We start from the raw sequence: 57,218 nt of genomic DNA, 5'->3' as shown, positions 1-57,218 counted from the left end.
CGACCCGCAGCTCACCGTCGTCGGCGTGCTGATGGCGCTGCTCAACGTCGTGGCCATGCGCATCGTGGTCCGCCTGCGGGCCACCGGGACGCAGAAGCTGCGCGCCGAGAGCGCCCGGCTCACCAACACCTCCTACAGCGGCCTGACCCTCATCGAGACGATGAAGGCAACCGGCGGCGAGAGCGGCTTCTTCCGCCGCTGGGCCGGCCAGCACGCGGTCACGCTCGACGTGCAGCAGCGGCTCGGCGTGCCCAGCGCGTGGCTGGCGGTCGTCGCGCCCGCGCTGGCCGCGCTCAACAGCGCCCTGATCCTGATGATCGGCGGCGTGCGGGCGGTGGAGGGCCATCTGTCCGTCGGCCTGCTCGTCGCCTTCCAGGCCCTGGTCACCGGCTTCACCGCGCCGATCACCCGGCTCAACGGCGTCGCCGGGCGGATCCAGGACTTCGCGGCCGACGTCGCCCGTCTCAAGGACGTCGAGAACTTCCCCGCCGACCCCGTCTACTCGCGGCGCGAGGCCCCCGCCGGCACCCGCCGCCTCAAGGGCCACGTGGAGCTGGAGAACGTCACCTTCGGTTACAGCCCCCTCGACGCCCCGCTGCTGAAGGACTTCTCGCTCTCGGTCGGCCCCGGGCAGCAGATCGCGCTCGTCGGCGGCTCCGGCAGCGGCAAGTCCACCGTCTCCCGGCTCATATCCGGCCTCTACGCCCCCTGGGAGGGCGCCATCCGCATCGACGGAATGCGGCTGGAGGACATCCCGCGCGGCGCGCTGGCCGCCTCCGTCTCCTTCGTCGACCAGGACGTCTTCCTCTTCGAGGGCACCGTGCGCGACAACGTCGCCCTGTGGGACCCGTCGATCCCGGACGAGGCCGTCGTCGCCGCGCTGCAGGACGCCGCGGTGTACGACGTCGTCGCGCGCCGCCCCGGCGGCATCCACAGCCGCGTCGAGCAGGACGGCCGCAACTTCTCCGGCGGCCAGCGCCAGCGCCTGGAGATCGCCCGGGCGCTGGTGCGCCGCCCCAGCGTCATGGTCCTGGACGAGGTGACCAGCGCCCTGGACGCCGTCACCGAGCAGACCGTCATGGACAACCTGCGGCGCCGCGGCTGCGCCTGCGTCGTCATCGCCCACCGGCTGAGCACCGTGCGCGACAGCGACGAGATCGTCGTGCTCGACCGGGGCACGGTCGTGGAACGCGGACGGCACGAGTACCTGGCGGCCGCGCGGGGCGCGTACGCGGAACTGGTCAAGGAGCACTGAGGTGACGACGCCGTACCACCACGCCCCGGTCGTCGCCGATCCGGTCGTCGCCGATCCCGTTCTCTCCGATCCTGTCCTGGCCGCCATGGGCGGGCTCGGGACGCCGGTCGACTGCGCCGGGCTGCGCAGCCTGTCGCTGGAGGGCCCGCACGTGCTGTGGCTCGTCGAGGGCGGCGAGCTGGACCTGTTCGCCGTCGACGTCGCGCAGGCGGGCCACTGGCACTTCCTGGGCCGGCTGGGGCCGGGCACGCTGCTGCTGGGCCCGGCGGAGGGCCCCGCGCACACGCTGACCGGCCGCCCGCAGCAGGGCTGCCGGCTGCGCCGCATCGAGCTGGGGGAGCTGTACGCGTACGGCGACCCGTCGTACGGCATGTACGGCGCCGCCGCCGAAGGGGCGCTGAGCCCCTTGGAGGGCGCGTTCGCCCTGGGCGTCGGCCGCGGCCTGCATGTGCTGTACCAGGCGCCGCTGGAGAACAAGCCGCTGGAGAACAGGTCACCGGGGAACGAGCCACCGGGGCACAGCTCGCTGGAGAACAACCGGGCCGGCGCGGGCCGCAGCGGTGCCGACGACGACGTCCTGTGGATGCAGATCGCCCCGGGCAGCGTGCAGTACGGCGCCGCCTACGAGGGGTACGCCGCGGGGAGCCTCCTCGTCGACGCGGCGATGTGGCAGGGCATGGTCGACCAGCAGTACCGCCTGCTGTACGCCCTCGACCGCTGGATCGAGCAGCTGGAGCGTGCCCACGAGGACCGTACGGCCGCCGGCATCGAGGCGGGCGAGGCCGCCCGAACCCAGGCGGACCGGGTGCTGCTGGCCTCCATCGGCCGCTCCGGCAGGAGGTCCCGCGGAGGGCGCGCCGGCGGCGACGGCGGCGACGACAGAGCGACGTTCGAGGTGTGCCGGCTGGTGGCCGGGGCGGCGGGCATCGCCCTGTCCGAGCCCGGCGCGGCCTCGCCGGGCCGGACGGACCCCGTCGAACGCATCGCGCTCGCCTCGCGGATCCGCACCCGTACCGTGAGGCTGAGCGGCCGCTGGTGGCAGGAGGACGGCGGGCCCCTGGTGGCCCGGCGCGCGGCGGACGGGGCGCCGGTCGCCCTGCTGTGGCGGCGCGGCCGCTACGAGGCGGTCGACCCGGCGACCGGCACGCGGGAGCGCGTGGGGAAGGACGCCGAGTCCTCCTTCGAGCCGCGTGCGGTCATGTTCTACCGCCCGCTGCCGGACGTGCCGTTGGGGCCGCTGGGGCTGGTGCGCTTCAGCGTGCGCGGCACCGGCAGGGACCTGCGCGGCATCCTGCTGGGCGGCCTGGTCGCCGTCGGCCTGGGCGCCCTCGTGCCCGTCGCCACGGGGCGGGTGCTCGGCACGTACGTACCCGCCGCCGAGACCGGCCTGATCGTGCAGACCGCTCTGGCGCTCGTCGTCACGAGCGTCGTATCGGCGGTCTTCATGCTGCTGCAGAACGTCTCCGTCCTGCGCATGGAAGGCCGTATCGAGGCCACCCTGCAGCCGGCCGTCTGGGACCGGCTGCTGCGGCTGCCGACGACCTTCTTCACCGGCCGCTCCACCGGCGAACTGGCCGGTGCGGCCATGGGCATCAGCGCCGTACGCCGGACGCTGTCCGGCATCGGCCCGGTCGTCCTGCAGGCGGCCACCGTCGGCACCATGAACCTCGTCCTGCTGCTCGTCTACAGCGTGCCGCTGGCGCTGGCCGCCGTCGCCATGCTCACCGTCATCTCGGCGGTCTTCCTGGGCCTGGGGCTGTGGCAGCTGCGCTGGCAGCGGCAGCTGATCAAGCTGAGCAACAAGCTCAACAACCAGGCGTTCCAGACCCTGCGGGGACTGCCGAAGCTGCGCGTGGCCGCGGCCGAGAGCTTCGCCTACGCCGCCTGGGCACGGGAGTTCGCCCGCACCCGCGAGCTGCAGCAGCGCATCGGCCGGCTCAAGAACGTCGTGACGGTGCTCAACGCGGTCTGCCTGCCCCTGTGCACGCTCGTGATGTTCATGCTCCTGGCGGGCCCGGCCCGGGGCAGCATGTCCGCCGGGGACTTCCTCACCTTCAGCACCGCCGTGACGATGCTGCTGTCCTCCGTGACCCAGCTGACCGGCGCCCTCCTGTCGGCGGCCGCGGTCCAGCCGATGTTCGAACAGGTCAGGCCGATCCTCCGGGCCGAGGTGGAGGTCCGCGGCGCGAGCGTCCAGCCGGGCGAGCTGAGCGGCGCCCTGGCGGCCAGAAACCTGTCCTACCGCTACAGCGCGGACGGCCCGCTCGTCCTCGACGACGTGACCCTCGACGTGCGCCCGGGCGAGTTCGTCGCCGTCGTCGGCGCCAGCGGCTGCGGCAAGTCGACCCTCCTGCGCCTGCTCATCGGCTTCGACAAGCCCGCCTCCGGCAGCGTCCTCTACGACGGCCAGGACCTCGCCGCCCTCGACCGGCCGGCCGTCCGCCGCCAGTGCGGCGTCGTCCTCCAGCACGCCCAGCCCTTCTCCGGCTCGATCCTCGACTGCATCCGCGGCGCCGGCGACTTCACCCTGGAAGAGGCGTGGGAGGCCGCCGCGATGGCGGGCCTCGCCGAGGACATCAAGGCGATGCCCATGGGCATGCACACCATGCTCTCCGACGGCGGCGGCACCGTCTCCGGCGGCCAGCGCCAGCGCCTCATGATCGCCCAGGCCCTCATCCGCAAGCCCCGCATCCTCTTCCTGGACGAGGCCACGAGCGCCCTGGACAACGAGGCCCAGCGCGTGGTCATCGAATCCACCCGCGCCCTGCGGTCCACGCGCATCGTGATCGCCCACCGCCTGTCCACGGTCATGGACGCCGACCGCGTCATCGTCATGTCGGAAGGCCGCATAACCCAACAGGGCCCACCCACCACCCTCCTGACCGACACCACAGGCCTCTTCCACGAACTGGCCCACCGCCAACTCGCCTGACCCGGGCCCCGGCGGCGGGGGCACCGCCGCCGGGGTCTCAGAGCCAGTCGCGGCGTTTGAAGACGAAGTAGAGGCTGACGCAGACCAGGGCCATCAGGGCGATGGCGAAGGGGTAGCCGAAGGTCCAGGTGAGTTCCGGCATGTGCGTGAAGTTCATGCCGTAGATCGTGCCGACCAGGGTCGGGGCGAAGAGGATGGCCGCCCACGACGAGATTTTCTTGAAGTCGTCGCCCTCGCGTGGCTGACCTGCGGAGATCTACTGGAGATGTGCTCTGACCTGCGACGATCCGTCTTTCCAGCTCTTTCGTCGTGCTGCCCGTTTGTACGGCTGATCCTCCCCAGCCGCTCCCCAACGGGGCTTTATTCTCCCCAGATTCTCCCCAGGGGGCCGATCCGCCTTCGGGGAGGAGGCCGGGCTGAGGGCTCCCCTTGGGGCACTGCTGGGCCGTCACTCACTGGTTCGATGAGCCTGTCGAGCCGTAGGGGGAGAGGGGTGCTAAGCGCTCGGCGCATCCCTGATGGGCATCCAGCGACCCTGTGCGTTGAATGGCCAAGGGTAGGTGTGAGGATCCCCCGAGGTGATCATGCAAAGCCTCCCGGATGGCGGGCGAATCCGGCGGGGTGATGAGCAGAACGCTGAGGGGGCGGGAAGGCCGAGCCGGTCGTGAAGCTGAGACCTACGCATTACGAGTTCAAGACCACTCGTGTTGAGGCGGCTCACGTCATGCCGCCCGGTGGCTGTCTGTGCAGGTCAGCGCCGGGCGGTGGTGCGTTGGGGATCATGCGGTGACGGCCCGTCCGAAGGCGTTCAGGCTCACACGGGGCTCACCTCGGGCTCACGCTGACACCTGGGTTGACCTGCATCGACAAGGAACCTGGGCAGGTCCTTCTGCACCCCTTAGAGATGCTGGGGCGCCCTCGACTGACGAGCCGCCATCCAGGCCGATCAGGCGCTCCAGCTCTGCCAAGCCCCCGGCCTCTAGCCGTACCGGAGCACTGTCAGGGCCGGATAGGTCCGTACGGGCCAGCCGATCGAGCCCGAGAAGGCGACACTCGCGCTCGATGATGCGCACCGCCCGGTCCGTGGCCCAGTAGTCCCCGGAACGTACCGCCAGCTGGTACATCGGGTAGAACAGGCGCTCAAGACGCTCCATCGTCAGCTGTCGCAGCTGGTCTGTGCTCCGGCTGAGCTCCGCAGCGCGCTCCTTGAGGGCTTCGGAGACGTCCTTACATGCTTGCTCGATCAACCGCTTGTCGCTGGGCGGTGCCAGCCCTCGCCTGTATCGGTCGATGCCGTAACCCTGCGGGTAGGCGCGGCCATCGGAGTTGACGGAGGGGTCGGCAGCAAGCTTCCGTCCGATGACCAACCAGCCGACGCCAGTGGCCCTGAGATCGACGGCGTCTATGCGGCGCTGGGTGATCGCGGCTCGCACGGCGCGGTTGGGACGGCCCATGAACAGACTCCCGAGCCCCGCGCCCCAAACCATGATCGCGCAACGCGGCTTGTGCCCCGCCGTCCGGCCACGCGCGGATCGTGCCCACAGGCATCAGCTATCAGCTCGCAGGATGGCGCGGAGCTCCTCTGCCTCTGCCGTCCCCCCGAACTCGACGAGGACCGTGCAGAGCCGGTCCGCGATGAACTGCTTAGCGTCTGGTTTGAGCTCGGCTGTGAAGTCCCTGAGCAGTTGCGCGACGGCGACAGCTTTCGCGCCAGGCGCGTAGGCAGCAACGCGTGAGGCGATGCTCTCCATGGTGTCGAAAGTTGATGGAGTCACGGCGGCCGGCGACTCAAGAAGCATCTGGGCCAGGGCAAGGGTCGGGTCTTCGCGCAGGCTATTCCGGAACGAAATGATGCGTTCGATCCTGAGCCGTTCCGTTTCATCGGCAAGTTTGGCCGCTAGCTGGCGGCGCTGCGCGTCGAGAAGGGCGCCGAGGTCCTGAGGGAGAACGTGGACATAGACGCTCGCCCAGCGCACCCAGAAACCGTGCGCCAGGCTGACAGCTTGTCCGAGGACTGCGTTCGCTTGGTGCTGAAGTCGGTGGTGCTCAAGCACAGAGAGAGGTCTGGCCAGTGCCTCAACCTGCTCGATCACATATGACATTACGGCCGATTCAGGATTGTGATGGGCGTGCTTGGCCCGCTCCTCCCAGCAACCCTCGATGTCGAGGTGAAAGAGGAAGCCGGTGTCCGCACTCCGTACCTGGGCTGTGTTGCGGAGCTGGCCTGAGCGAAGGGGGCGCCGCACCCATGGTCTACGCACCGCCCGCACTTACGGGACCAGCGACCGTGCGAGGGTCGGCTGCCTCAACCCGCTCGACAATGGTGGCGCGCTCCTGGTTACGGGTCGGCTCGTCAAGTGCCCGGCCCAGGATCCTCCAGTTCTCTGCAATGCGGAAGAAGTTCAGGGCCCGTATGCCGCGTCGAGCTTCCTTAGGTGTGTCGTGCACAGCACGCACGAAAACATCCGCGACGATCTCACGTGCCTCTGGGCTGACGGCGGAAGCATCCAACCAGGAGGTGCTGACACGAAGCGCAAGCGAGCTGAGGTCATCTGCTTCGAGGATACTGCGCCAGCTGTTGACTACCCAGATGGGTGCCTTGTCGTCGGAGAGCAGGGTAGGCATTCCCGTATCGTCGAGTTTCATAGCCAAGTGGAGGAAGGCATTGCCCGCTGCGCGCTGCACAGTGGGCTTTTCACTTTCCAACCAGTTCGTCAGAGCCTCGTGAAGTCGGGGCCTGAGTTCCGAGTCGTCCCATAGAGCGTTGATCGACTCTCCAACCGTCACGCCAACTTCGGGTTCAGCTGTGGCGGCGAGTTCTGCCAGACGCCGCAACATACTTGTCGGGTGTACTGGCGCTAGGTGTTGGCACGCTTTGGTGATAGCGCACTTGAGGGCTACCGTAGTTTTGGGCTGCTCAATCCATTTGGTGATGGCATTGCGGGTGAGGCTGCCTATCTGCGCATCTAGGCTGGTGGCGACAAGGAGGTTGACGGCGTGGGAGAGCAGACGGGAATTCTCTGACCAGCGGGTAGCTACGGAACGAAGGAACCGCGTAGAGCGTGTGGATTGGCAGTGATGAAGCACCCAAGGGGTTACACGTTCCGCGAGTGCGCTCTGGTGGGGCTGTTCAAGTGCCAAGCACTGGTCGACGGTCCATTTGGTGAACTTGTCGAGCAGGTGTGGGCGGTCGAGCCAGAAGTAGTCCACGACAGCTTCTGCAAATCCCGGACCAGGGAAACGAATCGAGCCGTCCGGCTGAAGTTTGGCGTCGATTTGCCGGGTAAGTTCTACCAAGCCGGGGCCTTGCTGGCCGCGTAGGGGTTCAGCGTCCTCTTCAAAAGCGGTTGCCAATAAGGCCACCTTCTCATGGACGTCTTCCACAACGCTGCCGTCGTACACAGCCATGGACAGCAGGTAGTTGCGCTCGAAGCTGGTACGTCCCGGCCGGGAATGCCATTCAGCTAATTGCTCGAACCAGCGGAGCCGCGCATTGATGACGGCTTCGACCTGCTTGGTGAACCTTTTCTCAGGGGTCTCCGATGACCCACTGCCGCTCTGGTCGCTTGCCACCTCGACGATCGTCCGTGCCCACTCATATACCTGCCCTGGAAGTAGGTGCCTAACGTGGGCCTTGAGGCGGTGATCGTTCTTCCACTTGTCCGGATCGGGGCAAGCGTCACTCAAACCAAGGTATGCCGTCAAAATCTCGGCAGGGTCCGCAGGGTCCATCGCGACATCTAGGTTGCCGGCGCCCTCGCCGATCTGCTTCCACAACTCAGTGCTGACCAGTACGATCAGCACCGATTCGGCGCTCTTGAGAGGCGCTGTATCGTTCAGCTCACGCCCAAACATTCTTCCTACAGGGACGCTTTCACCGGTCGCACGTAGGTCTAAGATCCAGCCTGTGCGCTCCTGACCGCGCAGGCCCTCCATGGTGAAGTCGTCGCCCGCTTCGCGTCGCACGGGACGAATGGTCAACGCCCCATCGGGGTAATGCCGCAGAAGCTTCAGAGCCGTTGTCCAGCGTCCGGTTCCGACGGCGTCGGCCACGAGAACAAGGACCTTTTCTCGACGCAGGATCGCGGCAGCCTCGCCCTCATTGCGGGGCGGAACGTAGCCGACGAGTTGCTCGTCCACCCAGTCGTGTGGCAGGGGTTGACCGCGGTGGATGCGAACCGCGGCTTGAATGACCTGCCCAATGAGGGTGCCGAAGTTCATGTTCGCGTGCACGTTGGTGCGTGGGCCGCCGTTGGCAGGCGCCTCCCCAGTTGCCGGAGATCCTCCTGGCGAGGCACCTGATGCTGCAGCCGGGTCGGGTTCGGTCGCAGCCCCCGACGGTATGGCCCCCTGTCCCGGCCGGCGTTCACCGTCGGCCGGAGGCTCAGTGTCTGAGGTTCCTTGCGCGCTCGGTTCCTCCTCCGGGACGTGCGGGCCCTGACCGGTCTGATCAGGGCGGCTGCCAGAGGGAGGTCCGGACGGTGATGGTGTCGGCACGGTCATGTAGCGGCTCCTGGGAATGGCGGGATGGGGCGGGTTCGCTGGGGTCAGTTGCGATCTTCGATGACGGGTGCGGTCATCCCGACGACCTTCCCGCCGGGCTGGATGACGTCGATGTCGAGATCGACGGTTACTTCCCCGCGAATGGCTTCATTCGCCTCCATGCCAACAAGCTCCCCTGCTACCTCCTTGTATCGCCCTGCGGTGAAGGGACCCGAGCGGAGGCGCTGCTCGCCGCGGAAGGTGATCCGCTGCCCGTAGATCTCCTCCAGGGCATCGCGTGCCCGGCTCAGCATCGCCATCAACACAGCGTCGGAAGTTGTGATCAGCGACGGGTCCTCCCGATAGCGGGAGAGCGCGAGCAGGTACGCCTCCAACTCGCCTGCCCGAGCTTCCAGCCGTATGGCGTCGGGCGTGAGAGGCAGCGCAAGGGCGCCGACAAGCTCTGCCGGCACCTGCCCAGTCGACTCGGCGGGGGCCTCGCGTCGCCCTCGCCACCGGCCGATCAGGGAGTCCACCTGCTGGAAGACGAAAGTGAACGCCGCAGGAAGCGCGGACTGAGTGACCATGGCGAGGCTTATGGCATCGGGCATGATCTTCCCTTCTGTGGTTGTCCCCTGGCCGGGTCATCACTCCTACCGCCTCGCGTGGAGTCCGGCACCCAGTTCGCCCGTCAACGGCCGAAAATGCACGTTCGATTAGGGGGACCCGCAGGTCGGCTGAAGCAGTACCCGGTCCCGCCGCACGTGACCTCGCAGGCCAGTGGCACAGTAAGCGCATGAAGCCGCCTGCCGGGGCCGGCGCCGGGGACACCCCGATATCCGCGCCCGATGCCTTCGACGTCCCTGTATTCCTCCGCCGCAGCTCCCCGCTGACCCCGGCACCACGCCCCTTCCCTCCGGAGGTGGCTTCAGCCCACCAGCCCTGGCCCAAGACCGTCGGCATCCCCGCGGACGGCGCCTATCTGGTCAGGACGACGTGGCGTGCTCTCCTCGACGCCACGACCACCGTGGGACGGGACATCACCCCCTGGCTCACCACCACACCGCGTCTCGCACGCCGCGAGATCATGGCGCGCCGGTATCCCCTCTCGGCTTACCTCGTCCGTGCTGGGCACGAGGTCGTGCCCAGCGTCGTCTACTCCCACGGAACGGAGAGTTCGACCCGTACCGCCTTCGGCTACCACGTCGGCATGACGATGGCAGAGTGGGCCTGCCGCATGATGGGGCTCGGTCCCACCACGCACGCCGAGAGCGCGATACCGCAGGGCGCGACGCCCGGATGGTCCAAGACGCGCAGCCTGCCGGACCTGTTCGGCACGCACCCAGCCACTTCCGAGCTCTGGCTGATCGAGGCGAAAGGGAGCCGCAGGCTCGGCTGGGGCGCCCGGGAAAAGGGAGCGAAGCAACTCGACGTCGGCGCCCTCGTGCCCGCCCCGCACCAGAAAGTACTGTGCGGCACCAGCCTGGAGCGGCGTCTGTTCATGATGATTGACATCGAGGACGCCTCCGCTCACAGCACGGACGAAGAGATCCTGGAGCAGGACGACGAGGCGCTCCTGGAGCTCGCCAGGTCACGCATGCTGTCCTATCTGGCGCTGGCATCGCTGCCCCGAAACGGGTTGCGCGTCACGGCCATCGGCAGGCCTGACGAAGGATCAACAGCACAGCGAGGGAGCCTGGTCCGCCTGCTGGAGAGCGACCCCGCGACGACCGAACTGCGTCGCCATATCGCACCGGACACCGGGGACGAGGTCATCAGGCAGCAGCACGGCCTGGACATGCTGGTGGGACGACTACCGGGAACGGACCTCATGCTCGGCATGTCCCGGCGCCTGTACGGCGCCTGCCGGGCACTGGCCGAGGCGGAGCGCCGCGTCGTCGCCCGGGTCCGAGAAGCGCGCCCCAAATACCTGGACGTACTGCCCCGAGAAGTGCGAAGCGCGGACAGCGCAGCCGTGCCGATGGTCGAACGCTGGGTGAGCGACCGCGCGTACAAGAAGAGGATCACTGAGGTCCAGGAGTACGCGCGCGAAGTCCGAGAGGAACAGCGAGACGATCAACTCCGTGCCGTGCGAGCTGGCTTCGCTATGGGGAACGACAGCACCTGGCTGCGCCTCATCGATCTGGCTCCCCGGCTCGCGCTCCCCAGGGAGGAGGGATTCCTGGAGGCGGCGACCGCAGACACCTATCTCGCAGTCGAGGAGCAGGCGCTCGACCTGGACTCCGAAGCCGAGTAGAGGCGGCTCAGGCAGGCTGCGACGTTGGGCTTCGGCAGCATCCGGGAAAGGCGTCGCTATCGGCTGGCCGGAGGTCCCAGCTCGCGAGAGGGGATACCGGTCTGGGCCAGTATCCCCTCTCGCGTCGTGTCGGTCAGTGCTGCCGGTAGCCCTCGCGCAGATGCCACTCGACCGGATAGAAGACCGTCTCGTTGCCGCTCGCTCGTTCGAGGACTACGTAGTGGTCGGCGATGCCCGGCTGCCCCAGCTCCACCCACGTCTGCACCAGGAGACCACGCAGCGCGTGCGGGACGCGATCAAAGCGCGGTACCGCATTGCCGTCGTGGTCGTGGTCGTGGTCGTGGTCGGCTGCAGGCTGCGGCAAGGGGAGGTCTTCGGCCTCTCGCCGGAGGACGTCAACTTCCAGCGCGGGATCATACGTGTGCGCAGACAGATCCAACTGCTGAATGGCTTGTACTTCACCCTGCCTAAGGGCGGGAAGACGCGCATCACTTCCTCCAGCACCCGGCAGTGGAGGTGGAGCTGCCCTGGGGCGGCCCGGAGCCCGGGCGTGAGAAGCGGACGTTCCCGCTCGTTCTGACTACGATGTACGGAAACGCAATCCGTGCCAACATCTTCAACGACGAGGCCTGGAAGCCCGCTCTCGCGGTGGCCGGGTCATCCCCATGCGGAAGAAGGGCAAGCGCTGGAAGATCTCCAGCAAGGACGGCTTTCACGTCCTCCGGCACACCTACGCCTCGATCATCCTCGAAGCTGGCGAATCCGTCGTCACCCTCGACCGATGGCTGGGGGCTTTGATCTCGCTCTCGGACAGGTGCATGCAGCCAGGGATGTGCGTACTGCGTCGGCGATACGAGGATGTTGTTCGGATCCCAGTTTCCTCAGCCCGGATGGGGGCCGCCTCGCGCTGAGGCGGCCACGGAGAGGACGCGCAGCCTGCCCCGATGATCAGGTCGCAATGGTCGCAACGGCTGGTGGTCATGGGCTGGTGTCCTCCGAAACGGGGAGGTTCGTCCGCGCATTCTGGTGGAGGGTGATTGCTTCTTGGCACCACGGGGGTACGCGGAGTCGTGGGAGCACCGAGATCGGGAACCAGTGGAGCATGATGCCCTCGGTGAGGGGGAGGGCGTGGGCGTCTCCGTCCCAGTGGCCGGTGTAGATGGCGATCGGGCCCTTGCCGAGGTGTTCGGCGTTTCTCTGCTGGACGGTGGTGAACTCCTTCAGCGGGATGGTGAGTCCGGTCTCCTCCGCTACCTCGCGTGCGACGGTGTCGGCCGGCGATTCGCCCGGTTCGGGGCGTCCGCCGACAGGTGTCCAGTAGCCGGGCCAGCAGATGCCTTCGATGTCGTCGCGGAGGTGGAGCAGGTATTCGCCCTGGCTGTTTGTGATCAGCGCGGATACCCCAGTACCGGACTTGATCGCTTCCGCTTCGAGCTCGGTGTCGGTCATCCCGCCATCGTCCACCCTGGGGGTGGAGGTGGAGCGTCTACGACACGAGCCGGCGGTCGCGTCCCGAGGGCTCGCGATCGCCGGCCTGGCTAGGAGGGAGCGGTCAGGCGGCAGCAGCGGATTCGCGGCCCCTGCGGGTGCGGCGGTGGAAGATCTCCTCGAACGTTGCGCGGGCGCCTTCGGGGTCGACGTAGTGCATGGCCAGCAGGGCGGCGATGACGGCGCCGGCGAGGTCGTTCTGGACCTCGGACCAGCTGTGGGCGTCGCCGCAGGTGGTCAGGCCCTTCAGGCCGTGGAGGGCGTGCATGGCCTCGCCGGACTCCTCGGCGACCTTGCCCACCTGGAGGGCCTTGAGTTCCTCGTCAGGGAGGTGTTCACCGGCCTTGCGGCAGACGGCGGAGAGCTTGGTGATGTCGTCCCACAGGTCGTCCATGACGGATCTCCCATCCGTGTGTCCCGGCCCCGGGGTGGGGCCTGGGGTCCTACGGTTGTGCGGGTCGGCCGAGCTGGCGCACGGTCCATCCGGCTGTGCGCCAGGTGTCGGCGTTCAGGAGGTTGCGGAGGTCCACGAGGACCGGTTGCTCGACCAGGGCGAACAGGGCCTTGGGGTCGGCGTCGCGGAACTGGGGCCACTCGGTGGCCAGGACGATCAGTTCCGCGCCCTTGACCGACTCCTCCAGGTCTTCCGCGTAGTCGAGCTCGGGGTGGCGTACGAGTGCGGTGGGTACGGCGTGGGGGTCGTGGACGGTGACGATCGCGCCGCGCTGGTGCATGAGGGCGGCGATGGCGAGGGCGGGGGACTCGCGCACGTCGTCGGTGCCGGCCTTGAAGGAGGCGCCCCACACGGTGACCCGCGCCCCTGCCACTGGTCGGCCGATGGTCTGTTCGATGAGGGTGAGGGCGGCGGCGGGGCGGGATTCGTTGACCTGCTCGGCGGCTCGCAGCAGGGCTGCCGCGTCGAGGGCGCCGAGGCTCTGTGCGGAGGCGGTGAACGCGCGTACGTCCTTGGGCAGGCAGCCTCCGCCGTAGCCGGGTCCGGCGTTCAGGCCGCCGCGGCCGATACGTGGGTCCAGGCCGATGGCCTCCGTGAGCTGGTGGACGTCGGCGTCGGCAGCTGCGCACATGTCGGCGACGCCGTTGATGAAGGAGATCTTCATGCCGAGGTAGGCGTTGGCGGCGCCCTTGATCAGTTCGGCGGTGGCGGGGTCGGTGACGAACAGGGGGATCTGGTTGTGCAGCAGCGGGGCGTAGACCTCGCGGACGACGTCCTCGGCGTGCGGGGAGGGGACGCCTACGACGATCCGGTCGGGGCGGAGGGTGTCCTCGATGGCGTGGCCTTCGCGCAGGAACTCGGGGTTCCAGACGACCTCGACGTCGGTGCCCGCAGGGGCGAGGCGGGCGAGGAGGGTGGCCAGGTCGCGGGTGGTGCCGACGGTGACCGTGGACTTGCCGATGATCACGCAGGGGCGGGTCAGGTGCGGGGCGAGTGCGCGGGCCGCGCCGAAGACCTGGCCGGTGTCGTAGCTGCGGCCGTCGGCGTCGATCGGTGTGCCGACGGCGAGAAAGTGGACGTTAGCGAAGGCCGCGGCCTCGGCCAGGTCGGTGGTGAAGCGCAGTCGGCCGGACGCGGTGTGGGCGGCCAGCAGTTCCGGCAGGCCCTCTTCGTAGATGGGGCATTCGCCGGCGTTGAGCCGGTCGATCTTCGCCTGGTCGAGGTCCACGCCGATGACCTCGTGGCCGATCTCGGCCATGGCCGCGGCGTGCGGGATGCCCAGGTGGCCACAGCCGATGACGGATACGCGCATGGTGCCGGCGCTCCTTTCCCTGTCTCGCCTGCCCGGTGGTCCGGGCCGGTCAGGGGCGACACGCTAGCGCCGCCGTCCGGCCCGGACCTGATCGTGCAGGTAGGTCAGTCGGTGGACTTGGCGAGGAGGTTGACGAGTTCCGGCAGGCCCTCCTCGGCAGGCTTCCGGCAGACCAGGTCGTCGTCCTGGGGGCTTTCCAGCGGGTAGGGCTTGAACTGGCCGTCGTGCCAGAAGCCCTCGGGGTCGAGGTAGACGACCTTCAGACCGCGCTCGCGGGCGCGGGCCTGGACCTTGCGCCGGTCGGCGTGCAGACCGACGACGAGCAGGGCCTTCGCGCCGTCCACCCACCCGACGTCCGGTACGGCCTGGTCGTAGCGGCGCATGAAGCACTCCTCCAGACCGGCGCGGGCTGCCAGCACGTCGAAGTTGTTGGTGATCACGGGCCCGACCAGGTGTCCGGCGTCGTGAAGATCCTTCAGTGCGTGCATGGCGGGCGTCGGCTCGGCCAGGAAGCACGCCTTGAACATCTCGGTGAACTCGGCCGTCTTCTCCTCCGGCTCGGTGAGCACCTCGTGCAGAAGCGGGTCGGAGGCGGGGGAGAGGACGAAGCGGTGTTCGCGCGGGTCAGCGCCCTGGCGATCGGTGACGCGGTAGATCTCGTGGAGGCGGTGCAGGGGCGGGATGCCGGCCTCCACGGAGGTGCCGCAGCCGATTTCGACCTGGAAGGGCAGGTGATCGGCGAGGACGGACAGGTCCGGGACGAGGGTGGGTGTGCCGCGCTGGTCCTTGATCCGGATGCCGGAGGCCAGCACGTCCCAGGGCCGTTGCCGCACGGCCGGCGGCGGGGCGTACTGGGCGGAGGTGATCTGGACGTCGAGGCTGCGGTAGTTCTGCGGGAGCTTGCGGCGGGCCACGGCGTCCTGGGGGTGCAGCGCGTACGGCGTGATCTTGCACTTGAGGTCGCGGCGCATCCACGAGGCGCCGCCGGGGGTGCGCTGCCATCCCCCGACCACGAGCGCGGCCCTTAGCGCGTCCTCGTGGGCGGTGATCTCGTCGGCGGGCGCGGTCACGGAGTGGTACAGGTACAGGTCGGTCAGGCCGATCGCCGGGGCCGCCGTGGTCGGCACCAGGCCGTACCGGTAGCGGTAGTGAATGAGGCGGCGACGGGCGTCGTCGCCTCCGCTCCAGCCCGACTGGCCGGCGGTGGCTTCCTCCTGGGTGCGGCGCCAGATGCCCTCTTCGATGTAGCGGGGACGGTCGGCGTCGCCGAAGTAGGTGTTCCACACCTGCTGTTGCGACGGGGTGAGCTGGTCGATGACGATGTACGGGATCTCCACGGGCTTCCCTCCCTGGTGATGGTCCGCCCGCCCGCCCACAGCGATGGGCGGCCGATCGGGTGCCGTACGACATGTGCCGGGTCGAGCGCCGTTCCGCCCGGCGGAGCCGAGCCGCTGGCTTCCACCGGGCGGAACGGGTTGTGCTGCGGGGCAGCCCGCCGTAGCGAGGGCGCCCCCTCACCGCACCTCCTCCAGGGCGGTGTCCGGTGCTCCGGCACCCGGGGGCAGGCCCCAGGCCGGGGGCCGGAGCGGTCTAGGGGTCCGGCTCGGTGATGTCCGGCATGGAGACGGCCGTGGGCCGCTCGGCGGGGAGAAGATCGGCAGCCTGGCTGCGCAGAACCCACGCGGGCCCGGCCAGGCCGAGCAGGGCCAGGACGGTCAGGGCGATGCTGCCGGATTCGCGGTGAGTCGGGCTGCTCGGACCGTGGTCCGGCGCGCGGTGCCGTCCCTCGGGCGTCACGGCGCTCCGCCGCGAGAGTGCTCGTGGTCGGCGAGTATGCGGCCGGTCTGGGCGTGCAGACGCTCAAGGTCGGCCGGCGTGAGGATCAGCGCGGCCTCGCTGCGGCCGCCATCTTCGTGGTGCACGAGGATGGCCACCGAGCCCTGCTTGGCACGAGGGTCGTAGACCGCGTCGGTGACGAGCAGGGTCGCGTGTGTCGGCCTGGCGGGTACCGGCTCCAACGTGCTGGCGTCGGCCGGCGCGGACCATGCCGGACCACCGCCCGGTGGGCGCAGGTGGTACGTCGCGGCGCCTTCGCCGGGGAGGGCGACGACGACGCCGACTCGGCCGTTCCGGGCGGTGTCGGCGGCGAGGTCGCCGAGCTGAGGAAGGAACGGGGCCGTTGTGCCTAACTCGGCCCCCTGCGAAGGCAGATGGGGAGTTGGTCGTCCGCTCATGCCCCTGACGCTAGGAACGGGTCAGGGGCCGAATATGAGCCCGAGGAATACGACCCTCATCCGTCCAGGTGGAAGCGGTCGGACATGTGCCGCAACTTCTCGCGTGTGACCGCTCGCTCGGCGTAGACGATGCTGCGAAGGGTGGAGCGGGCGATGGGGTGGTTACGGATGAGCTGGGGTGCGATTCGCTCCGCCGTCTCCAGTTCGCCCAGTGCCTTGTCGCGGCGCCCATCCCATAGCCAGGCTCGCGCGAGGTCCATGTGGTGGTGTCCCTGACGAGAGTTGGGCATGGAAGCGACCAGTTCCGGGCTGGTGCGGTGGTTTATCGTCAAGGCCTTCCGCTGCTGCCCCATCTCCAGAGCCACGCTGATGGCGTGGATCTGGACGTTGCCGGGCGAGAACGTGAGCGAGTGCCTGTCGTACACCGGAGGCCCGGCGTACTCGCCCATGCGGTCGGCCGCCGCCCTGGCGAGATCGATGCGGTCTTCCGCCTCCGCTGCCCGGCCGCCTCGCGCTGCGGAGACCGCAGCACGGAGCTGGAGCGTCCCCCATGCCCGCAGGGCCAACGGCTCGCCGCGCTCGTAGTCCTGCTGAAGCGTGTTGATGGCCTTGTCGGACAGGACGACGGCGTCTTCCCAGTCCGCGCTTGCCCACATGTCCCAGACCCGCATCCAGTCGGCGACCGCGGGCATGACCGGGTCGCCGGACAGCTGTGCGGACCAGGCGGCCCGCTCGCAGGCCATGGCGACCAGCTCGGGGTGGCCCAGAGCATGGGCGGCGGTGTGCGCGAACTTGCAGCACACCGCGTAGATCGCGTAAGCCTCCTCCCGCTCGTGGCCGGTGGTCACCTCGGCGAGGGCGCGTGACTCGCGGAGCAGGTCCGGCAGGACGCGCAGGATGGCCACGTTCGCGGCGGCGTCCCGCAGTCGGTGCAGCCGCGTCATCTCCCGCCACAGCTTCGCCGCCGGACGTGGGGTGCCGTCGAACACGGGAGCGAGGTCGTAGCGACGTAGTTCCCGCAGGATCGAGGATGCGGCAACCTGCCACTGGTTCTCGTCGGGGGAGCTGGTGTACGGGCGGCCGATCAGATCGTTGGGGTGGACGTGCAGCTCGGCAGCCAGCAGGTTCAGGACGCCGACCCTGTCCAGTTCGATCAGGCCGCGCTCCATCTTCGAGACCCAGCCCTGCGACTTGCCCAGAGCGGCGGCAAGGTCGGCCTGCGGCATGCCCAGGCGGAGGCGGGCACGACGGGCTCGGCGGCCGATCTCCTCGGCTTCCTCCAGCATCACTGCACCCCCGACCTGTTGATGGGTCGGCTCGGCTCAGGCGTTCGGCAGGGCATGGTGCCTCCGTCCGTTCAGGCGTCTCCATCAGAACGGTACCTATGCCATCGCATTCCTTGCTGATGGCCTCGCTTCCGCGAGGCCATAGCGCTGGGATCACCGGTGCCGGGCAGGTGCCGTAAGGGCAGGCTGCGAGGGGATCTGTGTGGCATGGCTGGGCTGTGCCGGTCGTGCTGTCGCGGTCGTGCGGGCTTGGGCAGCTCGTGTTCGCTCGCCGGGGGCCCGCTTGGCGGCTAGGCGTTGGATGCGCCAGGTGAGGGTCCCGGCGGTGGAGCGGGCGTCGTCCAGGGTGCGCAGGCGTGCGGCGTGCTGGAGGAGCTGCCCGGGGTCGTGGCCAGCGTTCTCGGCCTCGGTCAGGGCGGCGGCCAGTGCTGGCCAGGCGGGGTCGTCGAGGACCTGTTGGGCGTAGTCGGGCACGACCACGAGGACGCGCTGGGCGTGCCGTTCCATGGTGCGGGCCGGTGGTTTGCGCTGAGCCAGGGCGGCCAGCGGCTGAGCGGCGGCTTGCCGGTAGGCGGCATGAAGATGGGCCAGGGCCTGCTGGTCGTGCCGGCGGGCCTGGTGCCAGCGGGCTGCGGCGATGACGACGAGGACGGCGATGTCGAGGAATATCGCCAGCCCGGAACCGTCCCCGGTGACCGGCGCGGTACGCAGGGCCCGGACGGCGCCCCGGAGGGCGCGGGCTTGGTCTTGCTGGGCGTGGATGCGGGATCGGGTGGCGCGTTCGAAGGCGATGGCAGCCTGCTGGAGCTGTGGCCGCAGGTGGCTGGGGGCGAGCAGCGGCAGGACGTCGATGGCCTCACCGAAGGCGGCGATGTGGGCTTGGGCGGCTTCGTCGTCGCCGTGGTCGAGGTGGTGGGGGATGCGCTCGGCCGCGGCGGTGGCCTGGTGCCAGGCGTTGGGCTTGCGCCGGCTGTCCGGCTCGGTGGCGGGCGGGGTCTCGATGGCGGTGAGGCGTTCGCGGATCTTTGGGAAGGACAGGTCGGGGGCGAGTTTGGCGCCGGAGAACCAGACCGGCTCGCCGGCGGCGTTGATGTCGCCTTCGACGGCGACCTTGTACCCGCGTACGTCGCCGGAGGGGAAGTGCTGTACGTCGACGAGCACGCCCTCGATGCCGTCGAGCAGGCGGAGGAAGTTCTCTGGACTGGTGGCGATGGAGACCAGCTGCCGGACGGTGGTGCGCAGGCGTTCGCGGGAGGTTGTGTCCTTGCCAGCGCGGCGGGCCTTCTCGGTCTCGGCGCGGGTGGGGCGCTTGGCTGCGGTGCGGTCACCTCGCACAACCTGCCGGAGGTCGTATTCCTTCTCGATCGTGGCGAGTTCCTTGTCGGCCTTCAGGTAGTCGTTCCAGTGGCGGGCGGTGCGCAGGTCGCCGCGGACCTTGGTGGCAGCGATGTGGATGTGGTCGTCGGCGTGGCGTACGGCGACCCACCGGCACCCATCGGCGTCACCTTGTGGTGCGATCCCAGTGGCCGCCACAATCCGGCGCGCGATGTCCGCCCACTCTGCGTCGGTGAGGTGCCGGTCGCCGGGAGCGGCACGTACCGAGCAGTGCCACACGTGGCGCTCGGGCGCACGGCCCAGCCGTCTGGCCTGCTTGAGACGCAGGTCGAGGTCCGCCACGAGGAGCTTCTTTGTGGCCTCGAAGTCGTCGGCGCGGCCCGGGTCGGGCGCGAAGCCGTCCCAGGACGCAACCAGGTGCGGGTCGGTGTGCTCCTTGGCCGTCTTCGTGTCGAACAGGTACCGGATCAGGCCGGCAGTGCTCTTGCCGCTGCTGATCTTGGCGATCATCAGGCGGCCTTCGCGGAGACGGCATGGTTCATAACCTGCGCGATGTCGCCGATGGCGGCGCGGACGGCGTCCAGGGTGCGCTCGGTATGGGCGAGGACGGTGGTGTCCAAAGGGTGTGGAGCGCCTCTGGCGTTGAGACGGTGGGCGATCTGGTTGACGTTGGTGCCGATGCGGGCCACCTCGGTCCGTAGGGCGTCGAGCTTGTCGAGGTGGTCGTCGAGCCGGGTGCGCTGACCGGCCAGGGTGAGGGTGAGGTCGCCGTCGAGGTAGGCCGTGATCACGGCGCCGACGAGGTGGGCGCCGGTGATGCCCATTTCTTCGGCGCGGGTGACGATCCGGGTCTTCTCGTCGACGCTGTAGCGGACGTCGACACGCTCTTTGCGCTGGGTGATTTCGCGGGTACGACGGCGAGCGATACGACGCAGTGTGACTTCGTCGGCGGGTGGTTCCTCCTCGGGCACCACCTGGTGCCCGAGGCCCTCCGCCACCCCTGGGGCGGAGGCGTTCGCGTTGGACCGGCCCTTGGACGGTCCAACGTCATACCTTGCTCCGCCGGGTGCTGGGTGAGCGGGGATCTCCGGTCGGGGGGTGGGGGAGGGGGCGGGGCATTGCTCTTTGCGCATCGTTGGGCCTTCTGGCGGTGGGCTGGAGGGAGAGGGAAAGTGGAGTTCGCCCCAGGAGCCTCTGGGGCGAACGGTTGAGCTCGCGGACCGGGCCGGGTCTATGCGGCGTCGACCCGGGCTTGGTCGAGTTCGTCCTGGAGGAAACCCTTGATCTCGTCCAGGCGTTCACGGCCGATACCGAAGCCCTTGTCGCGGATGGCCTTTTCGATGTGGCGACGGGATACGTGGCCGCCACGTCCCAGCGGTGCGGTGCGGCCGATCTCGATGGCCTGTTCCAACGTGGCGCTCGGCTGCTGGCCGGGCCGTGCGGCGGGCCGCTTTTTGGGCTGAGCTACTTGATCGGTGGCGTCCGGGGCCACATCGCTGACCGGCGCCGGTTCCGGGGTAGTTGTGACGCCACTTGCAGCGATGTGGCTGGGCTCTTCGTATGGCTCCGCCTGGGCGGGTCGGCGCTGGACGAGGAGGTAGAGGTGGACGGCGCCGGCGAGGGCGAGTGGAGGCTATGGCAGAAATGACGCCGACGGTGATGTCGTCGAGCGCGAGTCCGCTCCGGTGGGTCTGCTGGTTGAGACGGACTGCGTGCAGGACGTTGGCCCAGATGCTCGTGCCGGTGGCGATGCCGACCAGCGCCGCGACGTACAGGCGAGGCCGCAGAGGCGAGGTGCGCAGGACGAGCAGGGCGCCGATGCCGATGGCGATGAATCCGTCGATCACGAGGGGGAAGGCGTAGGTGAGCACCTGGTGGATGTGGCTGGCGGCGGCCATCTGACGCAGGGCGTCGTAGGAGAGGGCGAAGGCGGCCAGGGCCAGCAGAGCCACACCGGTGCGGATCGAGGCGGCGAGGGCCGCCGGTGCGGAGACGGAGGCGAGAGTGGTGGTGGGTGAGGGCAAGGGTGGGGGTGCTCCAGGAGTTGGGGTGGAGGGTGTGTCCGTGGCGGGTGGGGTCCCGTTGCGACTCGTCGCGTGCCTGGTCAGAGCAGGTACGGGACGGGCATTGATGTCGGGTCGACTCGTTGCGGCCTGGTGAGTCGTCCCGGCTCTGACCTGCGTGGCGACGGGTGGGGACGGGTGGTGTCGGGTCAGGCGCCGGTCGTGGAATCCGGCTCGGCCGTCGGCTCGGGTTCGGGGCAGTAGCGGGCCCAGGCGTCGGTGAACTGCAGGCGAGTGAAGCCCTTGGCCTGGTAGCCGTCGGGGAAGCGGCGGTTGGCCGAGCCGATGCCGTAGTCCTTCAGCAGAATCTGCAGCCCGCGTGCCGTTAGGCCCTTGTCGCTGTACCCCGGCCAGGGGGACTCGGCGTCCTCGTTCAGGGAGTCGATCAGCCGGCTGGTGCGGATGATCGCCGGGTTGCCTTCGGCGGCGAAGACGCGGCGGATGTCGGCGAGGAGGCGGATGTTCAGGGCGCTGTTGTCCTGGTCCTGCTCGGCCTCGTGCTTCGTCATCGCCAGGCAGGCGGCGCGGGCGGCCTCGGGCCAGGGGCCTCCGGCGAGGTCGGCGACGGCGACGAGCGGCTGCCAGGTGTCGGCGGCGCGGTCCTCGACCGGCATCGGCGGCGTGAGGTCCATCGCGGTGGCGTGGAGCGGGGCGAGCCAGGCCACGAGGCGGTCACGCAGGGCATGCAGGGCAGGGGTGTCGCGGACGGTGCGGAACTCCGCGACCTTCTCGCCCGGCCTGCGGCGGCGCATCCGGATGACGACCGAGCGGTCCATGATCGTGTCGGGGAGTTCACCGATGCCGGCGAGGGCGGCCATGGCGAAGGTGGGGAACTTCGACACCTCGTGGTTGGGGCCGGAGACCCGCAGAGTGGGGCGGTTGCGCTGGTGGCCGGCGTTGAGCAGGCCGCGCATCTCCTCGTTCTTCTCCGCGACCTTCGCCGAGCCGAAGAGGGTGTCGGCCTCGTCCACCAGCAGGGTGGGCGGGTTCTCGGTGATCGACCGGAAGACCGCCGCCGGGGAGGCGTTGACCGTGATCAGCGGGTCGTGGACGGTTTCGGTGACCACGTCCAGCAGGCGCGACTTGCCGCATCGCTTGGCCGGGCCGACGACCGCGAGGCGTGGGGCGTGCTGCCACGCCGTCTGCAGGTGCGTAGCCGCCACCCACAGCGTCACCGCGGTGAGCGCGTCCTCGTTCGGCAGCACCACGTACCGCCGAAACTGTGCCTGCAGGTCGGACAGCACCTCTTCACCCTCGGAGGGCTGGGCAGGATCGGGCTGGGATACAGCCGGTTCGCCGCGGACGGCGACCGGCGGCCAGGACGGCTGAGCGTCTTCGGGGGAGGGCTTCGGGGTGGCGGTTCCCAAGGAGGCTCCTTCACTGGTGGTCGCATTGCGAGACCACCTCGGGGATTGGGCTGGGCATCAGACGGGGCCGGGGTGCGTGGACAACACAGCCACACCCGGTGCGTGAAAGTCCAGCCTTGGCACTGGGTTCCACGACAGCTCGTTTTGCCGGTCTTTTGACCGTAAGCCCGTAATCCCGGTTGATGAAATAGCCCCGGAAATTCGCTGGCGATCGGCGCATCGCTCACAGCAGACAGAGAAACGCTCCCAAGCGGTCGGTGCGCAAGCTACAACACACCGATGCCGCCACGCCCACTCGAAATCGGACCCGCCGGACAGGCCGCCGCCCGCGCCATCGAACGCACCCGCATCGCCCGCGGCCACTCACAGCGCCAGCTCGCCGCCCGCGTCACCGCACTCGGTCGGCCCATGACCTTCACCGCGCTTTCCTGCATCGAACGCACAGTCCGCCGCTGCGACATCGACGACCTCGTCGCCATCGCAGCCGCCCTCGGAATCCCGCCCCAAACCCTACTCACCGGCCCTGAGCCGGTCGGAGCGGGTGAAATGTAGCCGACGATCTCCGGTTTCCCTAACCGGGGACTCTCCGGACCATTGATTGTCCTGGCGCTCCCTTCCGTCGAGGTGCGCTACCCCTTCCTGCTCGCCGATTTAAGGAATCCCAATTGCCCGTTGTCACCCCCATTCCCTCTCGTATTGCCTCCACAGTCGGAGGTGGCAGCACCACCATCGGTCGTGCATTCCTCGGGGTGAAGGACGCAGCCGCATACCTCGGGCTTTCGCCCCGCACGTTGTACGTCTGGCGTCACCGCCGACAGGGGCCGCCGAGCTTCCGAATGGGAGCCCACGGGCGAGTGACGTACCGGCTCGATGCCCTCGACGCGTGGATACGCGAGCAGGAGCGGGTGGACTCTCGCTCGAACCCTGCCTTGAATCCCGTGAGCGCTGCGCCCCAGCGCCGTGTCGGCTACACGGCAACCGCCTAGCACCACCAGGACTACGGCTCCCGATCCTCTACCTGCAAGGAAGTCCTTGGCCGGCTACATCGAAGACCGCTGGATCAACAAGAAGAAGGACCCTGTCACCGGCAAGCGGGAGCGCACCGCCCGCTACGGGAAGGGCACTCGATATCGCGTCGCCGGAATCCCCGGAGTGCGGGACATGTCGTTCGACGTCCTGGAGGACGCAAAGGCGTGGCTGCGCCGAGCCGGCACCGGCAGCGAACGGGGCGAGTTCGTCGACCCGCGCGACGGCTCCATCACCGTCGCCGACTACGTCACCCGCTACTGGAAGACGGGCGTACGGGGCGCGCCGGGCACGCTCAAGCGCGTCGACGAGCGCGTGCGCCTCCACATCCTGCCGCACCTCGGAGAGGTGGCACTGAGGGACGTCTCCGCGACTGTCCTACGCAGCTACATCGCCACCCTCGAAGGTGAGTGCGCACCCCGCTACGCCCGGCAGATCCTTACCACCCTCTCCAACGTCTTCGAGACTGCAATCGACGACAAGCGGCTCGTCCGTAACCCGATGCGCGCCAAGTCGGTGCGCTGGCCCAAGGTGCCGGAGGACCAGCGGGAGGCATGGCCGCTGGAGACTGCACAGCATGTGCGGGACGTCATTAATCCGCGCTACCGGGGCGCGGTGGTCGTCGCTCTCGGGTGCGGGCTGCGCCAGGGGGAGGTCTTCGGCCTTTCCCCAGAAGACGTCGACTTCAAGCGCGGTGTTATCCGTGTGCGTCGGCAGGTTCAACTTCTCAATGGCCGCTTGTACTTCGCCCTCCCGAAGGGCGGGAAGACTCGCATCGTCGACATGCCCCGGTCCGTCGCGACCGAGTTGGCTGCCTACTTCCTTCAGCACCCAGCCGTCGAGGTGGAGCTGCCGTGGGGTGGCCCGGAGTCCGACCGGGAGAAACGATCCTTCCCGCTGGTCCTGACCACGACCTATGGCAACGCGATCCGCGCCAACATCTTCAACGACGAGGTCTGGAAGCCTGCCCTCGCGAAGGCCGACGTCATCCCCATGCGGGAGAAGGGGAAGCGCTGGAAGGCTTCCCGCAAAGACGGCTTCCACGTGCTCCGGCACACCTACGCCTCGGTCATCCTCGAAGCCGGCGAATCCGTCGTCACCCTTGCCCGATGGCTCGGCCACTCCAGCCCGACCATCACCCTCGACCACTACGCCCACTTCATGCCGGAGGCCGGCGGCAAGGGGCGTGCCGCGGTCGACGCACTGCTCGGCCCGGTCCCCGAGCACGGCCCAGAGGACCTGGTCGCGGCCTGAGTAACGGGTGGCACAGCGCATGCTGTGCCACCCGTTCTCGTTGGCGCGTCGCGGCGCACGTGTCATGCCGCTCGACGCCACGGCAAGCGGGAGCCGCTGGTGGGCAGCGCGAGCAGTTCGTGCAAGGGCCTGCCCTTGTGGGCCCAACGGTCCAGCCGGTCGCGGTCCACCCACCGCACGCCATGGCGGTCGCCCCAAGCCATAGCGTCGTGGGTGAACGAGCCGTTGGTGACGACGACGGCGTGGTTCGCCTTGTGCACGGGACCTGCTGTGCCCTTCACCTGGTACATCACCGACGAGCCGACCTTGCCTCCGACGCGTGTGTGTTTGGCCTGTATCACGATCCGCCCGAGGGGTGTCCGGATGCCGATCACGTCGGCGGCCTGGTCCCCGGCCCGGCCCACCTTCCTGGCCGCCCAGCCGTCGCGGACGAGGAGATCGCGCAGTGCGTACTCGAACTGCCCGTCGTTCATCGCATCGAACTCCGCCAGGGCGATGCGTAGACGAGCCAGCCTTTCACCGTCCGCGCGATGCCGGCGGTGGCCCCGTATCCGGAGTCCGGCCACGGCGACGGCCAGGGCGAGGGCGATCAGGACCAGCAGCGGCCAGGCCGCAGCGGCCCTCGTCATCAGGTTCGATGCGGCCTGCACCAGGGCGACCATGACCGCGAGGGCCACGGCTACCGCACCCAACGAGTCCATGGTGCTGCGCGGTCGCCACTGGAGCCTTCGCCGCGGGCGGGCTGTCACTGCCCGCCCGCCGGCGCGGAGACGGCAGGCTTCGGGGCAGGCTGCTGCTCGGCGTCGCTGTCGCCGAACCCGAAGATCTGACCCCAGAGCCACACCACCGCGCACAAGCCGGCCACGGCCCAGACGCTCAGCCCCTTGGCGGACTTCGGCCCCGGCTTGCGGCGGATGTAGCTTCGTACGCGCACGTATCCGTCCGGAACCTTCGGCATGCCGCATCCCCTCCCTATCGGTCCGCGCTGCGCGGACCTCCAGTTCGGTTGTAGCGGTGGCCACTGACAGAACCTGATGCCCCGTCATGATCGTGCGGGAGGCTAGGGTGCAAGTCGGCCATGCCTTCGCGAGTGTCTACCGACCCTCGCGGTCCTCTGGTCTGCGCCGAGGCTGTCCGGCTGGGTGTCGTGCTGCGGATACGCAAGGCGTTTCGAATGGCCTGTTCCTGCGGAGTGCGACGAGCAGCGACTGCGCCGGGCGCCGCCCCTCGATGAGGTGGAGGTCCTGAACCCGGTCGGCCCGCTGCCGCGCATTCTCCCCAGATTCTCCCCAGGCGGCTTCCGGAGGCGCGATCCGTGATTTGCTTGTGCTAAGTCGATCAAGGGGGCGCGCCCTCGACGCTACAGCCAGTCCCGCCGCTTGAAGACGAAGTACAGGCTTGTGCACACCGCTGCCATCAGCAGAATTGCGAAGGGGTAGCCGAACGTCCAGTGCAGCTCGGGCATGGCGTCGAAGTTCATGCCGTAGATCGTTCCCACCAGCGTCGGCGCGAACAGGATCGCCGCCCAGGAGGAGATCTTCTTGATCTCCTCGTTCTGTTCGAAGCCGGCTTCTGCCAGGGCGCGCATCTCGGCGTTCTGTTGCTGGGTGACGAGGGTGGCGTTGACCTGGAGGATGTCGGTGAGGGCCGAGCGGAAGCCGTCGACGCGTTCGCTGGTGTGGGTGACGTGGTCGGCGACGTCGCGGAGGTAGCGCTGGAGTTCGTCGTCGGTGCCGTATTTGGCGAAGCCCGCCATCAGGCCGTGGAGCATGCCGACCAGGGGGCGGGTGGCGCGCTGGAACTCGACCATTTCGCGGGCGAGTTCGTAGATGCGGCGGGAGACGGCGGGGTCGCCGCTGAAGACCTCGGTCTCGATCTCGTCGATGTCGTTCTGCACGCCCGCCACGACGGGGGCGTAGCCGTCGACCACGGCGTCGAGGATCGCGTACAGCACCGCCTCGGGGCCCAGGGCCAGCAGCTCCGGGGTGGCCTCCATGCGGCGGCGGACGGCCGAGAGGTCCGGGGCCGCGCCGTGGCGGACGGTGATCACGAAGTCGGGGCCGACGAAGACGTGCAGTTCGCCGAAGTCGACCTCTTCGGGGGCGTCCAGGTAGCGCGCGGCGCGCAGGACGACGAAGAGGGTGTCGCCGTAGCGCTCCAGCTTGGGGCGCTGGTGGGCCTCCAGGGCGTCCTCTACGGCGAGCTCGTGGAGGCCGAACTCCTCGGCAAGGGAGAGGAGTTCGCCCTCAGTGGGGCGCTGCAGGCCGATCCAGGCCATGCTGTCGGGCTGCTCGTGCAGGCGGCGGTAGGTGTCCGCCAGGGAGTCCGGTGTCGCGATGCGGCGGCCGTCGCGGTAGACCGCGGCGTGCACGATGCTGCCCGCGCCGTCCGCGGGCGGGGCCGCCGGGGGCGGGGGAGCGGCCGCGGCGCCGTCCGTGCGGCCGGTCGTGCGGCCGTTCGCCGGGCGGAGCCGGGAGTGCTTCCGGGGCGCGGGGCGCCTGCTGCGCGGAGGGTTTTCGGACACGGGTGCACTCCCTCTCGCTGTTCGCAGGACCAGGCACAGGATATACATGCCGAATTCGGTCGCGCGGTGCGGTTCAGGACCGGATCTGTCCGCAACGCGTCCTAGTTTGATCACATGGCAACCAGCGGGTCCCCGATTCTGACCGTCCGAGCCCTCAATCGTGCTCTCCTGGAGCGTCAGCTGCTGCTGCGCCGCACCGCGCTGCCGGCCCTCGACGCCGTGGAACACCTGGTCGGTCTTCAGGCGCAGTCGCCCCAGGACCCGTACTACGCGCTCGCCGCCCGTCTCGACGGCTTCGACCCCGAGGAGCTCTCCGGTCTCCTGGCCTCGCGTGCAGCTGTCCGCATTCCTGTGATGCGCTCGACGATTCACCTGGTCAGCGCCCGCGACTGCAGGCCTCTGCGCAGCCTCTTCCAGGTCGTGCAGGAGCGCGCGTTCCGGGGCAACCACGGCAAGCGCCTCGGTGACCTCGACCTCGAGCCCGTGGCCGCGTACGCCGCCCGGCTCGTCTCCGAGCGCCCGTACACCTTCCACCACCTCGGCCTGGCGCTCGGCCAGGTGTGGCCGGATCACGCCCCTCAGGACCTGGCGATGGCGGCCCGGACGCTGCTGCCGCTCGTCCAGGTGCCCCCGCGCGGGTTGTGGGGCCGCAGCGGGCCCGCCGCCCACACCACGGCCGGCCACTGGCTCGGCGACCTCCCCGCCTCCGCCCCCGCGCCCGACCTCGGCGCCACCCTCCTGCGCTACCTCGCCGCCTTCGGCCCCGCCTCCGTCAAGGACATGCAGAAGTGGTGCGGCCTGACGGGGCTGCGCAGCGTCGTCGACGGGCTCCGCCCCGGGCTGCGCACCTTCCGCGACGAGAACGGCACCGAGCTCCTCGACCTGCCCGACGCCCCGCTGCCCGACCCCGGCACGGCGGCGCCGGTGCGCTTCCTGCCCGAGTTCGACAACGTCTTCCTCTCCCACGCCGACCGCGCCCGTATCGTCGACCCCGCGCACCTGCGCCGCGTCTGGCGCGTCAACCGGGCCGTGCCCACGGTCGTCCTCGACGGGTTCATCCGCGCCGGGTGGCGCCTCGACCGGGCCGTCCCGGAGACCACGACGCTCGTGGTCGAGCCCTTCGAGGAGATCCGTCCGGCGGACCGGGCCGGGCTGGAGGAGGAGGCCGCCCGCGTCCTGGCCATGGCGGCGCCCGGCACAGCGCACGATCTGCGCGTCCTGCCGGTCGCCTGACAGGCCCGCCCCTTCCGGTCCTCCGCCCTTTCCGGTTCTCCGGCCCTTTCCGGTTCTCCGGCTTCCGGCCCCCTCCGGCCTCCCTACTCGCCGACGTCCCGGCTGCGCAGGTCGTCCAGCGTCTCGCGGCGTACGAGGAGCCGGGCGCGGCCCCCGGACACCGCGGCCACCGGCGGCCGGCCGACGAGGTTGTACGCCGAGGCCATCGACAGGTGGTACGCGCCCGCCGCCGGCACCGCCAGCACGTCGCCCGGCCGCAGGTCGCCGGGGAGCTCCACGTCCTCGGCGAGCACGTCGCCCGCCTCGCAGTGCCGGCCCACCACCGTCACCGTGCGGCCGGGCGCCGCCGATGTGCGCCCGGCCAGCCGGACCGTGTAGCGGACCCCGTACAGCGCCGGGCGCGGGTTGTCGCTCATGCCGCCGTCGACGGCCACGAACGTCCGGCCGGCCGTGGCCTTCACCGACAGCACCCGGTAGAGCGCGACGCCCGCCGGGCCCGCTATCCACCGCCCCGGCTCCACGGTCAGCCGCGGCCGCGGGAGCCCGAACCGGGCGCACTGCAGGTCCAGTTCGGATCCGATCCGCTCGGCGTACGTGCGCGGGTCCACGGCCGGGTCGCCCTCGCGGTAGGCGATGGCGAAGCCGCCGCCCAGGTCCAGCTCGGGAAAGGTCACCCCGTGCCGGTCGCGGATACGGGCCAGCAGCGGGACGAGCCGGCGCACGGCGGTCACGTACGGGCCCAGGCCCGCGATCTGCGAGCCGAGGTGGCAGTGCAGGCCCGCCAGCTCCAGCCGCGGCTGGCCGAGGAGCCGCTCCACCGCCTCCTCGGCCTCCCCGCCGGCCACCGGCACGCCGAACTTCTGGCCCTCCACCCCCGTCCGCACGGCCGCGTGCGCCCCCGCGGACACGCCCGGCACGACCCGCAGCAGCACGCGCTGGCGGGCGCCCGCCGGCACGAGGGCCGCGAGCCGGGCGATCTCACCCGTCCCGTCGATGACGATCCGGCCCACGCCCAGGCGCAGTGCGGCCCGCACGTCGTCGGGGCTCTTGGCGTTGCCGTGCAGCACGATCCGCTCGGCGGGGAAGCCGCTGTGCGCTGCCAGTTCGAGCTCGCCGGCGGAGCAGACGTCCAGGCTCAGCCCCTCCGCCTCGATCCAGCGGATCATCGCGCGGGAGAGGAACGCCTTGCCGGCGTAGGCGACGTCGGCGCCGGGGAGCGCCGCGCGCCAGGCGCGGGCGCGGGCCCGGACCTCGTCCTCGTCCATGACGTAGACGGGCGTACCGAACCGGTCGGCGATCTCACCCAGCGCCACCCCGCCCACGGCGAGCCCGCCGCCACCCGGCACCTCCCGCGTGGAAGCGGGCCACACCGGCGCGGCGGGTGCGCTCGACGGGGGCGGCGGCGGGGATACGGGGGCGGTCGGCATGGCGGTCATGGGGGTCTCCTTCGGGCGGATTGCGGTGCGGGGTCCCTGCGGTGCCGATGCGGTCGGGGCCTGTCGGGGTCGGGGCCTGTCCGGGCACCGCCGGGCCGCGCCGCGGGGGGTTGCTCGCCGCTGCGGCGGGTTGCTTGCCTGCGGCAAGGGAGTGAGAGGTGGCGGGGGACTCGCCGGTGCCTGGTGCCGGACGCACCCCGGCCGCGCCGGCAACCGTCCCGCGGGGATGGCACCCCGCCCGGCCGGATGGCAACCGGGTCGGCTCGATCAGCCGGGTCACCTCAGGTCACCCCGAGCCGCCCGAGCCATCCGAGCCGCCCGAGCCATCCGAGCCGCCCGAGCCGCCCGAGCCGCCCGAGCCACCCGGGCCATCCGAGTCACCCGGGCCCCCGAGCCGCCCGAGCGACCTGGGCCACCCAGGCCACCCGAGCCATTCCGGCTGCCCGGTCAGCCCGGAAGTGCCGTCAGCGGTGGTTCCGCCGGGTCCGGTCGTACTGCCGGGGCCGTCAGCTGGGGGTCGATGGAGATCGTGGCGACGCCGAGGGGGGTTGCCAGGGCCCGGACGGCCGGTAGGGCCAGGCGGATCGAGGGCTGGTCGGGGCCCAGAACGGACGAAAGCCGTCGCTCGGTGGTGAAGGCGACGGCGGTCCTCGTGCCGAGGGGGGAGCGGAAGACCCGCAGGGCGAAGCCGCACGCGCAGGGCCGTACGGGCACGTACAGCGGCTGCTCGGGGGCGTGGCCGGCGGGATGGGAGGGTTCGGCGGGTTCCCCGTCGCCGGCCTGCGGACTCTCGGCGGCGGCCGTGCCGGAGGCGGCGGCGACTGCGGCGGCTTCGGCGGGGGTACGGCTCAGGTGCATGACGGTCCTCGGAAGCTCGGGAGGTGTCGGATGGGAACGTCGGTGACGGCGCCGCGGCGCCGCCGTTCACGCTATGCCCGTACCGAACCCCGCCGAGCTCCTCCTTGACAGCCTGTTGACCCTCGGTGCCACTCCTTTGACGTTTCCTTGACGGTCCGGGGAGCGGCCGGCGACGAGAGGGACGCGGGTGCGAACGGCTACGGCAGCAGACCCGCCCGCCGCGCCGCGACCACCGCCTCCAGGCGCGTGTGCACCCCCAGCTTCCGCATGCTCGACCGGAGGTAGCTCTTGACCGTTTCCGGGCGCAGGCCCAGCCGGTCCGCCGCCGTGGCGTTCGTCGCGCCCGTCGCCACGCACGCGAGGACGTCCACCTCGCGCGGTGACAGGTCCACGCCGGGCCCCGCGCGCCGTACCGCCGGGTCCGCGGAGGAGGCCGCGGCCAGGCGACCGCACGCCGCGAGCAGCTCCTGGCGCAGGCGCTGGTCCGTGACACGCTGTGCCAGGGCGCGCAATTCGCCGTGCGCCTCGCGGACCTCCTCCCACATCGCCGGGTCGGCGGTGGTGGGCTGATGGGCCACGGACAGCAGCCGCTGCACCTCGTCCTGGACGGCGAGGGCCTGTTCCAGCTCGCGCGCCGCGTCGACGGCGGCGGTCAGGGAGCGGTCCCCGAGGGTGAGCGGGCGCCGCAGGGCGCCGTAGAGCACGCCGCGCACCCGGCCCCGCACGACCACGGGCACCGCGAGCACGGAGCGCAGGCCCTCGGCCGCCACCGCCGCGTCGTACTCGTGCGTGATGACGTGCGAGGACTGGTAGTCGGTCACGGACAGCGGGCGGGTGAGGGCGGCCGCCTTGCCGCCCAGTCCGCTGCCCGTGCGGATCGCCAGTCCGCGCAGGACCGGCGTCGTCGTTCCGGTCATGTCCGATATTCGGAACTGTCGTGTTCCCGTGAGCAGTCCGCCGAAGGCGACCGGCAGTCCGGCGCCCTTGCGCATCCGCATCAGCGCCGCCCGCACCTCGGCCGTTCCGTCCGGATCTCCCATCGCTGCCTCCCCGTCCCGGATCCGGAGGTGGAATCTCCGTATCCCTGAAATGCGGCCACCCCCGTTCGGGGGTGGTGAGACTCAGATCACCGTCGCACGATGCTAACCGTGCGGGCCCGCGATGCGCCCCGCAATCTGGAGGACACGTGACGTCATCGAAGCCGGGGAACGCGGGGGATGCCGCCGGAGTGCCGGGCTCCGCCGCGGAGTTCCGCGCCGCCCGGGACTTCCTGCTCGCGCACCGCGAGGACTGGCAGGCCGCGTACGAGGGCTTCGCCTGGCCCCGCCCCGCGGAGTTCAACTGGGCGCTGGACTGGTTCGACGCCGTCGCCGAGGGCAACGGCCGCACCGCCCTGTGGATCGCCGAGGAGGACGGGACCGGGGTCAGGCTGTCCTTCGACGACCTGCGCCGCCGCTCGAACCGGGTCGCCAACTGGCTGCGCGCGCAAGGCGTGCGCGCCGGCGACCGGATCCTCGTCATGCTCGGCAACCAGGCCGAGCTGTGGGAGACCGCGCTGGCCGCGATGAAGCTGCGCGCCGTGGTCATCCCGGCAACCCCGCTGCTGGGCACCGCCGACCTCGTCGACCGCGTCGAGCGCGGCCGGGTCTCCCACGTGCTCGTACGGGCCGAGGACACGGCCAAGTTCGCGGACGTGCCGGGTTCCTACACCCGGATCGCGGTCGGGGAGCCGGCAGGGGGACGGTCAGGGGACCGGGCGGAGGAGCGGCCTGCGGAGGGGGCGGACGACCGGAATCGGACTGACGACCGGAACCGTACGAGCGGCGACCGAGCCCGTACGAGCGATGACCGACCCCTTACAGGCGACGAGCGCCCTCGTACGAGCGACAACCGAGCTCGTGCAGACACCTGGATCCCCTACGCCGGTGCCACCCACGCCGACGACACCTTCACCCCCGACGGCCCCACCCGCGCCGACGACCCCCTCCTCCTCTACTTCACCTCCGGCACCACCGCCCGCCCCAAGCTCGTCGAACACACCCACATCTCGTACCCCGTGGGCCATCTGACGACCATGTACTGGATCGGGCTCCGGCCCGGCGACGTCCACCTCAACATCTCCTCGCCCGGCTGGGCCAAGCACGCCTGGTCCAGCCTCTTCGCCCCCTGGAACGCCGAAGCCACCGTCTTCGTGCACAACTACACCCGCTTCGACCCCGCCCGCCTCATGGCCGAGATGGACCGGGCGGGCGTGACGAGCTTCTGCGCCCCGCCGACCGTGTGGCGGATGCTCATCCAGGCCGACCTCGGCGGGCTGCGCACCCCGCCCCGCGAGGCCGTGGCGGCGGGCGAGCCCCTCAACCCCGAGGTCATCGAGACCGTACGGCGGGCCTGGGGCGTGACGATCCGCGACGGCTTCGGGCAGACCGAGACGACCGTGCAGATCGCCAACCCGCCCGGCCAGCCGCTGAAGGTCGGCTCCATGGGCCGCCCCAGCCCCGGCTTCTCCGTCGTCCTCCTCGACCCCGGCACGGGCGAACCGGCCGCCGAGGGCGAGATCGCCCTCGACCTGTCCGCGAGCCCGGTCGGCGTGATGACGGGCTACGCCGGCGACCCGGAGCGCACTGCCGAGGTCATGGCCGGCGGCTACTACCGCACCGGCGACATCGGATCCCGCGACGCCGACGGGTACATCACCTACGTGGGCCGGAGCGACGACGTGTTCAAGTCCAGCGACTACAAGGTGTCCCCGTTCGAGCTGGAGAGCGCGCTCCTGGAGCACGAGGCCGTCGCCGAGGCCGCGGTCGTGCCCGCTCCCGACCCGCTGCGGCTCTCCGTGCCCAAGGCGTACGTCGTCCTCGCCGAGGGCTGGGAGCCCGGCCCCGGGACCGCCAAGGCCCTGTTCGCCCACTCGCGGGCCGTGCTCGCCCCGTACAAGCGCATCCGGCGCCTGGAGTTCGCCGAGCTGCCCAAGACCGTGTCCGGCAAGATCCGCCGCATCGAACTGCGCGAGCGCACCGCGCGCGGCGGCGGAGACGAGTACCGAGAGGAAGACCACCGGTGACCACACCCTCGTACGCGGCCGGGAGCACCTCGATCCCGCTGATCGACGACACCATCGGCGCCGATCTCGCGTTCACCATCGAGCGCTTCGGCGACCGCGACGCCCTCGTCGACGTCCCCGGCGGACGCCGCTGGACCTACGCCGAGTTCGGGCGGGCCGTCGAGGAGATCGCCCTGGGGCTGCTGGCCAAGGGGGTGGCCAAGGGCGACCGCGTGGGCATCTGGGCGGTCAACTGCCCCGAGTGGGTCATGGTCCAGTACGCCACGGCGCGCGTCGGCGCGATCATGGTCAACATCAACCCGGCCTACCGCGTCCACGAACTGGGCTACGTGCTGCGCCAGGCCGGCATCGGCGTGCTCGTCGCCTCCGTCGAGCACAAGGCCAGCGACTACCGCCGCATGGTCGAACAGGTCCGGGCCGACTGCCCCGCGCTGCGCGACGTCGTCTACATCGACGACCCCACCTGGGCGGGCCTCGTCGGGGCCGGGGAGACCGTGCCGCGCGAGCGGCTCGCCGAGCGCGAGGCGCAGCTGAGCTGCCACGACCCGGTCAACATCCAGTACACCTCCGGGACCACGGGCTTCGCCAAAGGCGCCACCCTCTCCCACCACAACATCCTCAACAACGGCTACTTCGTGGGCGAGCTCCTCGGCTACACCGAGGCCGACCGGGTCTGCCTGCCCGTGCCCTTCTACCACTGCTTCGGCATGGTCATGGGCAATCTCGCCGTCACCAGCCACGGCGCCTGCGCCGTCATCCCGTCCCCGGCCTTCGACGCCACCGCCGCCCTGCACGCCGTCGAGCGCGAGCGCTGCACCTCCCTCTACGGCGTCCCCACCATGTTCATCGCCGAGCTGGAGCTGCCCGACTTCGCCACGTACGACCTCTCCTCGCTGCGCACCGGCATCATGGCCGGCTCGCCGTGCCCGACCGAGGTGATGAAGCGGGTCATGGGCGAGATGCACATGTCCGAGGTGGCCATCTGCTACGGCATGACCGAGACCTCGCCGGTCTCCACCCAGACCCGGCGCGGCGACGACATCGCGCGGCGCACCGGCACCGTCGGCCGGGTGCTGCCGCACATCGAGGTGAAGGTCGTCGACCCGGAGACGGGGGAGACCGTCGGCCGCGGCGAGCCGGGCGAGCTGTGCACGCGCGGCTATTCGGTGATGCTCGGCTACTGGGACGAGCCGGAGCGCACCGCGGAGGCCGTCGACGCCGAGCGCTGGATGCACACCGGCGACCTCGCCGTGATGGACGAGGACGACTACGTGCGGATCGTCGGCCGCATCAAGGACATGATCATCAGGGGCGGGGAGAACGTCTACCCGCGGGAGATCGAGGAGTTCCTCTACACCCACCCCAAGATCTCCGACGTGCAGGTCATCGGGGTGCCCGACGAGAAGTACGGCGAGGAGATCATGGCCTGCGTGATACTCCGCGACCCCGAGCGGCCGCTCAGCCACGACGAGCTCGTCCGCTTCTGCCGCGGCCGGCTCGCGCACTACAAGATCCCGCGCTATCTGCGGATCCTGGAGGCCTTTCCCATGACGGTCAGCGGCAAGGTGCGCAAGGTGGAGCTGCGAGAGCAGGCGAGCGCGGGGCTCACGGCGGCGGAGGCCTGACGGCGGTGGAGGCTTGACCGGGGCGAAGGCCTGATGGCGGCGGAGGCTTGACCGGGGCGGAGGGCCGACCGGGGCGGAGGGCCGGGCCGGGGCCAGGGGGCCCGGCGCCCGGCCGGTGCCTGGAGGCGGACCGGCCGGGGCGGGCGGCGAAGGACCGGTGCGTGGGCGGCCCTGAAAAGCTGGAGGGGCCCGCGATCCCCCGTATGTTTCGCGGGCCCGGTACGAAGTCTCCGCCCGCGGGCACCTAACTCGCCATCGTCCGGGCGTTGTTCAGAGGAAAAATTGAGCTTGGCGGTGCGGGCGGCTCAGGCGGGCCCGCGCTCGACGAGCTCGTCGGCCGGGCCGTTCAGCGGCTGCGGAGTGCCGGTGAGGTCCATCACGAACAGCGGAACGCGCAGGTCGTCCGCCCGGGAGCGGGCCTCGTGGGCGTATCCGGCGAGGGAGAAGAAGACGCCGGCCGCGGACTCCACCATGGCGTGCAGCCACAGGCACTCGACCGCGCGCAGCGAGGTGGGCACGGTGGACGGGTCGACCCGGGCGACGAGGGCGCCCGCGCGCAGGTCGACGCCCGCGGCCTCAGGATCTCCCGGCCGGGCGACGCCCGTGCAGCCCAGCCACGTCAGATAGCGCTCGGCGGCGGCCAGCGCGTCGTCGGCGGTCCGGATGGGCATCGGCCGGAAGGCAGGGCGTGGCGCCCCGGCTTGCTGCTCCCCGGCTTGCTGCTCCCCGGTTCCGGCACCGGGGTCGGCTCCGGCGCCGTTGTCTCCGTTCCCGTTCCCGTCACCGTCGCTGCCGCCGTCGCTGCCGCCATCCGCGGGCGCGGGTGCGGTCGCGGGCGCCGGCGAACGGACCGGCAGGCGCACCACCGTGCCGCAGGAGCAGCCGAATTCCGGCCGCGGCCACTGGTCCTGCCGGTCGCAGGAGGGGCAGCGGACGGCCACCCACGCGTCGCGCCAGGTGCGGTGCGCCAATAACTCGGGGGAGGCGTCCGCCTGCACCGGCAGCGTGAGCGGCGCACCGCACGCGCAGGGGAAGGTGGGCGGGGTGAAGGAGTGCTCGCGACGGCACGTCGGGCAGTGAACCGGCACGCTCTTGGCCATATTCGGCTCCAGCAACGGGTCCGTGAGTAGGGGTACGGGCCCATCGTCCACGATGCGGGCGCGCCGGGGGAGCGAATGCCGAAGTGGGCGGCCGCGCCCCCCGCGCCTCCCGTGTCGCCGCCGAGCGCGAGGGCGCATGCGCCCGTCGTGCGCTAGAGCTCCGGTACGGGTTCGCTCTCGCGGACGGCGTCGATGTCCGGGCCGTGCGGGGTGTCCGCCTCGCGCTCGATCATGATCTCCACCAGGACGGGCCGCGAGGTCGCGACGGCCTCCTTGCGAGCCCACTCGATCGCCGGCCGGATCTCCCCGGGTTCCGTCACCCGCCGCCCCGAACAGCCGTACGCTGTCATCAGCTTGACATGGTCCGTGCCCGTCTCGTCGTAGTGGACGTCCACCTGGTAGTTCATCCCGTAGCCGGCCGAGGCCTGGCGGATCAGGCCCAGGTACGTGTTGTTCAGCATGATCAGCACGAACGGGACGTCGTACTGCGCGGCCACCGCGAGCTCCTCCACCGTGAACTGGAAGCCGTAGTCGCCGACCACGCCGACGACCTCCTCCGCGCCCCGGCCCATGCCCTGCAGCGCCTTCTTGACGCCGATCGCGGCCGGCACCTCCCAGCCGAGCGGGCCCGCCTGCCCGCAGACCTGGTAATGGCGGGGCCGGTGGGCCTTCTGATGCTGGCCGCCCCAGATCTGGTACAGGCCGATGGCCGTGACGAACCACGTGTCCGCGCCGAAGATCTCGTTGATCTCCTTGTAGACGCGCGGCGCCTTCACGGGGACCGTGGCGAAGTCCTCGCGGCGGGTGAGCGTGCGCTTCAGCTCCCGGCAGCGCGCGGCCCACGCGCCCGGCTGCGTGCCGCGCCCGGCGCCGTACCCCGCGCGGCGGGCCTTCGCGGCGGCGAGCAGGGCGGCGAGGAACAGCTTCGCGTCGGAGACGACCCCCAGGTCCGGCTCGAAGACCTTGCCGAGCTGGGAGGGGTCGACGTCGACGTGGACGAAGGACCGCCGCCCCCGGTAGACGGAGAGGTCCGCCCCCGTGTGCCGGTCGCCGAAGCGGGCGCCGACGGCCAGGACGAAGTCCGACTCCAGGAAGGAGGCGTTGGCGTACCGCTGCGAGGTCTGGATGCCGGTGGTGCCCATGTGCAGCTCGTGGTCGTCCTCGACTGCCCCCTTGCCCATGAGCGTCACCTGGAACGGCACCCCCAGGTACTCCACCAGCTCCCGCAGCTCGTCCGCCGCCCCGGAGAGGATCACTCCGCCGCCGGCCAGGACGAGCGGCCGCTCTGCGGCCAGCAGCAGGTCGAGCGCGGCTTCCACGCGCGGCGGGTGCGGCGCGACGACGGGCACCGGCAGCCGCGTGTCCAGCGCCGGGTCGTAGCGGATCTCGCGGCGGGCCACGTCCACGGGGATGTCGATCAGTACGGGGCCGGGGCGGCCCTCGCGCGCGGTGCGGAACGCCTCCCGGAACGCCCACGGGATCTGCGCCGCCTCCTTGATCTGCACGGCGCGCTTGGTGACCGGCCGCACGATCTCCACGATGTCCACGGCCTGGAACGCCTCCTGGTGGAGCTTGGCGGAGACCGCCTGCCCGGTGATGCACACCATCGGGACGGAGTCGGCGAACGCGGTGTACAGGCCGGTGACGAAGTTGGTGCCGCCCGGGCCCGAGGTGGCGATGGCGACGCCGGGCCTGCCGTTGGTGCGCGCCCAGCCGTCGGCCATGTGCGTGGCCCCGGCCTCGTGACGGACGATCAGGTGCTCGATGCCGCCCACGGCTTCCAGCGCCTGGTACAGCGGCAGGATCGCGGCGCCGGGGCAGCCGAAGGCGACGTCCACGCCCTCGTCCTTGAGGATGTGGACCGCGGCGTGCATGGCGGGCATCGTCGTCATCGCCGCGCCCTCCCGGCCCCGGAGGCGGGCGGCTGCTGGGCGCCTGCGGGCTGCTCGGCGCCATGAGCCCGCTCGATGCCGGAGAGGCGCTCGACGCCGCGCAGCAGCGCCGAGTGGTCCAGCCCGCCGTCGCCCTGGGCGCGCGCCGCGGCCACCAGGCTCGCGACGAGCGCGCCCACCGGGACGGCGGCGCCGACCGCGCGGGCGGCGTCCGTGACGATGCCCATGTCCTTGTGGTGCAGGTCGATCCGGAAGCCCGGCGGATAGTGCCGGGAGAGGAAGTTGTGCCGCTTGCGGCTGAGCACGGCGGAGCCGGCCAGCCCGCCGCCGAGGACGTCCAGCGCGGCCTCCAGGTCCACGCCGGACTTCTCCAGGAAGATCACGGCCTCGGCGCACGCCTGGATGTTCGCGGCCACGATCAGCTGGTTGGCGGCCTTCACGGTCTGGCCGGCCCCGTGCGGGCCGCAGAGCACGACCGTCGTGCCGAGGGCGCGGAAGAGCGGCAGGGCCCGCTCGAAGTCGGCCCGCTCCCCGCCCGCCATGATCGACAGCACGCCTTCGACTGCACCGGCCTCGCCGCCGGACACGGGCGCGTCCAGAACGCGGATGCCCTTGCGGGCGGCGGCCTCCGCGAGTTCCACGGACGTCCGTGGGGTGACGGACGACATGTCCACGAACAGCGTGCCGGGCGCGGCGTGCGCGAGGACGCCGTGCTCGCCGTGCGCCACGGCTTCCACCTCCGGTGAGGCGGGAAGCATGGTGACGACGACGTCGGCGCCGCGGACGGCCGCCGCGACGGAGGCCGCGGGCGTCCCGCCCACGGCCGCGAGACGGTCGAGCCCGGCCTGTTCGAGGGTGTGGCCGGTGACCTCGTACCCGGCCTTGAGAAGGTTCGAAGCCATGGGCAGCCCCATGATCCCGAGACCGATCCACGCGACGCGGGGCAGGGAGGAGGAGGGAGAGGGCACGGGGGTTCCTTTCGGGGGGGGGAGAGGGGAGCCCGGGCCGCTGGGGGCGGCCGGGGCCGGTCGTCACGTCGGCTGCGCCGTGCACGTGCTTCCGCCGCGACGGTGACGGCCTGGAGCGCCGGGGCGCCCGGGGCTGACCATCACGTCGGCTGCGCCGAGCACTTCTTTCCGCCGCAGCGGCGAGAAACTACGACGGCGGTTTCCGGCGGTGCCGGGCCGGCCGGGGGCGTCCGGAGCACCCCCGGACGCCCGGGCCGTCCGGAGCCGGTCGCCGCACCCGTCCAGGCGGTCGAAGGCACCCCCGCTCGGGTCGGCCGGAGGGCCGGGGGTGGCCGGGGTCTGTTGCCTGTTGCCGCGTCGGCTGTGCCGGGCGTTTCCTTCCGCCGCAGCGGCGGGAAACCCCGACGGCGGCTTCCGGCGGTGCCGTACCGGCCGCACTGGCCGTACGGCGCCGGAGCGGCCCGGACGCCCGGGACGCGTCACCGCACCCCGTCCAGCCAGCCGAAGGCACCCCCGCTCGGGCCGGACGGGCGGTATTCCAGGCCCACCCAGCCTTCGTACCCGGCCTGTTCGAGGCGTTTCAGCAGCACGGGGACGTCCAGCGTCCCCGTGCCCGGTTCGCCGCGGCCCGGGGCGTCCGCCAGTTGGACGTGGCCCGTGTGGGCGGGGGCGTACGCAGTGACGGCCGCGGACGGGTCCTCGCCCGCCATCGCCACGTGGTAGAGGTCCATCAGGAACCGGGCGTTGCCGAGCCCCGAGGCCTCGTCGACCCTCGCCGCGAGCTCCACGGCGCGCGCCGAGCCGGTGACCGGGTACGCGGGGGACTCCACCGCGTTGAGCGCCTCGATCAGGAGCGTCGCGCCCACCCTGTCGGCCGCCCGCGCGGCCAGGACGAGGTTCTCCAGGGCGAGCGCGTCCTGGGCCCCGGGGTCCGCGCCCGCGACGCGGTTGCCGTACAGGGCGTTGAGCGCCGTGCACCCCAGCGAGGCCGCGAAGTCCGCCGCGACGTCGACGTTGGCGCGGAAGCGGCCGGATTCCGCCCCCGGCAGCGAGAGCGCTCCCCGGTCGGGCCCGGGCAGCCGCCCGGCGTAGAAGTTCAGGCAGACCAGCCGTGTACCGGCGTCCCGCAGCGCCCCGCGCAGCGCGTCGAGTTCGCGGGCCTCCGGCGTGGGCGTCGCGGGCCAGGGCCACCACATCTCGACGGCGCGGAAGCCCGCCGCCGCGGCCGCCGCGGGCCGTTCCAGGAGCGGCAGTTCGGTGAACAGCATCGAGAGGTTGACGGCGAAGCGGTGCCGGGGGAGAGGCATTCCACTTCACACTCCTTCCGTATCTCGGAAGTTGAATTCTGCTTTACGGAAGCGTGCTGCCGTTCCCGGTCCCTGTCAAGGCGAGTAGGTTGGCCACCGTGCGATTGCGAGTGGAGTTCACGACCGAACCGTTCGATCTCGACCAGGTGCCGCCCCACGCCGAGGCCGCCCGGGACGCCCTGCAGGGCGCCGGCCTCGACGCCGTGGACGTCGGCCCCTTCGGGAACTCCGCGGAGGGCGGCGGCGACGCCGTGCTCGCCGCCGTGCAGCAGGTGCTGAGCACGTCGCTGCGGGCCGGCGCCACGCGGGTGTCGCTGCAGGTCAGCGTGGTCGACGACGAGGCGGGGGCGCCGTGACGGGGGAGGCGGCCGCACACCCGCTGCGCGCCGCGGTCGCGCCGCTGGTCGACGCCATGGGCGGGGAGATGGTCGATCCCGAACAGGCCGCGGCGGACGACGTGATGCTGTCCTGGGAGGGGCGCGAGGTCGTCGCCGTGAGGCTGCCGCGCCTGTCCGCCTCGCTCGACCACATCCTGGCCGACCTGGAGCGCCGCCACGGCAGGCCCCTGGCCGAACTCGACCGCAGGACCAAGCAGTCGGTGGTGCGCACGCTGGAGGAGCGCGGCGCCTTCTCCTTGCGGCACGGCGTGGAGACCGTGGCCGCGGCGCTCGGCGTCAGCCGCTTCACGGTCTACAACTACCTCAATCGCGAAGGTGGTTCCGGGGGGTCCGGATCCCGATAGGCCACCGACCGGCGGGCCCGGCCGCCCGAGCCGTCCGTACCCGCCGGTACGGTAGGAGCTCCCCGAGGCCCCGAGGGAGGGTCGAGCCGTGTCCCCCGACGTCACGTGGAGCATCGGAGAGCTCGCCGAGCGCGCGGGCGTCACCGTCAAGTCCGTCCGCTTCTACTCCGACCGCGGCCTGCTGCCCGAAGCCGCCCGCAGCGGCGGCGGCCACCGCCGGTACGGCCCCGAGGCGCTCGACCGGCTCCGCCTGATCCGCTCCCTGCGCACGCTCGACGTGCCGGTCCCGGACGTCGGCCGCGTCCTCGAACGGGACGACGCGCTGGAGGACGTCGTCGCGGGCAAGCTGCGGGAACTCGGCTCGCAGCTGGCGGCCCTGCGCTGGCGGGAGGCCGCCCTCCGGCTGCTCCAGGACTGCCCGCCCGGGGAGCGCGCCGAGCGGCTGCGCCTGGTCGGGGCCGTGTCCGCCCCGCCCAGTACGGCGGCGATGGCGGCCTTCTGGCGGCGCTGGCTGCCCCCGCGGCTCCCGGCCCGGCTGGTGTCCGCGATCGTCGACGAGGCCGTGCCGCAGCCGCCCGACGACCCGACCCCGGCCCAGGTCCTGGCCTTCGCCCGGCTGCACGCCTTCACGTCCGGCCCCTGCACCGGCGGCGACCGCTGCCGGCCCGAGATCCACCGGACCGGCGAGGGCTACCGCCCCGACGTGCTCTACGACGGCGTCCGCGAGGCCTTCGCGCTGGCGTCGCCGGACCTGCGCGCGCAGCGGCCGCCGCGCCCGGGCGAGGCCCTCGACTGCTTCGTCTCGGCCCACGCCCGCGCCCGCGGCACCCGGGACACCGCCGCCTTCCGCCGCCGGCTCGGCGCCCAACTCGCCGCGGAGCCGCGCATCGACCACTACTGGCAGCTCGTCGCCGAACTGGCCTCCCCGCCGTCCGGCCCGCGCGAACCGACCCCCGGCGCCGCCCATGACTGGCTCTGCGCCGCCTTGGACGCCTCGGATACCTCAAGCGCCCTGGGCGCCTCGGACGCCTTGGACGCCTCGGATTCCCGGCCCGGGCGCGGGCCGCGGGAGCCGAGTTCTTCAACAAACTGTTGACGCGGCGTTCCGGGGGGCGTTAGCTATGCGCAGCCCGACAGCCATGCGCAGCCCGTCCCCACCACGGAGGCGCCCGTGTCTTCGAGTCCTACGCCGGGTCTCACCCGGTTCAACGCGGCCGGCGACGGCGCGGCCCGCGCCGCGCTGCACACGATCTGTGCCGGTCGCGCATGGGCGGACGCGGTCCTCGACGGGCGCCCCTACCCCACCGCCGAGGCGCTCTACGCCGCCAGCGACGCGGCGACGGCCGCACTGACCGCGGTCGGACTGGCCGAGGCCGTGGCGGCGCACCCGCCGATCGGGCGCCCGGCGCCGGGCGATCCCGCCTCCGCCCGCGAGCAGCGCGGCATGGCACAGGCCCCGCCCGGGCTCCGCGCCGAGATGCACGCGCTCAACCTGGCCTACCAGGACAAGTTCGGGCACGTCTTCCTGATCTGCGCCACCGGCCTCGACGCCGCGCACATGCTCGGCGCGATCCGCCGCCGCATCGGCAACACGCCGGAACGCGAACGCGGGATCGTGCGGGAGGAACTCGGCAGGATCAACCGCATCCGGCTGGCCCGGCTGCTGGAGGACCCGGCCGGCCCGTACGCACCCGAGCAGGAAGGAGCCCGCCCATGAGCGCCGGCGCACCGGCCGTCCCCGCCTCGCACGCCGGCTCCTCCGCGTCCGCGTCCGTGTCCACGCACGTCCTGGACACGGCCACCGGCCGCCCCGCCGAGGGAGTCGCCGTCGAGCTGTCCGCGCGGAGCGGAGCCGACGGGACCTGGACGGTGTGCGGCACCTCGGTGACCGACGCGGACGGGCGCTGCCGGGGGCTTCCGCCGCCACCGCGGGGCACGACCCACGTACGGCTCCGGTTCGACGTCGGGCCGTACGCCGCCCGGGGGAACGCCGGGCGGGAAGCGTTCTTCCCGGAGGTGGCGGTGGCCTTCGCCGTCGCGCCGGGCGAGCACCACCACGTACCGCTGCTGCTCAGTCCGTTCGGCTATTCCGTGTACCGAGGGAGCTAGCACACATGCCCACCGTTCTCGGCCAGAACCAGTACGGCAAAGCCGAAACCCGCGTCGTGCGGGTCACCCGCGACGGGCCTGTCCACCACATCAGGGACCTCAGCGTCTCCATAGCCCTCTCCGGCACCATGGACGAGGTCCACCTCTCCGGCTCCAACGCCCGCGTCCTGCCGACGGACACCACCAAGAACACCGTGTTCGCCTTCGCCAAGGAGTACGGCGTGGCCTCGCCCGAGGAGTTCGCGGCGCGGCTGGCACGCCACTTCGTCACCGGCCAGGAGTCGATACGCACCGCCCGGGTCCGCGTCGAGGAGTACGCCTGGGACCGCATCCCCACCCCCGGCCCGGCCGGGCACTCCTTCGTCCGCCGCGGCCGGGAGACCCGTACCGCGCAGGTCACCTTCGACGGCGCGGGCGGGCGGTGGCAGGTCCTCTCCGGGCTCAAGGGCCTCACGGTCATGAATACCACCGACTCCGAGTTCCACGGCTACGTCAAGGACCGCTACACCACCCTCCCCGAGACCCGCGACCGGATCCTCGCCACCGAGGTCAACGCCTGCTGGCGGCACGCCTGGGACGGTGGCGACGGCGAGGGCGGCGGTGGTGACGGGGTGGGTGACGGGGCCGCCCCGCCCGACTGGGACGGCAGCTGGGAGCGGACCCGCGGCCACCTGCTGGCCGCCTTCGCCGAGACCTACTCCCTCTCCCTGCAGCAGACCCTCTACGCCATGGGCTCACGCGCCGTCGAACACGGCCCCGGCATCGACGAGATCCGGCTCTCCCTCCCCAACAAGCACCACTTCCTGGCCGACCTCAAGCCGTTCGGCCTCGGGAACGACAACGAGGTGTACTACGCGGCCGACCGGCCCTACGGCCTCATCGAGGCCACCGTCCTGCGCGACGGCGCGGAGGCCGCCGTGCCGCAGGAGCTGACGAACCTTCCGTGAAGCGACAGCGAGGACTCACCGTGGCCGCACCCCCCGCAGGATCAGCCGACGGCACCACGCACGACGGCACCACGCACGACGTCACCACGCACGACGTCACCACGCACGACGTCACCACGCACGACGTCACCACGCACCATGGCACCACGCACCATGGCACCACGCACCATGGCACCACGCACGACGGCACCGAGCGCATCGTCATCGAGAACTGCGCGATCGCCACCGTCGACGCCGCCGACACCGAGCACGCCTCGGGCCACGTCGTCGTCGCCGGCAACCGCATCGAAGCCGTGGGCCCCGGGCCCGCGCCCGAGGGCCTCACCGGCGTCGTCCGGCGCGTCGACGGCACCGGGCACCTGGCCACCCCCGGCCTGGTCAACACCCACCACCACTTCTACCAGTGGCTCACCCGCGGCCTCGCCCAGGACTGCAACCTCTTCGACTGGCTCGTCGCCCTCTACCCCACCTGGGCCCGCATCGACGAGCCCATGGTGTACGCGGCCGCGCGCGGCTCCCTGGCGATGATGGTCCGCGGCGGCGTCACCACAGCGATGGACCACCACTACGTCTTCCCCAAGGGCGCCGGCGACCTCCTCGGCGCCGAGATCCGCGCGGCCCGCGAGACGGGCGTCCGTTTCCACCCCACGCGCGGCTCGATGGACCTCGGCGCCTCCGACGGCGGGCTGCCGCCCGACTTCGCCGTCGAGACCACCGAGGCGGCGCTCGCCGCCACCGAGGAGGCCGTCGACGCCCACCACGACCCCGCCTTCGACTCCATGCTGCGGATCGGCGTCGCGCCCTGCTCACCCTTCTCCGTCACCACCGAGCTGCTGCGCGAGGCCGCCGCGCTCGCCCGGCGCAAGGGCGTGCGCCTGCACACGCACGGCTCCGAGACCGTCGAGGAGGAGCAGTACTGCAAGGAGAAGTTCGGCATGGGCCCGACGGACTACTTCGAGTCCACGGGCTGGCTCGGCGACGACGTGTGGATGGCCCACTGCATCCACATGGACGACGCCGACATCGCGGCCTTCGCCCGCACCGGCACGGGCGTCGCCCACTGCCCCTCATCCAACGCCCGGATCGCGGCCGGCACCGCCCGGGTGCCCGACCTGCTGCGGGCCGGCGTGCCCGTCGGCCTCGGCGTCGACGGCACCGCGTCCAACGAGTCCGGCGAGCTGCACACCGAGCTGCGCAACGCCCTGCTCGTCCACCGGCTGGCCGGCGGCGAGAAGGCGCTGAACGTCCGTCAGGCGCTGCGGCTCGGCACGTACGGCGGCGCGCAGGTCCTCGGCCGGGCGGACGGCATCGGCTCGCTGGAACCGGGCAAGCTCGCCGACCTGGTGCTGTGGAAGCTCGACGGGCTCGGCCACTCGAGCATCGCCGACCCCGTCGCCGCGCTCGTCCTCGGCGCCCCCGCGCCCGTCACCCTCTCCCTCGTCAACGGCCGGCCCGTGGTCGAGGACGGCCGGCTCGTGACCGTCGACGAGGACGAGGTGGCCCGCGGGGCGCGCGAGCAGTCCCGCCGCCTGGCGTCGATCGCCGCCGCCCCCTGAACCCCCGGCCGAGGGGGACGGCCCTCGGCCGGGCCTCTCCACCTCGGGCGGCGTACCAGCGGGATCGGGTGGGCCCTTCCACCGCGACGGTGACCGGCTGTCGCGGCGCTTCCCGGCGATGCCGAGCCCGCCTGGGGGTTCGTAGGGCACCGCCGGGCTCCGCCATGGTGGTTGCGCGCCGTGGCGGCGGTTTCAAGGGCCCGGGCCGGTCCCTTGACCCGGCTGGTGGAGGGCGGGCGGGCCCCGTGCCTCTTCTTCCGCCGCGACGGTGATCGGCCGTCGTGGTGGTTTCCGGCGATGCCGAGGGTGCCTGGGGTTCGTAGGGCACCGCCGGGCTCCGCCGTGGTGGTTGCGCGCCGTGGCGGCGGATTCAAGTGGAGGGCCGGGCCGGCTCCTTGGCCCGGCTGGTGGAGGGCGGGGCCGCGGCCTCTCCCTTCCGCCGCGACGGTGATCGGCCGTCGCGGTGGTTTCCGGCGGTGCCGAGCGTGCCTGAGGCTCGTACGGCATCGCCGGGGTTCGCCGTCGTGGCTGTGCGCTGTGGCGGCGGGTTCGAGCGGCCGGGCTGGGCCGGTCCCTTGACCCGGCTGGTGGAGGGCGGGGCCGTGCCCCGCCCATCCGCCGTGGTGGCGGAGCCGAAGGCCTGGGGCGGCCGTGGGTTCGAGGGTGGTCGACCCACCCGCGCAAGCGCGAGCGAAGGAGGCACGTCGTGGTCGTGGACGAAGCCGGGAGCACCCGTGGCGAGGAGGGCGTTCACCCGGTCGACGAGGTGCTCCGGCCGGGGCGGCTGCTGGCCGGTGGGCTGCAGCACGTGGCCGCCAGCTACGCCGGCGTCGTCGCCCCGCCGCTGGTCCTCGGCGCGTACCTGGGGCTCTCCCCGGCCCGGACGACCTTCCTCGTGGGCGCGGCCCTCTTCACGGCGGGCATGGCGACCCTGCTCCAGACCATCGGGTTCTGGAAGGTCGGGGCGCGGATGCCCTTCGTCAACGGGGTCTCGTTCGCGGGGGTCGCGCCCATGATCGCCGTGGCCGACGCCCAGGCCGACAAGGCGGACGCCCTGCCCGTCATCTTCGGCGCCGTGATGGTGGCCGGGGCCCTGGGCTTCGTCCTGGCGCCCTGGTTCTGCAAGCTCGTCCGCTTCTTCCCGCCGCTGGTGAGCGGCACCGTCATCACCCTGATAGGCCTGACCCTCCTGCCGGTGGCCTTCGGCTGGATCCAGGGCGGCGACCCGGGCCGGCCGGCCACGCCGACGGGACTCGGCCTGGCCACGGCCACCCTCGTGATCGTCCTCGTGCTGCGCCGCGTACTGCGGGGTTTCCTGCGGCAGATCGCGATCCTGCTGGGGCTGGCGGCGGGCACGCTGATCGCCGTCCCCGTGGGGGCGGTCGACTTCGGGCCCGCGGCGCACGCCCGCCTCGTCGGTTTCCCGTCGCCGTTCCACTTCGGGGCCCCGCAGTTCACGCTCCCGGCGATCGTGTCGATGTGCGTGCTCATGCTGGTGTGCATGACGGAGAGCACCGCCGACATGCTGGCGCTCGGCCAGGTGGTGGGCCGCCCGGCGGACGAGCGGACGATAGCGCGCGGCCTGCGCGCGGACACGCTCGGCACCGCCGTCAGCCCGGTCTTCAACGGCTTCGCCAACAGTGCGTTCGCGCAGAACATCGGCCTGGTGGCGATCACCCGCGTACGCAGCCGCTTCGTGGTCGCCGCGTGCGGGGGGATGTTCGTCCTGCTCGGTCTGAGTCCCGCCTTCGCCTCGCTCATCGCGGTCGTGCCGCGACCGGTGCTGGGCGGTGCGGGCATCGTGCTGTTCGGCACGGTCGCGGCCAGCGGCATCCAGGTCCTGCTCGGTGCCGGTCTCGACAAGGGGGACAACCTGCTGGTGGCGGCGGCCTCGCTGGGCATCGGCACGATACCGGTGGTCTCGCGGACGTTCTACGACGGCGCCGGAGTCCCCGAGACGCTGCGGACGCTCCTGGACTCGGGGGTGAGCGCGGGCTGTCTGACCGCGGTGGTGCTCAACCTCGCCTTCAACCACTTGGGGAAGCGGCGGCGTGACGGGCCGTCACCGGATCCGGATCCCGAGCCGGAGCCGTCGCCTGTGCGTGGCGACTAGGGCCGGACACCGCGTTTCGCGACAATAAGGTCAAATTGACCACCCTCAGTGCGGAGAGGGGTTCCGTCGTGGACGCGGAAGCCGAGGACGCAGCACCCGGCGGGCCCGACGCACCCGGCGGGACCGAAGCGCCGGGCGGGCGCCGGGGCTTCGTCTTCCCCAGCGCGCTGACCGTCCTCGCGGCCGTGACGATCGCCGTCTGGATCCTGACCTTCGTCATCCCCGCCGGCACCTACGAGCGCAACGCCGACGGCCGCCCGGTCCAGGGCACCTACCACCACGAGGCCGCCCCCGGCGGCTTCGTGCACCGGCTCGGCGACCTCTTCCTCGCCCCCGTCAACGGCCTCTACGGCATCCGCGACACCGGCACCGGCGCGGTGGCCCCCGACGCGGTCGGCGCGCTCTACGGCAGCGCGGGCGTCTTCCTCTTCGTCCTCGCGATCGGCGCGTTCATCACCGTCGTCTTCGCCACCGGCGCCCTGGACCGCGGCATCGAGCGCCTCGCCCACCGGCTGCGCACCCGCGGCGCCCTGCTGATCGCCGGCGTGATGACCGTCTTCTCGCTGCTGGGCACCGTCGAGGGCTTCGCCGAGGAGACCCTCGGCTTCTACGGGCTGATCGTGCCCCTGATGCTCGCGCTCGGCTACGACCGGATGGTCGCCACGGGCACGATCATCCTCGGCGCGGGCGTCGGCGTGCTCGCCTCGACCGTCAACCCCTTCTCCACGGGCGTGGCCTCCTCGGCCGCCGACGTCTCGCTGGGCGACGGCATCGCCCTGCGCTCCGCCATGTGGATCGTCCTGACGGCCGTCACCATCGGCTACGTCCTGCGGTACGCGCACCGGGTGCGCACCGCCCCGGACCGCTCCCTGACGGGCTTCCTGCCCGGGGACCGGGAACTGGCGGCGGAGGCCGCCGCGGAGCCGCCGGAGCTGACGGGGCTGCAGAAGGCCGTGCTCGTGGCGGTGACCCTGGTCTTCGCCTTCATGATCTTCTCGGTGATCCCCTGGGCGAGCGCCCTGACCGGCGAGGCCGACGCCACCCCGTACGCGTGGGAGCTGGGCTGGTCCTTCGCCCAGCTGGCGGCGCTGTTCATCGTCGCCGCCGTGCTGATCGGGCTGCTGGCCCGGCTGGGCGAACAGCGGCTGAGCGCCACGATCGTGCAGGGCGCGGCCGACTTCATCGCCCCCGCCCTGGTCATCGTCCTCGCCCGCGGCGTCACGGTGGTGATGACGAACGCGAAGATCATCGACACGGTGCTGCACACCGTCGAGAGCACCGTCTCCGGCACGCCCGCCGCGGTCTTCGCGATCCTCGTCTACGTCGTCAACCTCCCGCTGGCCTTCCTCATCCCCTCGACCTCCGGCCACGCCACCCTCGCCATGCCCGTCCTCGCCCCGCTCGCCGACTTCGCGGGCGTCCCGCGCTCCGTGGTGGTCACGGCCTGGCAGTCGGCGAGCGGCGTGATGAACCTGTGGGTGCCGACCACCGCCGTCGTCATGGGCGGGGTGGCGCTGGCGAAGGTCGGCTACGACAAGTACTTGCGCTTCGTCTGGCCGCTGCTGGTGCTCCTGTCGGTGCTGATCTGCGGCTTCGTCGCGCTGGGTGCCTTGGTGTGAGGCGTCAGTCCAGCAGCTCGTAGGCGGGCAGCGTGAGGAACTCCGCGTAGTCCTCGTCCAGGGCGACCTTCAGCAGCAGGTCGTGGGCCTGCTGCCACTTGCCGGCCGCGAACGCCTCCTCGCCCTCCGCCTCGCGGATCGCGGCGAGCTCCTCGGCGGCGACCGCGCGGACGAGGCCGGCCGTGACCTTCTCGCCGTTGTCGAGGACGACCCCGGCCGCGGTCCACTGCCAGATCTGCGAGCGCGAGATCTCGGCGGTGGCCGCGTCCTCCATCAGGTTGAAGATGGCGACGGCGCCCAGGCCGCGCAGCCACGCCTCGATGTAGCGCGTGCCGACGGCCACGGCGTTGCGCAGGCCCGCGAAGGTCGGGCGGGCGTCGAGCGAGTCCACGGCGATGAGCTGACCGGCCGTCACGCGGACGTCCTCGCGCAGCCGGTCCTTCTGGTGCGGGCGGTCGCCGAGGACCGCGTCGAAGGAGGCGCGGGCGACGGGCACGAGGTCGGGGTGGGCGACCCACGAGCCGTCGAAGCCGTCCCGCGCCTCGCGGTCCTTGTCGGCCCGGACCTTCTCGAACGCGGCCTCGTTGACCGCGGGGTCCTTGCGCGAGGGGATGAACGCGGCCATCCCGCCGATGGCGTGCGCGCCGCGCCGGTGGCACGTGCGCACCAGGAGATCGGTGTAGGCGCGCATGAACGGGGCCGTCATCGTCACGGCGTTGCGGTCGGGCAGCACGAACCGGGCGCCGCCGTCGCGGAAGTTCTTGATGAGGGAGAAGAGGTAGTCCCAGCGGCCGGCGTTGAGGCCGGAGGCGTGGTCGCGCAGTTCGTAGAGGATCTCCTCCATCTCGTACGCGGCGGTGATCGTCTCGATCAGCACGGTGGCGCGGACGGTTCCCCGCGGCAGGCCCGCGTACTCCTGGGCGAAGACGAAGACGTCGTTCCAGAGGCGGGCCTCCAGGTGCGACTCGGTCTTGGGGAGGTAGAAGTACGGGCCCTTGCCGAGACCGAGCAGGCGGTGGGCGTTGTGGAAGAAGTACAGGCCGAAGTCGACCAGGGCGCCGGGCACGGGGCGGCCGTCCACGGTGACGTGGCGCTCGTCCAGGTGCCAGCCGCGCGGGCGGACGACGACGGTCGCGAGCTCGGCGGCGGGCCGCAGCGCGTACGCCTTGCCCCGGGCGTCGGTGAAGTCGATGCGGCGCTCGAACGCGTCGATCAGGTTGAGCTGGCCCAGGACCACGTTCTCCCACGTGGGCGCGGAGGCGTCCTCGAAGTCCGCGAGCCATACGCGGGCGCCGGAGTTGAGGGCGTTGACCGTCATCTTGCGGTCCGTCGGGCCGGTGATCTCCACCCGGCGGTCCTCCAGGGCGGGCGGCGCGGGGGCGACGCGCCAGGAGGGGTCCTCGCGGACCGCGCGGGTTTCGGCGAGGAAGTCCAGCGTGCCGGTGCGGGCGATCCCGGCGCGGCGCTCCGCCCGGAGGGCGAGGAGCTCGTCGCGGCGGGGCGTGAAGCGGCGGTGCAGCTCGGCGACGAAGGCGAGCGCGGGCTCCGTGAGGACCTCCTCCTGCCGCTCCAGGGGCCGGGCGGTGACGGTGGCCGGGGAGGACGGAGCTGGTGCGGACATGGGTGGTCACTCCCTCTGCAGTGGTTGTTTTCCGGAGGCTAGTTTCCTCATGGTGGAAGTTCAATGGGGCAGGGTGGGACGGTGGTTGCCGGACGGCGGGTTTCGGCGGGCCGCCCCTCGGTCCACGTGCCGCCTCGGTCCACGGGCCGCCTCAGCCCAGCAGCCGCAGGTCCTCCGGCGTGTCCACGTCCTCCGGCCCCGCCACGTCCCCGCACTCCACGAGCGTCACGGCCGCGGCGTGCTCGCGCAGGTACGTGCGGGCGCCGCGGTCGCCCGTCGCCGCGCGGGCGACGCCCTCCCAGTGCGGGCGCGCGAACAGCACCGGGTGGCCGCGCTCGCCGCCGTACGAGGCCGCGGCGAGCTGCGCGCCCGAACGGTGCGCGGCCAGCACGCGGGACACCGCCGCGGCGCCGACGCGCGGCTGGTCGACGAGGGTGACGAGCACGGCCCCCGCGTCCGAGGCGGCGGCCGCCGCGAGGCCCGCCCGGAGCGACGAGCCCATGCCGTCCGGCCAGCCGGGGTTGTCCACCAAGGTGCAGTGGGTGAGCTCGGCGTGTACGCGCACGTCCGCGGCCGCGGCGCCCAGCACCACGTACACCGGTGCGCAGCCTGCCTCGCGCAGGGCCCGCGCCGCGTGCTCCACGAGCGGGCGGCCGTGCAGACCGAGCAGGGCCTTGGGACGCCCGCCCAGGCGCCGTCCGCCGCCCGCGGCGAGCAGCAGACCGGCGACCGGGGGTGAGGTGGCTGTCATGGCCCCTGCATACCGCATTGCTGACGACAGTGCGACGGGCGACCGGCCATCACCCGTGCGTGCGACCTCCGGACTGCATTTCGCTGTGCGTATGGCGCTCTGTACGGAAAGTGGCGTTAACTGATCCGCGCGAGCGCGTGGGAGGGGGAGTGCCGTGGCGGAAGGCGCCGTAGTGGCCGGAGATCCGAGGGTGAGCGAGCTGCGGGAAGCGGTCTCCCGGCTCCGCCGGGAGCTCGCGGGCCACCCCGCGCCGTTACCCGACCGCGACGCCGCGGAGGACGAGCTGGCGGCGCTCGACGCGATGGCCCGGGCCGGCGAACCGGAGATCTCGCGCCTGCGGCGCTCGCTGCTGCTGGTCGCGGGTGCGGTCGGCTCGGTGAGCGCCCTGTCGCCGACCTTGTCGGACCTCCGCACGGCAGTGGACCGCTTCGCGGCCCCCACCACCCCGGACGACCGGGTCCCTCCCCCGAGAGAGGTCACGTAACGCCGACACGGCACTGCCGGCCCTCCGCGGTGGCGGGGGCGGATGGCCGGCCCGGTGCCCGGAACGGGCAGCCGTTTCCGGCGCCGGGCGCGGCAGCTCTCTTCCGCCGCGACGGCGCCAAGCAGCAGTCAACCGTTCCGGCGGTGCCGTGCTTGCCGTCGTGTGACACCGCCGGGCTGCGCCGTTGTGGTTGCGCGCCGTGGCGGCGGGATGGGTGGGCCGGTCTCGGCCTTGTGGACGGGCTGCTGTTCGGGGCGCGACACCCGGCGCTCGGCTGCTTCCGGCGCCGGAGCGCGGCGTTCCCTTTCCGCCGCAGCGGCGCTCGGCCATATCCGGCCGTTCCGGCGGTGTCGTGCTTGCCGTGGGTGTGGCACCGCCGGGCTGCGCCGTTGTGGTTGCGCGCCGTGGCGGCGGGATGGACGGGCCGGCCTCGGCCTGGCCGCTGTTTCGGGCGCGGACGCCCGGCGCTCGGCCGCTTCCGATGCCGAGGCGCGCCTCTCATCCGCCGCGGCGGCGCCCAGCCGCAGTCGGCCGTTCCGGCGGTGCCGTACTGCCGGCGTCACAGCCGGGTGCCCGGGTGCCGCGGTCAGTGCCGTCAGGCCCGCGGCCGGGCCGGACCCGGACCCCCGCCGGGCACGCGGATCAAGCGAGCCCGGCGTTCGCTCCGGCGAGGTCCGTCGACAGGGCCGCCGCGACCTCCTTCAGGAGGGGGACGATGCGTTCCGTCGCCGCGTCCGTGACGCGGCCCGCCGGGCCGGAGATGGAGATGGCCGCCGTCGTGGGGGAGTCCGGCACCGGCACCGCGAGGCACCGCACGCCGATCTCCTGTTCGTTGTCGTCCACGGCGAAGCCGTTCTCGCGGACGCACCCGAGCGCCTCCAGGAAGCCCTCGGGCGTGGTGATGGTCTTCTCGGTGGCGGCCGGCATCCCCGTGCGGGCGAGGATGGAGCGCACCTCCTCGTCGGGGCTCTGCGCCAGCAGGGCCTTGCCCACGCCGGTGGTGTGCGGCAGCACGCGCCGCCCGACCTCGGTGAACATGCGCACCGAGTGCCGCGAGGGCACCTGCGCCACGTAGACGACCTCGTCGCCGTCGAGCAGCGCCATGTTCGCCGTCTCGCCGGTCTCCTCGACGAGCCGCGCCAGGTGGGGGCGGGCCCACGTGCCGAGGAGGCGGGAGGCGCTCTCGCCGAGGCGGATGAGCCGCGGCCCGAGCGCGTACCGCCGGTTCGGCTGCTGGCGGACGTATCCGCAGGCGACGAGCGTGCGCATCAGCCGGTGGATGGTCGGCAGCGGCAGCCCGCTGCTCGTGGCCAGCTCGCTCAGCCCGACCTCGCCGCCCGCGTCGGCCATCCGCTCCAGCAGGTCGAAGGCGCGCTCCAGGGACTGGACGCCTCCGCTGGGGGCGGGGGTGCGGGGCTCGGCGGACGGGGGCACGGCAGGTCCTTTCGGGTACGGGGTGGGAGCAGCCTACCGGGCTCGCGCGGCCCCCCTCCGCCCCCGGAGGTCTTGACGGGTGAGGGGAGCGACAGAAGACTGCCCCCACCGTCGTTCAACAGAACGTTGAATTTCCGGGAGGGGACGTGGCCGGCGTGTCCACGGAGGACCTGGTGCTGCGCTCGACGCGCGTCGTCACGCCGGAGGGCATCCGCCCGGCCTCGGTCGCCGTCGCGGGCGGCACGATCACCGCGGTCCGCCCCTACGAGGCGGAACCACCCCCGGGGACCACCGTGGTGGACCTGGGCGACGACGCCCTGCTCCCCGGCCTCGTGGACACCCACGTGCACGTGAACGACCCGGGCCGCACCGCCTGGGAGGGCTTCCGGCCGGCCACGCGCGCCGCCGCGGCCGGCGGCGTCACCACGCTCCTCGACATGCCGCTCAACAGCATCCCGCCCACCACCACCGTCGCCCACCTGCGGGTGAAGCAGGACGTGGCGCGGCCGGCCGCCCACGTGGACGTCGGCTTCTGGGGCGGCGCCGTGCCGGGGAACACGGGCGACCTACGCCCCCTGCACGACGCGGGCGTCTTCGGCTTCAAGGCGTTCCTGTCGCCCTCGGGCGTCGAGGAGTTCCCCGCCCTCGGCCCCGGCGACCTGGAGGCGGTCGCGGCGCGCGTCGCCGAGCTGGACGGCCTGCTGATCGTGCACGCCGAGGACCCCGCCCACCTGGAGCGCGCCCCGCAGCGCGGCGGCCCGCGCTACGCCGACTTCCTCGCCTCCCGCCCCCGCGCCGCCGAGAACGAGGCCGTCGCCCGTCTCGTCGCCGTCTCCCGGCGCCTGGGCACCCGTGTGCACGTCCTGCACCTGTCGTCCTCCGGCGCCCTCCCGCTGATCGCCGCGGCGAAGGCGGAGGGCGTCGCGGTCACCGCCGAGACCTGCCCGCACTTCCTGACGCTGACGGCCGAGGAAGTCCCGGACGGGGCCACCGAGTTCAAGTGCTGCCCGCCCATCCGGGAGGCCGCCAACCAGGACGCCCTGTGGGCGGCCCTGGCCGACGGCACGATCGACTGCGTCGTCTCCGACCACTCGCCCTGCACCACCGACCTCAAGGTCCCCGACTTCGGCACCGCCTGGGGCGGCATCGCGTCCCTGCAGCTCGGCCTCCCCGCCGTCTGGACCGCCGCCCGCCGCCGCGGGCACACCCTCGGAGACGTCGCCCGCTGGATGTCCACCGGCCCCGCGGCCCTCGCCGGCCTGCACCGCAAGGGAGCCGTCGAGCCGGGCCGCGACGCGGACTTCACCGTCCTCGCCCCCGAGGCCGCCTTCACGGTCGACCCGGGCGCACTCCACCACCGCAACCACGTCACCGCCTACGCCGGGAAGACCCTCCACGGCGTCGTGCGGTCCACCTGGCTGCGCGGCCGCAGGATCGCCCACGACGGCGCCCTCGCCGAGCAGCCCGCCGGCCTCCTCCTCGAAAGGCAGCGCAGCGCATGACGAGCACACCGGACGGCAGCCCCGGCATACCCTCCTTCGCGGGCGGCGCCGCACCGTACGCGGGCGGGGACCCGTACGCCGACTACCGCACCGCGGACCTCCCCTTCACCTCCCTGCCCGACCTCGCCGACCGCCGCCTCGGGGCGAGCGTCGTCGCCGCCAACGACGAGTTCTTCGCCGACCGCGAGAACCTCCTCACCCCCGCCCCCGCGCACTTCGACCCCGCCCTCTTCGGCCACAAGGGCAAGGTCATGGACGGCTGGGAGACCCGCCGCCGGCGCGGCCCGGACGCGGACCGCCCGCACCCCGCGGACGGCGACCACGACTGGGCGCTGATCCGCCTCGGCGCACCCGGCGTGATCCGCGGCCTCGTCGTCGACACCGCCCACTTCCGCGGCAACCACCCGCAGGCCGTCTCCGTCGAGGCCGCCCGCCTCCCGGGCACGCCCTCGCCCGGCGAACTGCTCGCCGACGACGTCAAGTGGACGGTCCTCGTGCCGCGCACGCCCGTCGGCGGCCACGCGGCCAACGGCTTCGCCGTCCGCTCCGGGGAGCGCTTCACCCACCTGAGGCTGTGCCAGTACCCCGACGGCGGCATCGCGCGGCTGCGGGTGCACGGCGAGGTGCGCCCCGACCCGGCCTGGCTCACCGCCCTCGGCACCTTCGACCTCGCCGCGCTGGAGAACGGCGGGCGCCCCGAGGACGCCTCGGACCGCTTCTACTCCTCCCCGCTCAACACCGTCCTGCCGGGCCCCTCGCGGAAGATGGACGACGGCTGGGAGACGCGCCGCCGCCGCGACCGGGGACACGACTGGGTGCGCTACCGCCTCACCGGGCAGGCCGTGCTGCGCGCCGTCGAGATCGACACCGGCTGCTACAAGGGCAACGCCGCGGGCTGGGCGGAGGTCTCCGCCCTCGACGCGGCCTCCGGCGCCGACCCGGCCGGCGGCTCTACCGGCTGGACGGTGGTCGTGCCCCGCACCCGCCTCCAGCCCGACGCGGTGCACCGCTTCCCCCTGGACGGCGCCCCGGTGGCGACTCACGTGCGCGTGGACATCCACCCGGACGGGGGCGTGGCACGGCTGCGCGTCCACGGCTCGCTGACGGAGGCGGGGGCGAGGGGCCTGCGCGGGGAGGGCCTCACAGCGGACGGCTCATGAACAGGGCCGTCTCGCCCTCCGAGGCCGTGCCCAGGTAGAGGGACGTGTCCAGCCCGCACAGGGCGAACCCCATGCGGCGGTAGGCCCGTACGGCCGGTGCGTTGACGTTCGTGACCTCCAGCCAGGCGGTACGGGCGCCCCGCTCCCGGCCGTGGGCCAGGGCGCGCTCCATGAGGCCGGGGCCGATGCCGCGGCCGCGGTGCCCGGGCGCCACCCTGATGTCGGCGATCACCAGCCGGTCGTTCCACGCCGAGTGGGTGAGGGTGACGGCACCGCACAGGGCGTCCCCGTCGAGGGCGACGATGACGTGGGCCTCCTCCTCGCCGTCCTCTTCGTCCTCGGCCGGGTAGACCTTGCGCAAGGGCGGGTCCACGGGCGCCTCGCGCAGCCGGAACCCCTCGCCGGACGCGCTGACTTCGAGGACGGTC

Annotated in this window: 50 protein-coding genes and 2 pseudogenes (2 of these 52 running past the window's edge); 21 read left to right on the top strand and 31 right to left on the bottom strand. The window is 71.8% G+C overall.

Translation table 11 applies throughout. The annotated features are described in order from the left end of the window. Positions 1-1,255 carry the 3' portion of an NHLP family bacteriocin export ABC transporter peptidase/permease/ATPase subunit gene (locus ACFPP6_RS20920; protein ID WP_382044502.1) on the top strand. It extends 950 nt beyond the left edge of the window, so the window shows 1,255 of its 2,205 coding nt (coding positions 951-2,205); the start codon falls outside the window, past its left edge; the stop codon is at positions 1,253-1,255. A gap of 85 nt (positions 1,256-1,340) precedes the next feature. Next, complete coding sequence (locus ACFPP6_RS20915; protein WP_382044615.1) at positions 1,341-4,187, top strand: NHLP bacteriocin export ABC transporter permease/ATPase subunit; 2,847 nt, start codon at positions 1,341-1,343, stop codon at positions 4,185-4,187. Between the two features lie 37 nt (positions 4,188-4,224). Here the strand turns inward: ACFPP6_RS20915 and ACFPP6_RS20910 are convergent. The 5 genes and pseudogenes from ACFPP6_RS20910 to ACFPP6_RS20890 all read right to left on the bottom strand — a co-directional run. Continuing rightward, positions 4,225-4,410: pseudogene (locus ACFPP6_RS20910) on the bottom strand (CorA family divalent cation transporter); the annotation flags it as partial. Positions 4,411-5,023: 613 nt separating this feature from the next. After that, a complete protein-coding gene (locus ACFPP6_RS20905) occupies positions 5,024-5,641 on the bottom strand; it encodes a hypothetical protein (RefSeq protein ID WP_382044499.1) in 618 nt (205 codons plus the stop codon). 93 nt (positions 5,642-5,734) lie between these two features. After that, positions 5,735-6,280: a hypothetical protein gene (locus ACFPP6_RS20900; protein ID WP_382044496.1), complete on the bottom strand. Its 546-nt coding sequence runs from the start codon at positions 6,278-6,280 to the stop codon at positions 5,735-5,737. 160 nt (positions 6,281-6,440) lie between these two features. Next, positions 6,441-8,408, bottom strand: coding sequence for a hypothetical protein (locus ACFPP6_RS20895; RefSeq protein WP_382044494.1), 1,968 nt, complete (start codon positions 8,406-8,408; stop codon positions 6,441-6,443). 326 nt (positions 8,409-8,734) lie between these two features. Beyond that, on the bottom strand, positions 8,735-9,280 hold the full coding sequence (locus ACFPP6_RS20890) for a hypothetical protein (protein ID WP_382044491.1): 546 nt from the start codon (positions 9,278-9,280) through the stop codon (positions 8,735-8,737). A 311-nt stretch (positions 9,281-9,591) separates the two neighbouring features. Between ACFPP6_RS20890 and ACFPP6_RS20885 the strand changes: the two genes are divergently transcribed. Further along, a complete protein-coding gene (locus ACFPP6_RS20885; protein WP_382044488.1) occupies positions 9,592-10,926 on the top strand; it encodes a hypothetical protein in 1,335 nt (444 codons plus the stop codon). A 133-nt stretch (positions 10,927-11,059) separates the two neighbouring features. Here the strand turns inward: ACFPP6_RS20885 and ACFPP6_RS20880 are convergent, their stop codons facing one another. The 12 genes and pseudogenes from ACFPP6_RS20880 to ACFPP6_RS20825 all read right to left on the bottom strand — a co-directional run bounded on the left by ACFPP6_RS20880 (position 11,060) and on the right by ACFPP6_RS20825 (position 22,465). Beyond that, positions 11,060-11,290 carry a hypothetical protein gene (locus ACFPP6_RS20880; RefSeq protein WP_382044486.1) on the bottom strand — a complete coding sequence of 77 codons (231 nt, stop codon included), beginning with the start codon at positions 11,288-11,290 and terminating at the stop codon, positions 11,060-11,062. Positions 11,291-11,904: 614 nt separating this feature from the next. Further along, positions 11,905-12,375: an NUDIX domain-containing protein gene (locus ACFPP6_RS20875; RefSeq protein WP_382044483.1), complete on the bottom strand. Its 471-nt coding sequence runs from the start codon at positions 12,373-12,375 to the stop codon at positions 11,905-11,907. A gap of 103 nt (positions 12,376-12,478) precedes the next feature. Next, positions 12,479-12,808 (bottom strand): MazG-like family protein, encoded by a 330-nt coding sequence (locus ACFPP6_RS20870; RefSeq protein WP_382044481.1) that lies wholly within the window; start codon positions 12,806-12,808, stop codon positions 12,479-12,481. A gap of 49 nt (positions 12,809-12,857) precedes the next feature. Beyond that, entirely contained in the window at positions 12,858-14,180 is a 1,323-nt protein-coding gene (locus tag ACFPP6_RS20865) for a UDP-glucose dehydrogenase family protein (RefSeq protein WP_382044478.1), read from the bottom strand. Between the two features lie 104 nt (positions 14,181-14,284). Beyond that, positions 14,285-15,517: an SIR2 family protein gene (locus tag ACFPP6_RS20860; protein WP_382044475.1), complete on the bottom strand. Its 1,233-nt coding sequence runs from the start codon at positions 15,515-15,517 to the stop codon at positions 14,285-14,287. A 253-nt stretch (positions 15,518-15,770) separates the two neighbouring features. Further along, positions 15,771-15,977 carry a hypothetical protein gene (locus ACFPP6_RS20855; protein WP_382044472.1) on the bottom strand — a complete coding sequence of 69 codons (207 nt, stop codon included), beginning with the start codon at positions 15,975-15,977 and terminating at the stop codon, positions 15,771-15,773. Continuing rightward, a complete protein-coding gene (locus ACFPP6_RS20850; protein WP_382044469.1) occupies positions 15,974-16,414 on the bottom strand; it encodes a hypothetical protein in 441 nt (146 codons plus the stop codon). Before ACFPP6_RS20850 ends, ACFPP6_RS20855 begins: the two co-directional genes overlap by 4 nt. Positions 16,415-16,470: 56 nt before the next feature. Beyond that, a complete protein-coding gene (locus ACFPP6_RS20845) occupies positions 16,471-17,700 on the bottom strand; it encodes a helix-turn-helix domain-containing protein (RefSeq protein ID WP_382044466.1) in 1,230 nt (409 codons plus the stop codon). Between the two features lie 153 nt (positions 17,701-17,853). Beyond that, positions 17,854-19,545 (bottom strand): relaxase/mobilization nuclease domain-containing protein, encoded by a 1,692-nt coding sequence (locus tag ACFPP6_RS20840; protein ID WP_382044463.1) that lies wholly within the window; start codon positions 19,543-19,545, stop codon positions 17,854-17,856. Then, positions 19,545-20,033, bottom strand: coding sequence for a plasmid mobilization relaxosome protein MobC (gene mobC, locus ACFPP6_RS20835; protein WP_382044460.1), 489 nt, complete (start codon positions 20,031-20,033; stop codon positions 19,545-19,547). The genes ACFPP6_RS20840 and mobC overlap by 1 nt, the downstream gene beginning before the upstream one ends. A 233-nt stretch (positions 20,034-20,266) precedes the next feature. After that, positions 20,267-21,059, bottom strand: a pseudogene (locus tag ACFPP6_RS20830) (DUF2637 domain-containing protein). A gap of 188 nt (positions 21,060-21,247) precedes the next feature. Beyond that, on the bottom strand, positions 21,248-22,465 hold the full coding sequence (locus tag ACFPP6_RS20825) for a DUF3631 domain-containing protein (protein WP_382044457.1): 1,218 nt from the start codon (positions 22,463-22,465) through the stop codon (positions 21,248-21,250). Between the two features lie 279 nt (positions 22,466-22,744). Here ACFPP6_RS20825 and ACFPP6_RS20820 point away from each other — a divergent pair, with 279 nt between their 5' ends. From ACFPP6_RS20820 to ACFPP6_RS20810, 3 genes are all read left to right on the top strand, one after another. Further along, positions 22,745-23,017 carry a helix-turn-helix domain-containing protein gene (locus ACFPP6_RS20820; protein ID WP_382044454.1) on the top strand — a complete coding sequence of 91 codons (273 nt, stop codon included), beginning with the start codon at positions 22,745-22,747 and terminating at the stop codon, positions 23,015-23,017. Positions 23,018-23,214: 197 nt separating this feature from the next. Further along, positions 23,215-23,451 carry a helix-turn-helix transcriptional regulator gene (locus ACFPP6_RS20815; RefSeq protein ID WP_382044612.1) on the top strand — a complete coding sequence of 79 codons (237 nt, stop codon included), beginning with the start codon at positions 23,215-23,217 and terminating at the stop codon, positions 23,449-23,451. 46 nt (positions 23,452-23,497) lie between these two features. Continuing rightward, positions 23,498-24,745 carry a tyrosine-type recombinase/integrase gene (locus tag ACFPP6_RS20810; RefSeq protein WP_382044451.1) on the top strand — a complete coding sequence of 416 codons (1,248 nt, stop codon included), beginning with the start codon at positions 23,498-23,500 and terminating at the stop codon, positions 24,743-24,745. A 62-nt stretch (positions 24,746-24,807) separates the two neighbouring features. Here the strand turns inward: ACFPP6_RS20810 and ACFPP6_RS20805 are convergent, their stop codons facing one another. The 3 genes from ACFPP6_RS20805 to ACFPP6_RS20795 form a co-directional block, all read right to left on the bottom strand. Continuing rightward, complete coding sequence (locus ACFPP6_RS20805) at positions 24,808-25,446, bottom strand: restriction endonuclease (protein WP_382044448.1); 639 nt, start codon at positions 25,444-25,446, stop codon at positions 24,808-24,810. A gap of 44 nt (positions 25,447-25,490) precedes the next feature. After that, a complete protein-coding gene (locus ACFPP6_RS20800; RefSeq protein WP_382044445.1) occupies positions 25,491-25,703 on the bottom strand; it encodes a hypothetical protein in 213 nt (70 codons plus the stop codon). 402 nt (positions 25,704-26,105) lie between these two features. Then, the gene (locus ACFPP6_RS20795; RefSeq protein ID WP_382044442.1) at positions 26,106-27,269 is read right to left on the bottom strand and encodes a magnesium and cobalt transport protein CorA; all 1,164 of its coding nucleotides are present in this window, start codon (positions 27,267-27,269) and stop codon (positions 26,106-26,108) included. 114 nt (positions 27,270-27,383) lie between these two features. Between ACFPP6_RS20795 and ACFPP6_RS20790 the strand changes: the two genes are divergently transcribed. Then, the gene (locus ACFPP6_RS20790) at positions 27,384-28,502 is read left to right on the top strand and encodes a winged helix DNA-binding domain-containing protein (protein ID WP_382044439.1); all 1,119 of its coding nucleotides are present in this window, start codon (positions 27,384-27,386) and stop codon (positions 28,500-28,502) included. An 83-nt stretch (positions 28,503-28,585) separates the two neighbouring features. Here ACFPP6_RS20790 and lysA read toward each other — a convergent pair whose 3' ends face one another. The 3 genes from lysA to ACFPP6_RS20775 form a co-directional block, all read right to left on the bottom strand. Beyond that, on the bottom strand, positions 28,586-29,938 hold the full coding sequence (lysA, locus tag ACFPP6_RS20785) for a diaminopimelate decarboxylase (RefSeq protein WP_382044436.1): 1,353 nt from the start codon (positions 29,936-29,938) through the stop codon (positions 28,586-28,588). Positions 29,939-30,385: 447 nt separating this feature from the next. Next, positions 30,386-30,796, bottom strand: coding sequence for an SAV_915 family protein (locus ACFPP6_RS20780; RefSeq protein WP_382044433.1), 411 nt, complete (start codon positions 30,794-30,796; stop codon positions 30,386-30,388). A 197-nt stretch (positions 30,797-30,993) separates the two neighbouring features. Then, positions 30,994-31,836 (bottom strand): helix-turn-helix transcriptional regulator, encoded by an 843-nt coding sequence (locus tag ACFPP6_RS20775; RefSeq protein WP_168096433.1) that lies wholly within the window; start codon positions 31,834-31,836, stop codon positions 30,994-30,996. A gap of 146 nt (positions 31,837-31,982) precedes the next feature. On the opposite strand from ACFPP6_RS20775, the gene ACFPP6_RS20770 reads away from it, so the two are divergent. After that, the gene (locus ACFPP6_RS20770) at positions 31,983-33,860 is read left to right on the top strand and encodes an AMP-binding protein (protein ID WP_382044430.1); all 1,878 of its coding nucleotides are present in this window, start codon (positions 31,983-31,985) and stop codon (positions 33,858-33,860) included. Continuing rightward, a complete protein-coding gene (locus tag ACFPP6_RS20765) occupies positions 33,857-35,485 on the top strand; it encodes an AMP-binding protein (protein WP_382044429.1) in 1,629 nt (542 codons plus the stop codon). The genes ACFPP6_RS20770 and ACFPP6_RS20765 overlap by 4 nt, the downstream gene beginning before the upstream one ends. 305 nt (positions 35,486-35,790) lie before the next feature. Here the strand turns inward: ACFPP6_RS20765 and ACFPP6_RS20760 are convergent, their stop codons facing one another. The 4 genes from ACFPP6_RS20760 to ACFPP6_RS20745 form a co-directional block, all read right to left on the bottom strand. Continuing rightward, positions 35,791-36,585 carry a hypothetical protein gene (locus ACFPP6_RS20760; RefSeq protein WP_382044426.1) on the bottom strand — a complete coding sequence of 265 codons (795 nt, stop codon included), beginning with the start codon at positions 36,583-36,585 and terminating at the stop codon, positions 35,791-35,793. A 152-nt stretch (positions 36,586-36,737) separates the two neighbouring features. Continuing rightward, on the bottom strand, positions 36,738-38,477 hold the full coding sequence (gene gcl / locus ACFPP6_RS20755) for a glyoxylate carboligase (protein ID WP_382044424.1): 1,740 nt from the start codon (positions 38,475-38,477) through the stop codon (positions 36,738-36,740). After that, positions 38,474-39,445, bottom strand: a complete 972-nt coding sequence (locus ACFPP6_RS20750; RefSeq protein WP_382044421.1) for a 2-hydroxy-3-oxopropionate reductase — start codon at positions 39,443-39,445, stop codon at positions 38,474-38,476. The genes gcl and ACFPP6_RS20750 overlap by 4 nt, the downstream gene beginning before the upstream one ends. 479 nt (positions 39,446-39,924) lie before the next feature. After that, entirely contained in the window at positions 39,925-40,752 is an 828-nt protein-coding gene (locus tag ACFPP6_RS20745; protein ID WP_382044419.1) for a TIM barrel protein, read from the bottom strand. A gap of 98 nt (positions 40,753-40,850) precedes the next feature. On the opposite strand from ACFPP6_RS20745, the gene ACFPP6_RS20740 reads away from it, so the two are divergent. The 9 genes from ACFPP6_RS20740 to ACFPP6_RS20700 all read left to right on the top strand — a co-directional run bounded on the left by ACFPP6_RS20740 (position 40,851) and on the right by ACFPP6_RS20700 (position 49,838). Next, a complete protein-coding gene (locus tag ACFPP6_RS20740; RefSeq protein ID WP_382044416.1) occupies positions 40,851-41,108 on the top strand; it encodes a hypothetical protein in 258 nt (85 codons plus the stop codon). Next, positions 41,105-41,494: a helix-turn-helix domain-containing protein gene (locus ACFPP6_RS20735; RefSeq protein ID WP_382044413.1), complete on the top strand. Its 390-nt coding sequence runs from the start codon at positions 41,105-41,107 to the stop codon at positions 41,492-41,494. The genes ACFPP6_RS20740 and ACFPP6_RS20735 overlap by 4 nt, the downstream gene beginning before the upstream one ends. A gap of 88 nt (positions 41,495-41,582) precedes the next feature. Next, the gene (locus ACFPP6_RS20730) at positions 41,583-42,590 is read left to right on the top strand and encodes a helix-turn-helix domain-containing protein (RefSeq protein WP_382044411.1); all 1,008 of its coding nucleotides are present in this window, start codon (positions 41,583-41,585) and stop codon (positions 42,588-42,590) included. A 75-nt stretch (positions 42,591-42,665) separates the two neighbouring features. After that, a complete protein-coding gene (gene uraD / locus ACFPP6_RS20725; protein WP_382044408.1) occupies positions 42,666-43,211 on the top strand; it encodes a 2-oxo-4-hydroxy-4-carboxy-5-ureidoimidazoline decarboxylase in 546 nt (181 codons plus the stop codon). Beyond that, positions 43,208-43,603, top strand: coding sequence for a hydroxyisourate hydrolase (gene uraH, locus ACFPP6_RS20720; RefSeq protein WP_382044405.1), 396 nt, complete (start codon positions 43,208-43,210; stop codon positions 43,601-43,603). Before uraD ends, uraH begins: the two co-directional genes overlap by 4 nt. A 5-nt stretch (positions 43,604-43,608) precedes the next feature. Continuing rightward, on the top strand, positions 43,609-44,550 hold the full coding sequence (pucL, locus tag ACFPP6_RS20715) for a factor-independent urate hydroxylase (protein ID WP_382044402.1): 942 nt from the start codon (positions 43,609-43,611) through the stop codon (positions 44,548-44,550). Positions 44,551-44,747: 197 nt separating this feature from the next. After that, positions 44,748-46,106, top strand: a complete 1,359-nt coding sequence (locus ACFPP6_RS20710; protein WP_382044609.1) for an 8-oxoguanine deaminase — start codon at positions 44,748-44,750, stop codon at positions 46,104-46,106. A 706-nt stretch (positions 46,107-46,812) separates the two neighbouring features. Next, complete coding sequence (locus ACFPP6_RS20705; RefSeq protein WP_382044399.1) at positions 46,813-48,219, top strand: nucleobase:cation symporter-2 family protein; 1,407 nt, start codon at positions 46,813-46,815, stop codon at positions 48,217-48,219. 167 nt (positions 48,220-48,386) lie between these two features. Next, entirely contained in the window at positions 48,387-49,838 is a 1,452-nt protein-coding gene (locus ACFPP6_RS20700; protein WP_382044606.1) for a YfcC family protein, read from the top strand. A 4-nt stretch (positions 49,839-49,842) separates the two neighbouring features. Here the strand turns inward: ACFPP6_RS20700 and aceB are convergent, their stop codons facing one another. Beyond that, positions 49,843-51,459, bottom strand: a complete 1,617-nt coding sequence (gene aceB, locus ACFPP6_RS20695) for a malate synthase A (RefSeq protein ID WP_382044397.1) — start codon at positions 51,457-51,459, stop codon at positions 49,843-49,845. A 151-nt stretch (positions 51,460-51,610) separates the two neighbouring features. Beyond that, on the bottom strand, positions 51,611-52,210 hold the full coding sequence (locus ACFPP6_RS20690) for a nucleotidyltransferase family protein (protein ID WP_382044394.1): 600 nt from the start codon (positions 52,208-52,210) through the stop codon (positions 51,611-51,613). A gap of 190 nt (positions 52,211-52,400) precedes the next feature. On the opposite strand from ACFPP6_RS20690, the gene ACFPP6_RS20685 reads away from it, so the two are divergent. Beyond that, positions 52,401-52,694 (top strand): DUF5955 family protein, encoded by a 294-nt coding sequence (locus ACFPP6_RS20685; RefSeq protein WP_382044391.1) that lies wholly within the window; start codon positions 52,401-52,403, stop codon positions 52,692-52,694. 642 nt (positions 52,695-53,336) lie between these two features. Here ACFPP6_RS20685 and ACFPP6_RS20680 read toward each other — a convergent pair. After that, on the bottom strand, positions 53,337-54,128 hold the full coding sequence (locus ACFPP6_RS20680) for an IclR family transcriptional regulator (protein WP_382044388.1): 792 nt from the start codon (positions 54,126-54,128) through the stop codon (positions 53,337-53,339). A gap of 155 nt (positions 54,129-54,283) precedes the next feature. Between ACFPP6_RS20680 and allB the strand changes: the two genes are divergently transcribed. Continuing rightward, positions 54,284-55,630 (top strand): allantoinase AllB, encoded by a 1,347-nt coding sequence (gene allB, locus ACFPP6_RS20675; protein WP_382044385.1) that lies wholly within the window; start codon positions 54,284-54,286, stop codon positions 55,628-55,630. Beyond that, positions 55,627-56,790, top strand: coding sequence for an allantoicase (alc, locus tag ACFPP6_RS20670; RefSeq protein WP_382044382.1), 1,164 nt, complete (start codon positions 55,627-55,629; stop codon positions 56,788-56,790). The genes allB and alc overlap by 4 nt, the downstream gene beginning before the upstream one ends. Here alc and ACFPP6_RS20665 read toward each other — a convergent pair. Further along, positions 56,771-57,218 carry the 3' portion of a GNAT family N-acetyltransferase gene (locus tag ACFPP6_RS20665; RefSeq protein ID WP_382044379.1) on the bottom strand. Its footprint extends 98 nt past the window's final position, so only the last 448 of its 546 coding nucleotides appear in the window; the start codon falls outside the window, past its right edge; its stop codon occupies positions 56,771-56,773. The genes alc and ACFPP6_RS20665 overlap by 20 nt on opposite strands.

The sequence above is a fragment of the Streptomyces aureoversilis genome (assembly GCF_042657885.1).
In the GTDB taxonomy this organism is placed as follows: Bacteria; Actinomycetota; Actinomycetes; order Streptomycetales; family Streptomycetaceae; genus Streptomyces; species Streptomyces aureoversilis.
The sequence above is the reverse complement of the archived record's forward strand: the minus strand, read 5'-3'. Positions and strand labels throughout refer to the sequence as shown.

Bases quoted from the DNA above. Each gene is read 5' to 3' on its own strand.
- gcl (WP_382044424.1), bottom strand. From the start codon at position 38,477: ATGACGACGATGCCCGCCATGCACGCCGCGGTCCACATCCTCAAGGAC.
- ACFPP6_RS20845 (WP_382044466.1), bottom strand. From the start codon at position 17,700: ATGCTGGAGGAAGCCGAGGAGATCGGCCGCCGAGCCCGTCGTGCCCGC.
- ACFPP6_RS20890 (WP_382044491.1), bottom strand. From the start codon at position 9,280: ATGCCCGATGCCATAAGCCTCGCCATGGTCACTCAGTCCGCGCTTCCT.
- ACFPP6_RS20780 (WP_382044433.1), bottom strand. From the start codon at position 30,796: ATGCACCTGAGCCGTACCCCCGCCGAAGCCGCCGCAGTCGCCGCCGCC.
- ACFPP6_RS20905 (WP_382044499.1), bottom strand. From the start codon at position 5,641: ATGGGCCGTCCCAACCGCGCCGTGCGAGCCGCGATCACCCAGCGCCGC.
- ACFPP6_RS20745 (WP_382044419.1), bottom strand. From the start codon at position 40,752: ATGCCTCTCCCCCGGCACCGCTTCGCCGTCAACCTCTCGATGCTGTTC.
- ACFPP6_RS20820 (WP_382044454.1), top strand. From the start codon at position 22,745: ATGCCGCCACGCCCACTCGAAATCGGACCCGCCGGACAGGCCGCCGCC.
- ACFPP6_RS20840 (WP_382044463.1), bottom strand. From the start codon at position 19,545: ATGATCGCCAAGATCAGCAGCGGCAAGAGCACTGCCGGCCTGATCCGG.
- alc (WP_382044382.1), top strand. From the start codon at position 55,627: ATGACGAGCACACCGGACGGCAGCCCCGGCATACCCTCCTTCGCGGGC.
- ACFPP6_RS20760 (WP_382044426.1), bottom strand. From the start codon at position 36,585: ATGGCCAAGAGCGTGCCGGTTCACTGCCCGACGTGCCGTCGCGAGCAC.
- ACFPP6_RS20875 (WP_382044483.1), bottom strand. From the start codon at position 12,375: ATGACCGACACCGAGCTCGAAGCGGAAGCGATCAAGTCCGGTACTGGG.
- pucL (WP_382044402.1), top strand. From the start codon at position 43,609: ATGCCCACCGTTCTCGGCCAGAACCAGTACGGCAAAGCCGAAACCCGC.
- ACFPP6_RS20915 (WP_382044615.1), top strand. From the start codon at position 1,341: ATGGGCGGGCTCGGGACGCCGGTCGACTGCGCCGGGCTGCGCAGCCTG.
- aceB (WP_382044397.1), bottom strand. From the start codon at position 51,459: ATGTCCGCACCAGCTCCGTCCTCCCCGGCCACCGTCACCGCCCGGCCC.
- lysA (WP_382044436.1), bottom strand. From the start codon at position 29,938: ATGACCGCCATGCCGACCGCCCCCGTATCCCCGCCGCCGCCCCCGTCG.
- ACFPP6_RS20805 (WP_382044448.1), bottom strand. From the start codon at position 25,446: ATGGACTCGTTGGGTGCGGTAGCCGTGGCCCTCGCGGTCATGGTCGCC.
- ACFPP6_RS20865 (WP_382044478.1), bottom strand. From the start codon at position 14,180: ATGCGCGTATCCGTCATCGGCTGTGGCCACCTGGGCATCCCGCACGCC.
- ACFPP6_RS20850 (WP_382044469.1), bottom strand. From the start codon at position 16,414: ATGAGCGGACGACCAACTCCCCATCTGCCTTCGCAGGGGGCCGAGTTA.
- ACFPP6_RS20790 (WP_382044439.1), top strand. From the start codon at position 27,384: ATGGCAACCAGCGGGTCCCCGATTCTGACCGTCCGAGCCCTCAATCGT.
- ACFPP6_RS20800 (WP_382044445.1), bottom strand. From the start codon at position 25,703: ATGCCGAAGGTTCCGGACGGATACGTGCGCGTACGAAGCTACATCCGC.
- uraH (WP_382044405.1), top strand. From the start codon at position 43,208: ATGAGCGCCGGCGCACCGGCCGTCCCCGCCTCGCACGCCGGCTCCTCC.
- ACFPP6_RS20870 (WP_382044481.1), bottom strand. From the start codon at position 12,808: ATGGACGACCTGTGGGACGACATCACCAAGCTCTCCGCCGTCTGCCGC.
- ACFPP6_RS20690 (WP_382044394.1), bottom strand. From the start codon at position 52,210: ATGACAGCCACCTCACCCCCGGTCGCCGGTCTGCTGCTCGCCGCGGGC.
- ACFPP6_RS20895 (WP_382044494.1), bottom strand. From the start codon at position 8,408: ATGAACTTCGGCACCCTCATTGGGCAGGTCATTCAAGCCGCGGTTCGC.
- ACFPP6_RS20775 (WP_168096433.1), bottom strand. From the start codon at position 31,836: ATGGGAGATCCGGACGGAACGGCCGAGGTGCGGGCGGCGCTGATGCGG.